The organism is Rheinheimera metallidurans, assembly GCF_036983985.1.
Lineage (GTDB): Bacteria > Pseudomonadota > Gammaproteobacteria > Enterobacterales > Alteromonadaceae > Alishewanella > Alishewanella metallidurans.
On the sequence record NZ_JALAHQ010000001.1, the window covers coordinates 994,403 to 1,049,122 of the forward strand.

Annotated in this window: 51 protein-coding genes and 2 tRNA genes (1 of these 53 running past the window's edge); 24 read left to right on the forward strand and 29 right to left on the reverse strand. The window is 43.2% G+C overall.

Going from position 1 to position 54,720, the window contains the following annotated elements; translation table 11 throughout:
- From MN199_RS04685 to MN199_RS04720, 8 genes are all read left to right on the forward strand, one after another.
- Positions 1–350, forward strand: partial view of a phosphoglycerate kinase gene (locus MN199_RS04685; RefSeq protein ID WP_132582857.1) — the 3' end only. 832 nt of this gene lie to the left of the window's left edge; 350 of the gene's 1,182 nt are visible here — the last part of the coding sequence; its start codon lies off the left edge, out of view; it ends in the stop codon at positions 348–350.
- Between the two features lie 48 nt (positions 351–398).
- Positions 399–1,463, forward strand: coding sequence for a class II fructose-bisphosphate aldolase (gene fba / locus MN199_RS04690; protein ID WP_132582859.1), 1,065 nt, complete (start codon positions 399–401; stop codon positions 1,461–1,463).
- 248 nt (positions 1,464–1,711) lie between these two features.
- A complete protein-coding gene (locus MN199_RS04695; RefSeq protein WP_335738581.1) occupies positions 1,712–2,482 on the forward strand; it encodes a DUF3450 domain-containing protein in 771 nt (256 codons plus the stop codon).
- Positions 2,483–2,488: 6 nt separating this feature from the next.
- Positions 2,489–3,856 carry a MotA/TolQ/ExbB proton channel family protein gene (locus tag MN199_RS04700; protein WP_335738582.1) on the forward strand — a complete coding sequence of 456 codons (1,368 nt, stop codon included), beginning with the start codon at positions 2,489–2,491 and terminating at the stop codon, positions 3,854–3,856.
- Positions 3,856–4,383, forward strand: a complete 528-nt coding sequence (locus MN199_RS04705) for a MotA/TolQ/ExbB proton channel family protein (RefSeq protein WP_243695570.1) — start codon at positions 3,856–3,858, stop codon at positions 4,381–4,383. The genes MN199_RS04700 and MN199_RS04705 overlap by 1 nt, the downstream gene beginning before the upstream one ends.
- A 12-nt stretch (positions 4,384–4,395) precedes the next feature.
- Complete coding sequence (locus MN199_RS04710; protein ID WP_132582865.1) at positions 4,396–4,800, forward strand: ExbD/TolR family protein; 405 nt, start codon at positions 4,396–4,398, stop codon at positions 4,798–4,800.
- Between the two features lie 2 nt (positions 4,801–4,802).
- Positions 4,803–5,420, forward strand: coding sequence for an energy transducer TonB (locus MN199_RS04715; protein ID WP_132582867.1), 618 nt, complete (start codon positions 4,803–4,805; stop codon positions 5,418–5,420).
- Between the two features lies 1 nt (position 5,421).
- The gene (locus MN199_RS04720; RefSeq protein ID WP_335738583.1) at positions 5,422–6,681 is read left to right on the forward strand and encodes a tetratricopeptide repeat protein; all 1,260 of its coding nucleotides are present in this window, start codon (positions 5,422–5,424) and stop codon (positions 6,679–6,681) included.
- Between the two features lie 63 nt (positions 6,682–6,744).
- Here MN199_RS04720 and prsR read toward each other — a convergent pair whose 3' ends face one another.
- Positions 6,745–8,100: a PEP-CTERM-box response regulator transcription factor gene (prsR, locus tag MN199_RS04725; protein WP_335738584.1), complete on the reverse strand. Its 1,356-nt coding sequence runs from the start codon at positions 8,098–8,100 to the stop codon at positions 6,745–6,747.
- Positions 8,101–8,454: 354 nt separating this feature from the next.
- Complete coding sequence (locus MN199_RS04730; protein WP_132582873.1) at positions 8,455–9,498, reverse strand: Leu/Phe/Val dehydrogenase; 1,044 nt, start codon at positions 9,496–9,498, stop codon at positions 8,455–8,457.
- A 242-nt stretch (positions 9,499–9,740) separates the two neighbouring features.
- Between MN199_RS04730 and MN199_RS04735 the strand changes: the two genes are divergently transcribed.
- On the forward strand, positions 9,741–10,178 hold the full coding sequence (locus tag MN199_RS04735; RefSeq protein ID WP_132582875.1) for a DUF4826 family protein: 438 nt from the start codon (positions 9,741–9,743) through the stop codon (positions 10,176–10,178).
- 85 nt (positions 10,179–10,263) lie between these two features.
- On the opposite strand, the gene MN199_RS04740 is transcribed toward MN199_RS04735, so the two are convergent.
- The 5 genes from MN199_RS04740 to MN199_RS04760 all read right to left on the reverse strand — a co-directional run bounded on the left by MN199_RS04740 (position 10,264) and on the right by MN199_RS04760 (position 15,151).
- On the reverse strand, positions 10,264–11,418 hold the full coding sequence (locus MN199_RS04740) for a ribosomal protein uL16 3-hydroxylase (protein WP_132582877.1): 1,155 nt from the start codon (positions 11,416–11,418) through the stop codon (positions 10,264–10,266).
- A gap of 52 nt (positions 11,419–11,470) precedes the next feature.
- Positions 11,471–12,841 (reverse strand): adenylosuccinate lyase, encoded by a 1,371-nt coding sequence (gene purB, locus MN199_RS04745; protein ID WP_132582879.1) that lies wholly within the window; start codon positions 12,839–12,841, stop codon positions 11,471–11,473.
- An 8-nt stretch (positions 12,842–12,849) separates the two neighbouring features.
- On the reverse strand, positions 12,850–13,500 hold the full coding sequence (gene hflD, locus MN199_RS04750) for a high frequency lysogenization protein HflD (RefSeq protein WP_132582881.1): 651 nt from the start codon (positions 13,498–13,500) through the stop codon (positions 12,850–12,852).
- A 1-nt stretch (position 13,501) separates the two neighbouring features.
- Positions 13,502–14,626 carry a tRNA 2-thiouridine(34) synthase MnmA gene (gene mnmA / locus MN199_RS04755; protein ID WP_335738585.1) on the reverse strand — a complete coding sequence of 375 codons (1,125 nt, stop codon included), beginning with the start codon at positions 14,624–14,626 and terminating at the stop codon, positions 13,502–13,504.
- A 69-nt stretch (positions 14,627–14,695) separates the two neighbouring features.
- Positions 14,696–15,151: an NUDIX domain-containing protein gene (locus tag MN199_RS04760; protein WP_132582885.1), complete on the reverse strand. Its 456-nt coding sequence runs from the start codon at positions 15,149–15,151 to the stop codon at positions 14,696–14,698.
- A 289-nt stretch (positions 15,152–15,440) separates the two neighbouring features.
- On the opposite strand from MN199_RS04760, the gene MN199_RS04765 reads away from it, so the two are divergent.
- Positions 15,441–17,669: an NADP-dependent isocitrate dehydrogenase gene (locus tag MN199_RS04765; RefSeq protein WP_335738586.1), complete on the forward strand. Its 2,229-nt coding sequence runs from the start codon at positions 15,441–15,443 to the stop codon at positions 17,667–17,669.
- Positions 17,670–17,777: 108 nt separating this feature from the next.
- Here MN199_RS04765 and cspD read toward each other — a convergent pair whose 3' ends face one another.
- Positions 17,778–17,996, reverse strand: a complete 219-nt coding sequence (gene cspD, locus MN199_RS04770; RefSeq protein ID WP_132582889.1) for a cold shock domain-containing protein CspD — start codon at positions 17,994–17,996, stop codon at positions 17,778–17,780.
- A 190-nt stretch (positions 17,997–18,186) separates the two neighbouring features.
- Between cspD and clpS the strand changes: the two genes are divergently transcribed.
- Positions 18,187–18,507 carry an ATP-dependent Clp protease adapter ClpS gene (gene clpS, locus MN199_RS04775; RefSeq protein WP_132582891.1) on the forward strand — a complete coding sequence of 107 codons (321 nt, stop codon included), beginning with the start codon at positions 18,187–18,189 and terminating at the stop codon, positions 18,505–18,507.
- Positions 18,508–18,561: 54 nt separating this feature from the next.
- Entirely contained in the window at positions 18,562–20,829 is a 2,268-nt protein-coding gene (gene clpA, locus MN199_RS04780; protein ID WP_132582893.1) for an ATP-dependent Clp protease ATP-binding subunit ClpA, read from the forward strand.
- An 83-nt stretch (positions 20,830–20,912) separates the two neighbouring features.
- Here clpA and infA read toward each other — a convergent pair whose 3' ends face one another.
- The 4 genes from infA to trxB all read right to left on the reverse strand — a co-directional run bounded on the left by infA (position 20,913) and on the right by trxB (position 23,606).
- Positions 20,913–21,131, reverse strand: coding sequence for a translation initiation factor IF-1 (infA, locus tag MN199_RS04785; RefSeq protein WP_008610216.1), 219 nt, complete (start codon positions 21,129–21,131; stop codon positions 20,913–20,915).
- A 94-nt stretch (positions 21,132–21,225) separates the two neighbouring features.
- Positions 21,226–21,927: an arginyltransferase gene (locus MN199_RS04790; protein ID WP_335738587.1), complete on the reverse strand. Its 702-nt coding sequence runs from the start codon at positions 21,925–21,927 to the stop codon at positions 21,226–21,228.
- On the reverse strand, positions 21,920–22,642 hold the full coding sequence (gene aat, locus MN199_RS04795) for a leucyl/phenylalanyl-tRNA--protein transferase (protein WP_335738588.1): 723 nt from the start codon (positions 22,640–22,642) through the stop codon (positions 21,920–21,922). Before aat ends, MN199_RS04790 begins: the two co-directional genes overlap by 8 nt.
- A gap of 7 nt (positions 22,643–22,649) precedes the next feature.
- Entirely contained in the window at positions 22,650–23,606 is a 957-nt protein-coding gene (trxB, locus tag MN199_RS04800) for a thioredoxin-disulfide reductase (RefSeq protein ID WP_335738589.1), read from the reverse strand.
- Positions 23,607–24,046: 440 nt separating this feature from the next.
- Here trxB and MN199_RS04805 point away from each other — a divergent pair, with 440 nt between their 5' ends.
- Positions 24,047–25,639, forward strand: coding sequence for a S8 family serine peptidase (locus MN199_RS04805; protein ID WP_335738590.1), 1,593 nt, complete (start codon positions 24,047–24,049; stop codon positions 25,637–25,639).
- Positions 25,640–25,681: 42 nt separating this feature from the next.
- Here MN199_RS04805 and trhA read toward each other — a convergent pair whose 3' ends face one another.
- On the reverse strand, positions 25,682–26,320 hold the full coding sequence (gene trhA / locus MN199_RS04810; protein ID WP_335738591.1) for a PAQR family membrane homeostasis protein TrhA: 639 nt from the start codon (positions 26,318–26,320) through the stop codon (positions 25,682–25,684).
- A 109-nt stretch (positions 26,321–26,429) separates the two neighbouring features.
- On the opposite strand from trhA, the gene MN199_RS04815 reads away from it, so the two are divergent.
- The gene (locus tag MN199_RS04815; RefSeq protein ID WP_335738592.1) at positions 26,430–27,713 is read left to right on the forward strand and encodes a glycosyltransferase; all 1,284 of its coding nucleotides are present in this window, start codon (positions 26,430–26,432) and stop codon (positions 27,711–27,713) included.
- Positions 27,714–27,720: 7 nt separating this feature from the next.
- On the opposite strand, the gene MN199_RS04820 is transcribed toward MN199_RS04815, so the two are convergent.
- On the reverse strand, positions 27,721–28,071 hold the full coding sequence (locus MN199_RS04820) for a hypothetical protein (RefSeq protein WP_132582907.1): 351 nt from the start codon (positions 28,069–28,071) through the stop codon (positions 27,721–27,723).
- Positions 28,072–28,209: 138 nt separating this feature from the next.
- On the opposite strand from MN199_RS04820, the gene MN199_RS04825 reads away from it, so the two are divergent.
- The gene (locus MN199_RS04825) at positions 28,210–28,968 is read left to right on the forward strand and encodes a Nif3-like dinuclear metal center hexameric protein (protein WP_132582909.1); all 759 of its coding nucleotides are present in this window, start codon (positions 28,210–28,212) and stop codon (positions 28,966–28,968) included.
- Positions 28,965–29,732 carry a methyltransferase gene (locus MN199_RS04830; RefSeq protein WP_132582911.1) on the forward strand — a complete coding sequence of 256 codons (768 nt, stop codon included), beginning with the start codon at positions 28,965–28,967 and terminating at the stop codon, positions 29,730–29,732. Before MN199_RS04825 ends, MN199_RS04830 begins: the two co-directional genes overlap by 4 nt.
- Here the strand turns inward: MN199_RS04830 and tamB are convergent.
- Both tamB and tamA read right to left on the reverse strand, forming a co-directional pair.
- Positions 29,729–33,496, reverse strand: coding sequence for an autotransporter assembly complex protein TamB (gene tamB / locus MN199_RS04835; RefSeq protein ID WP_335738593.1), 3,768 nt, complete (start codon positions 33,494–33,496; stop codon positions 29,729–29,731). The genes MN199_RS04830 and tamB overlap by 4 nt on opposite strands.
- Positions 33,493–35,223, reverse strand: coding sequence for an autotransporter assembly complex protein TamA (gene tamA / locus MN199_RS04840; protein ID WP_207903152.1), 1,731 nt, complete (start codon positions 35,221–35,223; stop codon positions 33,493–33,495). The genes tamB and tamA overlap by 4 nt, the downstream gene beginning before the upstream one ends.
- 200 nt (positions 35,224–35,423) lie before the next feature.
- Here tamA and MN199_RS04845 point away from each other — a divergent pair, with 200 nt between their 5' ends.
- Entirely contained in the window at positions 35,424–36,539 is a 1,116-nt protein-coding gene (locus MN199_RS04845) for a beta-ketoacyl-ACP synthase III (protein ID WP_335738594.1), read from the forward strand.
- Between the two features lie 73 nt (positions 36,540–36,612).
- On the opposite strand, the gene asnB is transcribed toward MN199_RS04845, so the two are convergent.
- Positions 36,613–38,277, reverse strand: a complete 1,665-nt coding sequence (asnB, locus tag MN199_RS04850; RefSeq protein WP_335738595.1) for an asparagine synthase B — start codon at positions 38,275–38,277, stop codon at positions 36,613–36,615.
- Between the two features lie 165 nt (positions 38,278–38,442).
- Between asnB and MN199_RS04855 the strand changes: the two genes are divergently transcribed.
- Positions 38,443–39,267 carry a DUF3025 domain-containing protein gene (locus MN199_RS04855; RefSeq protein WP_335738596.1) on the forward strand — a complete coding sequence of 275 codons (825 nt, stop codon included), beginning with the start codon at positions 38,443–38,445 and terminating at the stop codon, positions 39,265–39,267.
- 41 nt (positions 39,268–39,308) lie between these two features.
- Here MN199_RS04855 and MN199_RS04860 read toward each other — a convergent pair whose 3' ends face one another.
- The gene (locus MN199_RS04860) at positions 39,309–40,139 is read right to left on the reverse strand and encodes a DNA ligase (protein WP_335738597.1); all 831 of its coding nucleotides are present in this window, start codon (positions 40,137–40,139) and stop codon (positions 39,309–39,311) included.
- 197 nt (positions 40,140–40,336) lie between these two features.
- Here MN199_RS04860 and MN199_RS04865 point away from each other — a divergent pair, with 197 nt between their 5' ends.
- The 5 genes from MN199_RS04865 to MN199_RS04885 all read left to right on the forward strand — a co-directional run bounded on the left by MN199_RS04865 (position 40,337) and on the right by MN199_RS04885 (position 44,642).
- The gene (locus tag MN199_RS04865) at positions 40,337–41,152 is read left to right on the forward strand and encodes an ATP-binding cassette domain-containing protein (protein ID WP_335738598.1); all 816 of its coding nucleotides are present in this window, start codon (positions 40,337–40,339) and stop codon (positions 41,150–41,152) included.
- Between the two features lies 1 nt (position 41,153).
- On the forward strand, positions 41,154–42,356 hold the full coding sequence (locus tag MN199_RS04870) for an ABC transporter permease (RefSeq protein WP_335738599.1): 1,203 nt from the start codon (positions 41,154–41,156) through the stop codon (positions 42,354–42,356).
- Between the two features lie 138 nt (positions 42,357–42,494).
- A complete protein-coding gene (locus tag MN199_RS04875; RefSeq protein WP_335738600.1) occupies positions 42,495–42,701 on the forward strand; it encodes a bacterioferritin-associated ferredoxin in 207 nt (68 codons plus the stop codon).
- 129 nt (positions 42,702–42,830) lie between these two features.
- Entirely contained in the window at positions 42,831–43,721 is an 891-nt protein-coding gene (locus MN199_RS04880; protein WP_335738601.1) for an aspartoacylase, read from the forward strand.
- 81 nt (positions 43,722–43,802) lie between these two features.
- Complete coding sequence (locus tag MN199_RS04885; protein WP_335738602.1) at positions 43,803–44,642, forward strand: substrate-binding periplasmic protein; 840 nt, start codon at positions 43,803–43,805, stop codon at positions 44,640–44,642.
- A 31-nt stretch (positions 44,643–44,673) separates the two neighbouring features.
- Here MN199_RS04885 and gloA read toward each other — a convergent pair whose 3' ends face one another.
- On the reverse strand, positions 44,674–45,075 hold the full coding sequence (gloA, locus tag MN199_RS04890) for a lactoylglutathione lyase (protein WP_132582933.1): 402 nt from the start codon (positions 45,073–45,075) through the stop codon (positions 44,674–44,676).
- A gap of 413 nt (positions 45,076–45,488) precedes the next feature.
- Here gloA and MN199_RS04895 point away from each other — a divergent pair, with 413 nt between their 5' ends.
- The gene (locus tag MN199_RS04895) at positions 45,489–46,019 is read left to right on the forward strand and encodes a hypothetical protein (RefSeq protein WP_335738603.1); all 531 of its coding nucleotides are present in this window, start codon (positions 45,489–45,491) and stop codon (positions 46,017–46,019) included.
- 123 nt (positions 46,020–46,142) lie between these two features.
- Here the strand turns inward: MN199_RS04895 and nth are convergent, their stop codons facing one another.
- The 10 genes from nth to MN199_RS04945 all read right to left on the reverse strand — a co-directional run bounded on the left by nth (position 46,143) and on the right by MN199_RS04945 (position 54,719).
- Positions 46,143–46,802 (reverse strand): endonuclease III, encoded by a 660-nt coding sequence (nth, locus tag MN199_RS04900; protein ID WP_335738604.1) that lies wholly within the window; start codon positions 46,800–46,802, stop codon positions 46,143–46,145.
- A 16-nt stretch (positions 46,803–46,818) separates the two neighbouring features.
- Positions 46,819–47,514: an electron transport complex subunit E gene (locus MN199_RS04905; RefSeq protein WP_335738605.1), complete on the reverse strand. Its 696-nt coding sequence runs from the start codon at positions 47,512–47,514 to the stop codon at positions 46,819–46,821.
- Positions 47,515–47,523: 9 nt separating this feature from the next.
- The gene (rsxG, locus tag MN199_RS04910) at positions 47,524–48,153 is read right to left on the reverse strand and encodes an electron transport complex subunit RsxG (RefSeq protein WP_132582939.1); all 630 of its coding nucleotides are present in this window, start codon (positions 48,151–48,153) and stop codon (positions 47,524–47,526) included.
- Positions 48,150–49,217 carry an electron transport complex subunit RsxD gene (gene rsxD, locus MN199_RS04915; RefSeq protein WP_335738606.1) on the reverse strand — a complete coding sequence of 356 codons (1,068 nt, stop codon included), beginning with the start codon at positions 49,215–49,217 and terminating at the stop codon, positions 48,150–48,152. The genes rsxG and rsxD overlap by 4 nt, the downstream gene beginning before the upstream one ends.
- Entirely contained in the window at positions 49,214–51,217 is a 2,004-nt protein-coding gene (gene rsxC, locus MN199_RS04920) for an electron transport complex subunit RsxC (RefSeq protein WP_335738607.1), read from the reverse strand. The genes rsxD and rsxC overlap by 4 nt, the downstream gene beginning before the upstream one ends.
- Positions 51,218–51,221: 4 nt before the next feature.
- Positions 51,222–51,773: an electron transport complex subunit RsxB gene (gene rsxB, locus MN199_RS04925; protein ID WP_132582945.1), complete on the reverse strand. Its 552-nt coding sequence runs from the start codon at positions 51,771–51,773 to the stop codon at positions 51,222–51,224.
- Positions 51,773–52,354, reverse strand: coding sequence for an electron transport complex subunit RsxA (rsxA, locus tag MN199_RS04930; RefSeq protein ID WP_132582947.1), 582 nt, complete (start codon positions 52,352–52,354; stop codon positions 51,773–51,775). The genes rsxB and rsxA overlap by 1 nt, the downstream gene beginning before the upstream one ends.
- A 114-nt stretch (positions 52,355–52,468) precedes the next feature.
- The gene (locus MN199_RS04935; RefSeq protein WP_335738608.1) at positions 52,469–54,328 is read right to left on the reverse strand and encodes an EAL domain-containing protein; all 1,860 of its coding nucleotides are present in this window, start codon (positions 54,326–54,328) and stop codon (positions 52,469–52,471) included.
- Positions 54,329–54,540: 212 nt separating this feature from the next.
- A tRNA-Asn gene (locus MN199_RS04940) sits at positions 54,541–54,617 on the reverse strand.
- Between the two features lie 25 nt (positions 54,618–54,642).
- A tRNA-Asn gene (locus tag MN199_RS04945) sits at positions 54,643–54,719 on the reverse strand.
- Between the last annotated feature and the right edge of the window lies 1 nt (position 54,720).

The window sequence follows — 54,720 nt, forward strand, 5'->3', positions numbered from 1 at the left end:
ACGTAGCGGATGTGGCCGATAGCGACATGATTTTTGATATCGGGCCAGACACCAGCGCAGAATTGGTTAAGATACTTAAATCTGCCGGTACTATTGTTTGGAATGGACCCGTCGGCGTATTTGAATTTGAGCAGTTTGCTGCCGGCACAGAAGCAATAGCCAGAGCGATTGCTGATAGTGATGCATTCTCTATTGCTGGCGGTGGTGATACCCTAGCGGCAATAGATAAATATAATATCGCGGATAATATATCCTATGTGTCTACTGGTGGCGGTGCATTTTTAGAATTTTTAGAAGGCAAAACACTGCCAGCTGTAGCTATACTGGAACAGCGCGCAAAAATATTATAATAAACTGATTATTAAAACGGCACATTAAAAAGATTAAGAGAGGATTTCATGGCCCTTATTTCACTACGTCAAATGCTGGATCACGCCGCCGAGTTCGGTTACGGCATTCCAGCTTTTAACGTAAACAACCTAGAGCAGATGCGCGCAATAATGATGGCTGCCGACAAAACTGATAGTCCTGTCATCGTTCAGGCATCGGCGGGTGCCCGTAAATATGCCGGTGCGCCGTTTTTGCGTCACTTAATTTTAGCTGCAGTGGAAGAGTTTCCGCATATTCCTGTAGTTATGCATCAAGACCATGGTACGTCGTTAGCAGTTTGTCAGCGTTCAATTCAAATGGGCTTTTCATCAGTAATGATGGATGGATCTCTAGGTGAAGACGGTAAAACACCAAAAGATTATGCCTATAATGCCAACATAACACGTAAAGTTGTTGAAATAGCGCATGCGTGTGGTGTGTCGGTTGAAGGCGAGCTAGGTTGTTTAGGCTCACTTGAAACTGGCGCAGCTGGTGAAGAGGATGGTATAGGTGCAGATTGCATTCTTAGCCATGAGCAAATGTTAACTGATCCAGAAGAAGCGGCGCAGTTTGTGCGTGAAACGCAAGTTGATGCCTTGGCTATTGCTTGCGGTACATCACACGGCGCTTATAAATTTAGTCGGCCGCCAACCGACGATATTTTGGCGATAGACCGAATTAAAGCTATTCATGAACGTATTCCAGATACCCATTTGGTTATGCATGGTTCATCATCGGTACCGCAGGAGTGGTTAAAGATCATTAATGAAAATGGTGGTCAAATTCCTGAAACCTATGGTGTACCTGTAGAGCAAATCCAACAAGGGATTAAATATGGCGTACGTAAAGTAAATATTGACACCGATTTACGTTTAGCTTCAACTGGTGCTATTCGCCGTTATTTAACAGAACATCCCGCTGAATTTGATCCGCGTAAATATTTACAAGCATCAGTTAAAGCGATGATGGAAATCTGTGTAGCGCGTTACGAAGCGTTTAACGCTGCAGGGCACGGTAGCAAAATAAAACCGATTTCGTTAGATGATATGGTGGCTTTGTATTCAGCAGGAAAGTTAACGCCGAATATAAAATAAACTAAAAATTTAATGAATTTTAAGAAATTAATTTTCATTGCTTTAAAAGTAGAAAAACTGGGTAATAAACCATATAAAAAGCCGCATAAAATCAGCTCTACAGACGTCTTTGTTGTCTTGACAAGGGCGTTTTTACCTGTAATGATGCGGACGGTTTACCCTCTAACCGAGGGCCTTTTCTGTCTGTAAGAACAGCATGGCCCTTACAACTTCAGGTTACGTTAATCAGCAATAATTGGTTGGGAACTATGTTTAACAATAAAATTCGCAAGAGTCTTGTTGCAACAGCTCTGGCTGGCGCTTTCGCTTTATCAGCGAACGTTCTAGCAACAGATTTAAAAGCTTTGCATCAAGAAGGTAATCAGATTCAACGCGCAGCAGTTCAGTCTCAAGAAAAAATTAATAACATTTATGAGCAGTCGCAAGAGCTGTTAGGTGAGTACCGTCAGGTTGTTGACCAGACTGAAAACTTAAAAGTATATAACGACTTCTTAGCAACTTTAGTTGCCGATCAGAAGCGTCAGATAGACTCAGTTCAGCGCCAAATTGAAGGTTTAGAAGATACTCGCAAGGGTACTGTACCTTTAATGTTCCGTATGATTGATGCGTTAGAGCAGTTTGTTAAAGCTGACATTCCTTTACGTACAGACCGTCGTTTAGAGCGTGTTGAGCGTTTACGTGAGCTTATGGGACGTTCAGACGTTCAACTTTCAGAGCAATATCGTCAAATTTTAGAAGCTTATAGCATTGAAGTGGCTTACGGTTCAGAACTAGCAGCATTCCAAGGTACGTTGCCACTTAACGGCCAGGAAACTACAGTAGATTATGTTCATGTTGGTCGTCTGTCTTTAATGGCGTTATCGCTAGATGGAAAGTCAGGCTGGGTGTGGGACAAAGAGACCTCAAACTGGGACGAATTGCCAGGTTCATACCTGACATCTGTAGCTCAGTTTATCAAGATGGCACGTCGTGAAGCCACGCTTGAAATGGATCGCGTACCACTTATCGCAGCGGAGTAAGAACACATGAAACTAGTATTCAAATCAATGTTAATCGCTGCCGCTGTGACTTTGTCAGCTGGTATCGCTTTTAACGCGACTGCTGACACTGGCAAGCTAGATCAGCTTTTAGAACAATTAAAGAAAGAGCGTACTGTTGAAGGCCGTGTTAACCAAGATCGCGAAAAAGCATTCTTGGCTGATCGCGCTGCACAACAGTCATTATTAAACACAGCGAAAAAGCAATTTTCTGATGAAGAAGGTCGCGGTAAGCGTTTACAAAAAGAATATGCTGATAACGATATTCTTATTGGCCAGAAGCAACAAGAATTAGAAAGCGCTTTAGGTACAATGGGTGAGTTGTTTGGTGTTGTACGCCAATCTGCTAACCAATCGATCGGTACTATTACTGGCTCTCTTGTAAGTGCTCAGTATCCTGGTCGTGATGTACCACTGCGAAGCGTAGCGTCAGCTACTGAATTACCTACGTTAAGCCAGATGGAAGATTTATGGATGGCTTTATTAACTGAAATGACAGAATCAGGCAAAATTGCTGATTTTGACGCTGAAGTAGTAAAGTTAGACGGTGGTGTTGAAACTAAACGTGTTACACGTTTTGGTACATTCCACTTAACCACTGCGACTGAATATTTAATTCTGAATTCATCTACTGACCAAATTCAACCTTTGGGTCGTGAACCACAGTCAAAAATTCATGATTCAGTTGCCGCATTCCATAATGCTAAAAAAGGTGAGATCACTGGTTTATACCTAGATCCAACCAAAGGCAATAGCTTATTACGTTTAAACCAACAGCGTTCAACGTTGATGGAATATTACCACGCAGGCGGTACGGTTGGTTATATCATCACAGTGGTATTCTTTTTCGGTTTATTAATTGCATTAGAGCGTATTATTGTACTGACGGTTGTTGGTGGCAAAATTCGTGCACAGTTGAAAAACTTAGGTAACCCGTCACCTCAGAATCCACTAGGTCGTATCCTGCGTGTTTACAATGAAAACAAAACGTCTGATACCGAAAACTTAGAGTTGAAATTAGATGAAGCCATTTTACGTGAAACACCAAAGGTTGACCGTGGTATTGGTTTAATCAAGTTAATCTCTGCTGTTGCTCCGTTACTAGGTTTATTAGGTACGGTTATCGGTATGATCTTAACGTTCCAGCAAATTACTTTGTACGGAACAGGCGATCCTAAACTGATGGCTGGCTCAATCTCTTTAGCGTTGGTAACAACTGCTCAGGGCCTAGTTGCAGCAATTCCATTACTGTTCGTGCACTCTCTTGTTTCAGCAAAAGCTCGTACTATTCTGCATATTTTAGATGAACAAGCTGCTGGTATTATTGCTGCGCACGCGGAGAAGGAGAAAGCCTAATGATGCTCCAGCTAGTAGGGCTGTGGGAATCTGTTCAGGATTTTATCCATACTGGTGGCAACGTATTATACGTTGTCGCCTTGGTACTCTTCGTCATGTGGGTATTGATGATAGAGCGGTTCTGGTTTCTTAAAGCCGAATATCCAAAGTTAAAAAAGGATATTGTGGCTCGCTGGGATGCCAGAGCAGATACCACATCATGGTATGCGCATAAGATCCGTGAGCGCTGGATTTCCGAGGCTTCAGAAAAATTAGAACAGCGTATGCTGATTATAAAAACCTTGGTTGCACTGTGTCCATTGGTTGGATTATTAGGAACGGTTACTGGGATGATTGCGGTGTTTGATATTATGGCAACGCAAGGTACGGGTAACCCAAGAACCATGGCAACGGGTATCTCAATGGCAACTATTCCAACGATGTCAGGATTAGTAGCTGCGATATCAGGTGTATTTTTCAGTGCGCGGTTAGACTTAACGGTTAAACGGGAAAAAGCCAGTTTAGCCGATAGTTTACCGCATCATTAAAGAGAGTGTTTTATGGCCCGCAAACCTATACGCGAAGCTGAACAGGCGGAGATTGATATCACGCCGATGATGGATATAGTATTCATCATGTTAATTTTCTTCATTGTAACCACGTCTTTCGTGAAGGAAGCTGGTATCGATGTAAATAAACCAGAAGCTGCTCAGGCTCAGAAAAAACCAAGTGCGACTATCTTTATTGCGATCCGTGCAAACGGTGAAATATGGATGGATAAGCGCCCAGTTGATGTTGAGCGTGTTTCAGCAAACATCGAACGGTTAAGAGCAGAATCACCAACTGATACCATTATCATTCAAGCTGATAAAGAAGCTAAACATGGTGTGGTAATGGAAGTTATGGATCAGATTAAAACTGCAGATCCGTCGCTGGTGATTAGCGTAGCTGGGGAGACTAAGTAATTATGGTACGTTTCCTGTCATCGTTAATAATCGGTGCGGTGGTAACGTTTCTGTTGTTCTTAATGATGGCCACTTTGCTTAAGTCAAGTGGCGATCGTAAAGTCGCTGAGCAAGAGCGTATTGTTATAGAAATTAACACTACGCCACCTGAATCAGAAACACAGACCCGGCGGCCACCACCGCCACCACCGCCACCACCACCGGCTCAGCCGCCAAAAGCGCCTCAGCCACAACCGGATACGGCCAACGCTGCTGGTGCTATAGGCTTTAATATGCCTGGTTTGAACTTAGGTTCTTCATCAGGTGGTTTAGGTGATCCATCGAGTATGATGCGCGATGGTGACGCTACGCCAATAGTACGTATTGAACCGCGTTATCCCGTTCAAGCAGCACGTGATGGTTTACAAGGCTGGGTAAAACTTCGTTTTAGCATTATGGAAGATGGTAGTGTTGATGAAGTTGAGGTTATCGAAGCTGAACCACGTCGAGTGTTTGACCGTGAAGCTATCCGTGCCTTACGGCGCTGGAAATACAGTCCGAAAGTGGTTGATGGTAAAACAATGAAGCAAACTGGACAGCAAGTTCAGTTAGATTTCACCTTAGATATGGCCGGAGGTTAAGATGATTAAGCTTAAAAAACTTACCTCAGCATTGGTTGTTTGTGTAGCGCTTAGCGTAACCGCAACGTCTGTTATGGCTGCTGTGCAACCTAACATGGCTAAGGTAGAAGAGCGTAAAGCGCGTAAAACCCAAATAGTGGGCGAACGTGTTGGTAAAACGCTAGTTAAAGCGTTTGATTTGTATAACGAAGAAAAACTTGACGAAGCACTTGCCGTGTTGCTTGACGCAAAATCTAGTAATGAATTTGATACCGCTACCTTAAATCGCTTTTTGGGTAACCTTTACGCGACTAAAGATGAAAAACAGGCAATTAAGTATTTAACAATGGCAGTTAAGCCTGACTTGTTAACTTTTGCTGACCAAGCGTCATCGATGAAATTACTTGCTGATATGTTGCTACAAGATAAGCAGTATCAAAAGGCAGTAAAAGCATATGAAGACTGGATTATGTTCACTGGTGAGCAAAACTCAGAAGTTTATATGCGAATTGCTAATGCTTATTACCTTATGAATCAGCACGACAAGGTGTTAGCGCCAGCAGATGATGCAATTCGCTTTGCTACTAAGCAAATTGAAGGGCCTTATCAGTTGAAAATGGCGGCACTTTATGAGCTTAAGCGCTATAAAGATCTTATTGCCGTCGTTGAAACTATGGTGCAGTTATTTCCAGAAAATAAGCAGTTCTGGGTTTACTTAGGTAACTTTTATACGTTAACTGAAGAGTACGGTAAGTCTTTGTCTACTCTGCAGTTAGCTTATAGCCAAGGTTACTTAGAGAAAGACTCTGAAATACGTATGTTAGCGCAAATGTATGCTAATAATAGTATTCCTTATAAAGCTGCTAGCATAATGGAAAAGCATATCAAGAGTGGGTTAGTTAAGAAGGACAAAGCTAATTTAACTTTTGTGGCTTCAAATTATCTTGGTGCTCGTGAGTTTTTAAAAGCAGCGGAATACTATGGTGAAGTTGCGAAGTTAACGAACGAGGCTGACGCTTACCGTCGCCAAGGCTCTGCTTACTTATCTATTCAGCGTTATAATGATGCGATAGTTGCGTTTGACAAAGCCTTGTCAATGAATGTTGATAAGCAGTCTAATGTTTATATGAGCTTGGTAGATGCTTATTTCTATCAGAAGAAATATAAAGAAGCCTATGCTGCTTTAATGAATGCGAAGAAAGATCCTGCTATGGCACGTCAGGTGCGTAGTTGGGAATCGTATATCAAAGATAAAGCAAAACAAAAAGGCGTAAGCCTTTAATAAAAAACCCCACGATTGTGGGGTTTTTTTTAGCTTGATTTTTAGCTAAGGCTTAAGTTAAACCTAGCCTTCTGTTTCAGTATTACGCAAGTCGTGCAACCGATATTTATCAATTAGAGCATAGAGCGTAGGCCGTGTAATGCCTAATGAGTCTGCCGTTTTTGATAGGTTGCCAGACGCCAGTGTATAGGCTTGACGTATCGCTTTAGTTTCTGCCAACTCACGAACTTTGCGCAAGGTATCAATTTTAATATCACGCATCGATAAACCAAGATCTTCTGGCGTAATGTATTTGCTATCAGCCAAAATGACCGCCGATTTTAACTTGTTCTGTAATTCACGAATATTGCCTGGCCAGGCGTGCTGTAACATGGCTTGCATAGCCGATTCGGTAAAACCTTGTACGTGGGTATTAAACTCTTGGTTAAACTTACCTAACAGCGCCTTAGCGATAATGATAATGTCATTACCTCGTTGGCGTAGTGGCGGAATTAGCAGAGTAATTTCACTTACTCGGTAATATAAATCTTCACGAAAGGTTTGTGCAGCAACCATTTCAGCTAAGTTGCGATGGGTAGCACAAATAACCCTAACATCGACTTCTAATTCCTGACGCCCACCGACGCGTTCAATAACGCGCTCTTGCAAAAAGCGTAGCATTTTAGCTTGTAGACTTAATGGCATATCACCAATTTCATCAAGTAGTAAGGTACCACCATTTGCACATTCTATTTTACCAAGCGTGGTTTTATTGGCTCCAGTAAAAGCGCCTTTTTCGTAGCCAAATAACTCACTTTCTAGCAAATTTTCTGGAATTGACGCACAGTTAATCGCAACAAAGGGTTTACCTGCCCTTGGGCTTTGCCGATGAATTGAGCGAGCAAACACTTCTTTACCGGTTCCGCTTTCGCCCAGTAGTAGCGTAGTAATTTCGGTTGGGGCAATTTTTTCTACAGTACGGCACGCTTTTAAAATGCTGTCACTATTACCAATGATGTCGTTATTGCTTGGTGCGGCACTTTTTAATGCGCGATTTTCGGTTTCTAACTCGCTTATTTTAAACGCTCTGGCCAAGATGATATTTAGCACGTCGGCATCTAAAGGTTTTTGATAGTAGTCGTAAGCGCCCAAAGCGATGGCTTTAAGTGCATGCTCATTATCGGCGTTGCCGGTAATAACAATAATTTTGCAGCTAGGTTGAATGGTTAAAATATCGTTTAAACAAGCTAAACCTTCGCTTGCGTTAGCAGGGTCTGGTGGAAGACCGAGATCAAGAGTAACGACATTGGGTTCATAACGGCGTAATTGGGTTAAAGCTGATGCTCTGTCGTGGGCAAATACTAGCTCGTAATCTGATAGGCTCCATTTTAATTGTTTTTGGATGCCAATATCATCTTCTATGACTAATATAGTCTTCATTTAACGATCCTTGTTATTTTATCTTTAGTAAGCCAATTAAATAGCCTTCGAAAGAGAACGTCTTTCCTATACTAACTTGGTAAACCAGAGCTTATATATTACATCATTTTAAAAGCCTAGCCCATTGCAGCTTAATTTACTTGAGATTGAAACAGAATTAGCTACAAATTTGATTTGTAATAGTAACTGAAATTAATAGAAATAACTGCAGCGCTACCGAGTTTAGTGTTTAAGAATAGTGATATTGTATATCGAAAAATAGTGAGAGGTTTTATGTTAAAACAATGTTTATATAGTGTTTTTATTTGAAGCAAAAAGCCGCTGATAATGGCGGCTTGTTTGAGCAGTAACTGATTATACTTTGCCGCGTTTGATAATTTCTTGTGCCATTAAATCTGCAACCTGACTGGTTGGTTTGTTTTCTGCATCTGCGCGTTGAAATAGATTTAATAAAGTATCATAAATAGCCATAACTTTTTGCGTTGATTCTTCTGCAGAGTAACCTTCTGGGCGCATTTCAGATGCCACGTTGATAATACCTCCAGCGTTAATAACGTAATCTGGTGTGTACAAAATGCCTTTTTGACGCAGTACTTCGCCATGTCTGGCTTCTTTTAACTGGTTGTTGGCACAACCGGCGACAACACGAACTTTTAACTGTGGAATAGTATCGTCGTTTAATGTTGCACCTAGTGCACAAGGAGCATAGATATCGGCATCTACAGCGTAGATAGCATCTAAATCAACAGCCGTGGCGCCAAACTGGGTTACCGCGCGTTGTACCGCATCTTGGTTAATATCAGTAACGATTAACTTAGCACCTTCTTTATGTAGGTGTTCACATAAGTAAAAACCTACGCTGCCTAAGCCTTGTACTGCAACGGTTTTACCGTTTAAGTTATCTGAACCAAACTGGTGTTTAGCAGCAGCTTTAATACCACGGTAAGTGCCAAGTGCCGTAAAAGGTGCAGGGTTGCCGCTTTGACCTTCTAAACCGGCAACATAAGGTGTTTCTTTATTAACAATCATAATGTCGCTAGTCGTAATGTTAACGTCTTCAGCGCTGTAATAGGTGCCAGATAAACGATGCACCATGCGACCAAACGCACGGAATAGGGCTTCAGATTTAATTTTCTTAGCATCACCTAAAATTACCGCTTTGCCGCCGCCTAAAGGCAAACCAGCCATTGCATTTTTATAGGTCATACCGCGTGATAAGCGCAGAACGTCGTTTAATGCTGCTTCGTCTGATACGTAATCCCATAAACGGCAGCCACCAACCGCTGGACCAAGTGCTGTGCTATGAACCGCAATTATCGCTTTTAAGCCGGTTTCAGCGTCAGAGCAAAATACAACTTGTTCATGATTATCAAATTCAGAATGGTTAAATAATGCCACGAATAATTTCTCCGTTTAATTAGCTGCCACAAGAATGAGGGCAGGTTAGTCACCTAATAATTACCACATAATCAGCGGTAGTTTTGTGTCGCGAAATGTAGCATTTCGACATCATTTAAACCAGAAATAGATAGAAATATAATCTGGTCATTCCAGTGGATTGTCGACAATTTGTCGCAACACTTGATTGTCAGCTCTGAGTCCAATAAAGTAGCTAAAAACTTTAAATAGGAAGAAAGTAAATGAGTGAGCAGCTAACACCTGAACAAATTGAACAGGCCGAACAAGAAAGAGCGCAATGGGTTAGAGCTCAGTTTCAAAAAGCCAATGAGTACTTGGCAAGTAAAGGTATTATACCCGATAACGTTGCGGTGACGGAAAGCCGCTATTTACCGCCTTATTTTTCTGTTTGGAAATTAAACACCAAAGATAAACAGTCATATTGGGTAGTCAGTGGCGATTTACCGACCGATCATATGGCTTATGCTGCGGCGGTTAGTCCTCGTGAAGCGGTGCGTGCGTTTTCATTACGTTGGCAATTAAAGGCACAACAAATCATCGATGCTGGTATTCATGATAAAACGCAACAGGATTTTGCTAATCTGCTGATTAATCGTGCGCACAGTTTGTATGATATGTTTAATCAAGATAATTTATGGCAAGAAGAATTAGCCAGTTAAGTGTAATTATTAATTTACGGAAAATAAAAAACCGCCTTAAAGGCGGTTTTTTATGCTCAAAATGCAGCTCGCTAATTAGCTACGCTTATTCGCTAAAATACCAGTAACCTTGATTAATCAAACTGGTAATTAGCATTACGCGTTCATTAGACTGATTAAAATGTAGGTTCTGCGCTGATGCCAGCTCGGTATGATCGCAGAGCAACTGTGCAGTGCTTAGCTCGTTGCTCGGTAGAGTAATTTGCTCACCATTAATAAACAGTAGAATATCGCTGCTGTTATTGGCTTGATAATAGCAACAACGTAAACCGCCAGTGCGGCTTAGCACAGAACCTTCCTCTATATATTCACTAATTTCGTCCGCAGAATAATGCGGATCTGGTTCATTTAAATCCAGTTCGTGTTTAGCTCGGGTAATTAGATTACCAAACCAACTTGGCAACATAGCTTTGTCATTGACCAGCTGTTGCAGTAGTTGTTGTACTTGATTGAGATCAGCATCAGATATTGCACCAACAGACGTCGCTTGCGCGCGGTTGGTATCACTAAACCGACTACCTGTTACATCATGGTCAATTAAATGATCAACCAACCCGGTGAGCAAGTCTTTTTGTGCCGGTGCGCGAAAGCCAACCGAGTAGTTGAGGCTGTTTTCTATACTAATACCGTCATGTGGACAGCCAGGTGGGATATATAAAATATCGCCAGGTTCAGTAATAACATCGATACAGGCGATAAAAGGGCTGACTTGCAGCAGACGAGGGTGCGGACAAAGCTGCTGTAAATTTTTATCTGGCATGCCAACGCGCCAGTGACGTTTACCTTCGCCCTGAATAATAAATACGTCATATTGATCTAAATGTGGGCCGACACCGCCGCCTGGCGCTGAGAAGCTGATCATCAAATCATCAATACGCCAGTTGGGTATGAAACGAAACGGATCTAATAATTTAGCAGCTTCTGGATGCCAATGATCAACGGCTTGCACTAATAAAGTCCAGTGTTTGTCGCCAAAAGTAGAAAAGTCTTCAAACGGGCCAGTGTGCATATCCCATTGTTTATCAACGCAACTAACAATACGTGATTCAATTTCTTCTTCCATCGCCAAACCGGCTAACTCATCGGCTGTTAATGGATCAACAAACTGTTTAAAGCCACCTTTTATTAACAGTGGCTTTTTTTGCCAATATTCATTAAGAAAATCGGCAATGCTTAGTTCACCTAACTGTAATTGATACATGATGCTTTCCTAAGAACAAGGCGCTGAATACAGCGCCTTGTTTAAACTCGTATTATGATAATGTACTGGTAATATCTATTGCGGCGCCAATATAGTTAGCGGGTGTCAGCTGTTTAAGCTGCGTTTTAACGTCGTCTGGCAGCTCCAGTTTATCAATAAATATATGCAAATCAGCTTGCGTAATACGCTTACCACGGGTTAACTCTTTTAACTTTTCATATGGCTGTTCGATGGCATATTTACGCATTACTGTTTGCACTGGCTCCGCCAGTAATTCCCAGTTTGCATCTAGTTCAGCGCGTAGGTTAGCTTCGTTAACTTCGAGTTTGCTAATGCCTTTAAGCGTGGCTTGGTAAGCAATTAATGTGTAACCAAAGCCAACACCTAGATTACGCAATACAGTAGAGTCAGTTAGGTCGCGCTGCCAACGTGATACTGGTAACTTAGCAGATAAATGATTAAACAGCGCGTTAGCAATACCCAGATTGCCTTCAGAGTTTTCAAAGTCTATAGGGTTAACTTTATGCGGCATGGTAGATGAGCCAATTTCGCCAGCAATAGTGCGTTGCTTAAAGTGACCAAGGGCAATGTAGCCCCAAACATCACGATCGAAATCGAGTAAAATAGTATTAAACCGAGCAACCGCGTCAAACAACTCGGCAATATAATCATGTGGCTCAATTTGCGTAGTAAACGCATTCCAGCTTAGGCCTAAGCTAGTAACAAATTGTTCAGAGATCTGATGCCAGTTAAGATCTGGATAGGCAGATAAGTGCGCATTATAGTTACCGACAGCACCGTTGAATTTACCTAAAATTTCAACGTTAGCTATTTGTTCGCGTTGGCGTTTTAAGCGCATATACACGTTAGCCATCTCTTTACCTAACGTAGTAGGTGAAGCAGGTTGGCCATGTGTTCTAGCCATCATAGGCACAGTTTTATGCTGGTTTGCTAATTGCTTAATGGCATCCAGTAGCGCATCGCATTGTGGCAATAAAACCTCAGCTCTTGCTGCGTTTAGCATTAAGCCATGCGACAAGTTGTTAATGTCTTCAGAGGTACAGGCAAAGTGGATAAATTCACTTATTGCGGCAAGTTCGGCATTGCCGGTCACTTTCTCTTTTAGTAGATATTCTACCGCTTTAACATCGTGGTTTGTGGTACGTTCAATTTCTTTAACACGCTCAGCATCGCTTAAACTAAAATTGTCGACAATATCATTTAAAACCCGATTAGCTTCTGCCGATAGCGCTGGCACTTCTTTAATGCTAGTAACTGCTGCGAGCTGCTGTAACCAACGCACTTCTACCATCACACGGTATTTTATTAAGCCAAACTCACTGAAATAATTACGTAAATCAGTAGTTTTGCTGCCATAACGCCCGTCAACGGGAGAAATAGCGGTAAGGGCATTCAGTTGCATACAGGCTCCTATAAGCTTGATAAAGGCAGCTGTGCAAGCATCAATTTTGCTTGTGCCACCAGCTTGCGACGTTTAAAAATAAAGTTAAGACGGCTGCCACCCGCTTGGCGCCATAATACGGCTGAGCGAATAGCGGTTAACAACAATGCACGTACTTTATGTTGTACCCGTGGTTGTTTCAGTAATTCTGGTTGGCCATATATTTGAATTTTTCCGCCTAAGCTACTAATACAACTAGAATAGGTATCGGCCAAGCTAGCTAAGATAGTGTCATCAGTAATACTAAAATGTTGTAATTGGCGTTCTAAATGTTGCAGCTTGTCGCCGAGCTTTTTTAAGTTAGCTGGGCTTTTATTTAAACGCCGTTCTAGAGCTAAAACACCAACAAGATAACGAGTAAGCTCGACATCTTTTTGTGGTTTATCACCTAGCTGGTCAATAATAATTTGTAAACCGGTTTGTAAGTTAGCTGCGTTATTACCATAAATTAGCAGCGGCTCATCGGCGTTAAGCACTGCAACACTGCTTAGCATCACGCTTAGTGCGGCTTTATCTTGCTCTGAACTGGGTTCGGTGCTGCGCGCAGTTTGTTGAACTAGTTTTAGCGCTTGGCAAAGGCCGGCTAGGGCAATAATTTGAGTTGATAAGGAAAATTGCATACTAGTTCAGCGCCACATCAATAATACCGCCACCCAAACATACATCAGCTGAGTAAAATACGGCTGACTGGCCTGGCGTTACTGCTTTTTGCGGGGTGTCGAATAGCACCTCTACTGTGCCATTACTGTTTGGCGTTAATAAGCAGGGGATATCGGTTTGCCGATAACGCGTTTTTACCGTGCAGCGCAGAGCTTGTTGTGGCCCTTTACGGTCGGTCCAGTGTAACTGGCTGGCGACTAAACCATTAGACAACAAGCTTGGGTGGTCATGGCCTTGTGCGACAATTAACTGGTTAGTCTCGAGGTTTTTATCTACTACATACCAAGGTTCGTCGCCGCCATCGCGCATGCCACCAATACCTAAGCCTTTGCGTTGACCAAGTGTATGGTACATTAAGCCTTCGTGCCGGCCGATAACGTCACCCTCTATCGACACAATATCACCAGGCTGAGCAGGTAAATACTGCTGAAGAAAATCTTTAAATTTACGCTCACCAATAAAACAAATACCGGTGCTGTCTTTTTTGTCGTGGGTAATTAAATCTTGTTGTTCAGCAATCGCACGCACTGCAGGTTTTTCTAGTTCACCTACAGGAAATAATGTTTGCGCAACATGCTCTTCGCCAATGGTATAAAGAAAATAGCTTTGATCTTTATTATTATCTATGCCACGTAATAGTTGCCAATGACCGTCTAGGTAACGGCGGCGTACGTAATGCCCAGTAGCAATATAATCAGCACCTAAGGCCTCTGCGGCAAATTCAAGAAAGGCTTTAAATTTAATTTCTTTATTACACATAATATCGGGATTGGGTGTGCGCCCAGCTTTATATTCGGCAAGAAAATACTCAAATACGTTATCCCAGTACTCGGCAGCAAAGTTTACTTTATGTAAAACAATACCCAATTTATCGCATACCGCCTGCGCATCACGCATATCTTCAGCCGCAGCGCAATATTCGTCGTTGTCGTCTTCTTCCCAGTTTTTCATAAACAGGCCTTCAACCTGATAGCCTTGTTGTATTAACAGATAAGCTGAAACTGATGAGTCGACGCCGCCGGACATACCGACGATGACTTTTTTACTACTATTTTCTGCGCTATTCGCTGAGCGATTGTCTAGCATGATACCTGCTCTGTTGAAGACCGAAAAATTAAAGCGCGGATTATACATTAAATTTGTGCTCAGCGCATGTTATCGCGTTGGCTGAATTAGCATTAAAGGTAAGCGCGTGCCATCAATGTAGGATTGTATTGCATCGCTAACCAGACGACTGCGTAATGGCAATGCAGCTTGTAATAATTGTTCTGCGCTAAACCAATGTAAAGCGAGAATGTCGGCGTCTTGGGGCTGGTAGTATTTAGGCAAGTTGGTTGGTTCAAAAATAAAGTTTAACCGCACATAGCGGTGGCCATTTGCTGCTTGTAATTGCGAAATACCAAGCCAAGCTGACGGCTCAAGCTCTAAGCCCGTTTCCTCATATAGCTCGCGCTTTACCGCTTGCAGTAGATCTTCATCTTGCTCAACGTGTCCTGCTGGCTGATTAAGCACTAACTTGCCTGTTTGTTTATCAATTTCTTCGACTAATAAAAACTTACCTTGAAACTGAACAATGGCGGCAACGGTAAGATGTAACTGCTCTCTACTCATATATTGCGGTTGCTCCTTGGCATAGCGTTGTTGCTATGCTTATAAATTGTTTTGCCATAAAAGGCGATGTTATTACGAGTTATAAGGCGAATTAGGTTAGTGACTGTGGTTTTAATTACGCTAAAAACGCCGCAGCTTTGTACAGCAAACCGCCTATTTTATTGAATGTCATGCTGTTATACTACGGCCGCTTTGCAACAAATGCGTTTAAAACATCAACATCGCCCGGATGAAGGTGCGAACTGGCTAATAAAATCCAGCTGATCGCAAACACATTACAGGAACTAACATGTCAAAAGAAATTGCAAAAATTATTTACACTGAAACCGACGAAGCGCCAGCGCTGGCGACGTACTCTTTTTTACCTATTGTACAGGCATTTACAGTTGCAGCAGGTATTGCGGTAGAAACTCGCGATATTTCTCTGTCTGGTCGCATTATTGCCAACTTTTCCGATTTTTTACAGCCAGAACAGCGTATTGCTGATGCTTTGGCTGAACTTGGTGAGCTGGCCAACCAGCCTGATGCAAATATCATTAAGCTACCTAATATTAGTGCGTCAATTCCGCAGTTAAAAGCAGCAATTAAAGAGTTACAACAGCAAGGTTATGCTTTACCTGAATACCCTGCTGAGCCAAAAACGGACCAAGAGCGTGATGTTAGATCTCGCTATGACAAAATTAAAGGCAGTGCCGTAAACCCGGTCTTGCGTGAAGGCAACTCAGACCGCCGCGCACCAGCTTCAGTTAAACAGTACGCCAAGAAAAATCCACACAGTATGGGTGCTTGGGCAGCAGATTCTAAATCACACGTTGCACATATGACGCAAGGTGATTTTTACGGTAGTGAGAAATCAACTACGTTTGCTACTGCTGATGCATTAAAAATTCAACATGTTGCCAAAGACGGCACCGTATCAGTATTAAAAGAAAAAGTAGCGGTGTTAGCGGGCGAGGTTATTGATGCCGCGACCATGAGTAAAAAAGCACTATGCGCGTTTTATAAACAAGAAATTGCCGCAGCAAAGCAGCAAGACATTCTATTATCACTGCATTTAAAAGCCACCATGATGAAGGTGTCGGATCCGATTATGTTTGGTTATGCGGTGGTCGAGTTCTTTAAACCGGTATTTGATAAGTACGCTGCACTATTCGCAGAGCTGGGTGTTGATGTTAATAACGGCGCCGGTGATGTGTTTGCTAAGATAGCGAGTTTACCTCAAGCCAAACAAGATGAAATTTTGGCTGAAATTAAAGCCTGCTACGCGGCGCAGCCTGCATTGGCAATGGTTAATTCTGATAAGGGAATAACCAATTTACATGTGCCAAGTGACGTGATTATTGATGCCTCAATGCCGGCAATGATTAGAAGTTCTGGCAAAATGTGGGGTGCCGATGGCAAGTTAAAAGACACAATAGCGATGATCCCAGACCGTTGCTACGCTGGTGTTTATCAAGAAACTATTGATTTTTGTAAAAAGAATGGTGCTTTTGATCCGAAAACAATGGGTTCAGTGCCTAACGTTGGCTTAATGGCGCAAAAAGCGGAAGAATACGGCTCACATGATAAAACGTTTGAAATTGCTGCAGATGGCAAGGTTCAAGCAGTTAATACTAAAGGTGATGTGGTATTTGAGCATAATGTCGAGCAGGGCGATATTTGGCGTATGTGCCAAGTAAAAGATGCGCCGATTCGTGATTGGGTAAAGCTAGCGGTTAATCGTGCTCGTTTAAGTAACACACCGGCTATTTTTTGGTTAGATAGCGCTCGTGCACACGATGCGCAAATCATTACCAAGGTTCAAACGTATTTAAAAGACCATGATACTAGTGGCTTAGATATTCAGATCCTATCACCAGTAGAAGCAACTCGCTTATCGTTACAGCGCATTAAGCAAGGTTTAGATACCATTTCGGTAACTGGCAACGTACTGCGTGATTACTTAACAGACTTATTCCCAATTTTAGAGTTGGGTACTAGCGCCAAGATGTTATCGGTTGTGCCTTTGATGAACGGCGGTGGTTTGTTTGAAACCGGTGCTGGTGGTTCTGCGCCTAAGCACGTCGAGCAGTTTATCGAAGAAGATTATTTACGTTGGGACTCGCTAGGTGAGTTTTTAGCCCTAGCGGCATCGTTAGAACATTTAAGCCAAGTAACGGGTAATAAAAAAGCTAAAGTTATGGCGGATGCATTAGATGCAGCAACGGCAAAATTTTTAGATAATGATAAGTCGCCACGACGCAAGCTAGGTGAGCTCGACAACCGAGGTAGCCACTTTTATTTAGCCATGTACTGGGCAGAAGCATTAGCTGCGCAAAGTACAGATACAGAGCTACAGGCGCGTTTTGCTAAATTAGCAACGAACTTGCAGCAGCACGAAGCAACCATCATTGCCGAGTTAAATGGTGCACAAGGTAAAGTGGTCGATATTGGTGGTTATTATCGACCAAACCCAGAACTAGTGGCTAAAGCAATGCGGCCAAGTAAAACGTTTAATCAAGCATTAGCTAACATCTAAGGTTAGTAAACTCAAAAAGTAAAAGCAGGCGTAATGCCTGCTTTTTTATGCCGTTGCCATATCGTTACTTTTATAACACTACGCTTAGTTAAACGTTATGCGAACATTTTACTCTGTCAGATCATCGGGCAGTTTAATATTCACAGCGTGTAAGCCTTTAGGGCCCTCAGACAAGTCGAACTTGACATCTTGTCCGGCTTTTAGCGTGCGATAGCCATCCATACTAATGGTTGAATAATGAGCAAAGATGTCTTCGTCACGGCCGTCTTCACGAATAAATCCAAAACCTTTAGCATTATTGAACCATTTTACTTTACCGGTAGCCATACCACTTACTTCCTTCTCTAAGTTAGCTAAACTCTGTATTCTAGTTCTGAACGCGGAAATGTTGTTGCGCCCAACAACTAATGTAGATAATTTGAGCATACAGTCAAGTTATTTGCAAAAACAAACCAAATATTAACTAATAATTAACGTAAAGCTCCTTTGATGGATCACACAGGCATGGCTATAGTTTATGAGTGGCAATAAAAACAGTAATGAACAACATGGCGGCTTAGAAGAGTTAACACGACAGCGTGTTGCGCCACCACCAATGTATAAAGTACTTTTACATAATGACGATTACACTCCGATGGATTTTGTTATTGATATTTTAAGTCGATTTTTTAATATGCAATTCGAACAAGCAACTGAAGTAATGTTAAAAGTACATTACGAAGGCAAGGGGGAATGTGGTGTATTTACTGCAGAAATTGCAGAAACAAAAGTGCAGCAGGTGATGCAGTATGCCAAAGAGCATCAGCACCCGTTGTTATGTACTATGGAACGCGCATAAGGTAAGCCTTTGCATGATTCTGGTGTCGTTACTCAGGTGGATTAGGAGTTGTATATGTTGAATAAAGATCTTGAGTTAACTCTGAATTTAGCTTTCAGGTTTGCACGCGAACGCCGGCATGAATATATGACGGTAGAACATTTATTGTTAGCTTTGTTAGATAACCCCGCAGCAGGTGAAGCGCTGCGTTCATGTGGTGCTAATATCGACAAGCTACGTCAAGAGCTGTCTAGTTTTATTGACTCAACCACGCCGGTGCTTCCAGATGGGGAGTTAGAGCGCGATACCCAACCTACACTCGGTTTTCAGCGCGTTTTACAGCGCGCGGTATTTCATGTGCAATCGTCGGGAAAAGCGGAAGTAACTGGGGCTAATGTGCTAGTGGCAATATTTAGCGAACAAGAATCCCAAGCGGTATACCTGCTGAAAAAAACCGACATCACTCGACTTGATGTGGTTAATTTTATCTCGCATGGTGTTACTAAAACAGAAAAGTTAGAACAGCATGACGAACAAGCACAGGAAGAGAGCGGTGAAGCCGTTGCGGACGATAGTAAATATTTAGAAAACTTCACCACTAACCTAAACATACAAGCTAAAAATGGCCATATTGACCCGTTAATTGGTCGCGAACAAGAAGTGGAACGTGCCATCCAAGTATTGTGTCGTAGAAAGAAAAACAACCCGTTACTGGTTGGCGAAGCGGGGGTGGGTAAAACCGCTATTGCTGAAGGTTTGGCATACCGTATTGTGCATAATGAGGTACCAGAGGTTATTGCTAACGCGACTATTTATTCACTAGATATGGGCTCGTTATTGGCAGGTACTAAATACCGTGGAGATTTTGAAAAGCGCTTAAAATCTTTATTAAAAGAGTTAGAGCGTGAGAAAGACTCTATTTTATTTATCGACGAAATACACACCATTATTGGAGCCGGTGCGGCTTCAGGTGGCGTGATGGATGCTAGTAATTTAATTAAACCCTTGTTATCAAGCGGCCGTTTACGTTGCATGGGTTCAACTACCTATCAAGAGTTTAAGAGTGTGTTTGAAAAAGACACCGCATTGGCACGTCGGTTTCAAAAAATTGATGTTACAGAGCCTAGCGTGGAAGATACCACGCGTATTTTGCTAGGTTTAAAAGAGCGTTATGAGCAGCATCATAATGTGCGGTACACACAAAAAGCACTGCGGGCAGCGGCTGAATTATCAGCTAAATACATTAATGAACGTTTTTTGCCTGATAAAGCTATTGATGTTATTGATGAAGCTGGTGCTAGCCAACGCTTATTGCCGGCATCTAAACGACGCAAAGTTATTAATGTGCCGGAAATTGAGCATGTTGTTGCCAAGATGGCGCGTATTCCTGAGAAGTCGGTATCGGCATCTGATAAGGATGTGTTAGCTAACCTAGACCGTAACCTAAAACTAGTGGTATTTGGCCAAGACGAGCCAATAGAGGTGCTTACCGCGGCTATTCGCTTATCACGTTCAGGTCTTGGTAACGAAGAAAAGCCAATAGGTAACTTTTTATTTGCTGGCCCAACCGGCGTAGGTAAAACTGAGGTAACCAAGCAACTGGCTAAAGTTATGGGGGTTGAGTTACTGCGCTTTGATATGTCGGAGTACATGGAGCGCCATGCCATTAGCCGACTTATTGGTGCGCCACCAGGTTATGTTGGTTTTGAGCAGGGCGGCTTGTTAACCGATGCTGTGTCTAAGCATCCATACTCAGTGGTATTACTTGATGAAATTGAAAAAGCGCACAGCGATATATACAACATATTGCTGCAAGTAATGGATCACGGTACGTTAACTGATAATAACGGGCGAAAAATTGATTTTCGTAATGTGGTATTAGTTATGACGACCAACGCGGGTGTACAGGAAACTGTACGTAAATCGATTGGTTTTCAGCAACAAGATCACAGCCATGATGCGTTAGCGGAAATTAATCGCACTTTTAGCCCTGAATTTCGTAACCGTTTAGACGGTATTATTTGGTTTAAACATTTATCGATAGATATTATTTTGCAAATTGTCGATAAGTTTATCTGCGATTTACAAGTGCAGCTGGATAAAAAGCAAGTGTCGTTAGAAATCAGCGCCAGTGCAAGGCAGTGGTTAGCGGATAAGGGATACGATCGGGCGATGGGTGCTAGACCTATGGCGAGGGTTATTCAAGAGCAGCTGAAAAAAGCCTTGGCCAATGAAATTCTATTTGGTCGGTTAATGCATGGTGGCGAAGTAAGAATTGATCTTGTTGAAGATAAATTAAGCTTTGATTATCAAACCGCGGATGAGGCCGCTTTAGCCGAGTAATAGCGGTTAACAAATTGATAGAAAACACTAAACCCGGCTTCGGCCGGGTTTGTATTAGCTAGTGTAAAGTAGTGGGAGCCGGCTTAACGCTGGCGGAACACGATACGGCCTTTCGTTAAATCGTATGGTGTTAACTCTACGGTTACCTTATCGCCAGTTAAAATACGGATATAGTTTTTACGCATTTTACCTGAAATATGAGCGATAACGACATGGCCGTTTTCCAGTTCAACTTTGAACATGGTATTTGGCAGGGTATCCAAAATGGTACCTTGCATTTCAATTACGTCTTCCTTCGCCATTCAGCGTACTTGCCTCTTAATATTGGATGAACCACAAAAAAACTGCGCAGATTGTGCCGAAATCATCGGCATAAGTAAAGCAGCATGCGCTTTTTTAACCAAATGAATGCCATTGTCCCTGAATAAAGCGTTGTTGCGGCATAAATGCAGCCTTATAGGCCATTTTTTGGCAGGCATCAACTTGATAGCCTAAATATAACCATTGCTTTTGGTTTTGTTTAGCATATTGCAATAAATATAAAACCGCTAAAACGCCCGGTGAAAACGCACTGATCTCGGGTGCAAAAAAAGTATACACCGCCGAGTATGCGTCGCTAGTTTCATCGACCACAGTTACACTCACCAGTTGCTGGTTATAATACTGTTCTAATACCCGTACGTTTAACCATGAGCAGTTTAGCATTGAGCTTAGTTGTTCAGGCGTTGGCGGAAACATACTGCCGTCGGCATGTTTATGCGTAATATAATTAGCAAATAGCGGGTAGTAATCAGTATTGGTGAGTTTAACTAATTGATGCTGCCAGTTATGACGTTGGGCTTTGTTAAGTATCCGCTTTTGGCTGCGGCTTGGCACAAATTCGTTATAGTTTAGCCGTACCGAATGACACGCTTTACAACTAGGGCAGTGTGGTGTGTACACTTGTTCACCGCTACGACGAAAATTTAACTGCATTAGCTGCTGATAAAGCGCGGCGCTTAAAGGCTGGTGAGGCAACAAAAATACCAGTTGTTCTTGTTGCTCTGGCAAATAACTACATTGTGCTGGTGCGGTTAAACCAAATTGCAGTTCATGCATGCGATTTATCTAACCAAATAGTTTTAGCTTGCCAATGCGCCGTTGGTGTAGATAACTGACGATATTGCTGAAGTAACCGAACATAGTCTGCACGAGGCATGGGAATAACGCCTAATTGTAATAAAAACGGATTCACCAGTTGGCAATCTATCCAGCCGTCAGCTACTTGTTGCAAATGTTGTTGTAGTGCAATTAACGCTAGCTTAGCGGCATTAGGTATGAGATTAAACATAGACTCACCACAAAATAACTGGCCAACGAGTACGCCGTATAAGCCGCCAACTAATTTATCTTGTTGCCACACTTCAATGCTGTGTGCATGGCCTTGCAAATGTAATTGTATATAGGCTTGTTGTATCTCGGGTAAAATCCAGGTGCTGGGCTGTTTAGCTCTTGGTGCCGCGCAGCTGGCTATTACGTCAGAAAATGCGCGATTAACACTAAAAGTAAGATTATAGCGTTGAAGTTGTTTTCGTAAGGTGCGGTTTAGTGTCAAGGTATTGGGTGCAAATACCGCCCGTACAGAAGGGCTCCACCAAAGTAGCGGATCACCTTCACTAAACCAAGGGAAAATAGCTTGGGAGTATGCACTGATTAAGCGTTCAGTACTAAGGTCGCCACCCATAGCAAGTAAACCGTCAGGTTCAGTAAGCGCACGATGCAACTTGGGAAAGCTAACATCGTGTGCTGATAACGCCGGCAGATAAATTGCCATGGTTAAATTACTTGTTAAGTGCGTCCAAATACCGCTCGGCATCCAGTGCTGCCATGCAACCAGTACCAGCCGAGGTAATGGCTTGACGGTAGATATGGTCAGACACATCACCAGCAGCATAAACACCTTCAATGCTGGTTTGGGTTGCGTTACCTTCGCTGCCTGAATGAACCTTTAAGTAACCGCCATTCATTTCTAATTGCCCAGCAAAAATATCGGTGTTTGGTTTGTGGCCGATGGCAATAAATACACCTTGTAGCGCTAATTCTTCGTCAGTTTCGCCATTTGTTGATTTTAAACGTACGCCAGTAACACCCATATCGTCGCCTAGCACTTCATCAAGTTGACGATGGGTGTGCAGTATAATATTGCCGCTGGCAACTTTCGCCATTAGGCGGTCTACCAGGATTTTTTCTGCTTTAAAGCTATCACGACGGTGCACTAGATGCACTTCAGCGGCGATATTAGATAAATACAATGCTTCTTCTACCGCTGTATTACCGCCGCCAATAACAGCAACTTTTTGGTTGCGATAAAAGAAACCGTCACAAGTGGCACAAGCTGAAACGCCGCGGCCACTAAACGCTTGCTCTGAGGGTAAACCGAGATATTTAGCTGATGCACCAGTGCAGATAATTAAGGCGTCACAAGTATAGGTGCCATTGTCGCCAGTTAATGTGAACGGACGCTGTTGTAAATTAACGGTGTGAATATGGTCAAACACAATTTCGGTATTAAAGGTTTCAGCATGTTCACGCATCCGCTCCATTAATGCGGGGCCCGTTAAACCGTGCGCATCACCTGGCCAATTTTCTACTTCTGTAGTGGTTGTCAGTTGGCCACCTTGTTGCATTCCAGTAATTAGCACCGGTTTTAGGTTAGCGCGAGCTGCATAAACTGCAGCGGTGTAACCAGCAGGACCTGAACCAAGAATAAGCAGGCGGCTGTGTTTAACATCAGACATGTATTTCTCCGAAAGCGACGCAATTAAAACGAGTTATGGTGGCAATTCTAAAAGAATGCAAGCCTAAGCGAAAGGCTTGGTGGGCATTTAATCCGCGCCGGTAAAATATGGAGGCGGTTGTGCTGCATTTTACGAAATGGTTAGCGCACTTTAGTGCGAGTAAAAAGTATTAAAGTAAACACTGAAAAATAAGTTAAAAAATTAACATAGGTAATTTTACATTTTTAAATTTTTATGTTGTACCTAATAAACTTATTTTGTTTCTGATAGTTATAATATTTTCCGTTAATCGGTCAATGTCATCTATTTGTAAAGAATTTATAAGGGCTTTGTGGTGGTATATCGGTTTGGCTCTGGTAGTTTCGTCTCAGCAGGATGCACTAAGTACAATATGTACGAAACGGATTCTAATAAGATAACTAATCAAGGGTACTACTAAGATGAAAAAGACGACAACAATGCTAGCTGCGGTATCAGCTGGTTGTTTTGCACTAAGCCTTACGTCAGTTGCTGTTGCTGAGGGCATGAAAAGCCCAGAAATACTGATCAACTTATCTGATTTGGTCGAAGTTGAACCAACTCAATATATTATCAAATTTAAAGAACCTGCTGCGCAGTTAAGCGCTGATACTAATGCAAAAGAACTTGCGTCTTTATCTATTGCTCGTGCGACACAAGCGTTACAAAAAGTAAATGTTCAGGCGATTTCACACCTTACTTTTGTTAATGCCAGTGTGGCGAAATTAACGCCTACACAGCTTAAACAGTTGCAAGCCGATCCTAATGTTGAATACGTAGAAGAAGATAGTAAGCGTTATTTAATGAATAACATTATTACGCCGATGGCTCAGTCTACGCCTTACGGTATTACTATGGTGCAAGCCAACCAAGTAAGTGACTCAAGCGCCGGTAATATTAAGGTGTGTATTATTGATACCGGTTATCAATCCAATCATGAAGATTTACCTAGCTCAGGTGTAACAGGTGCTGCATTTTCTGGCCACGGTAATTGGTATTCAGATGGCAACGGCCACGGTACACACGTTGCAGGTACTATGGTTGGTTTAAACAATAACAAAGGTGTAGTAGGTGTTATTGGTTCAGGCCAAGCAGGCGTGCATATTGTTAAAATATTCGACAATAATGGTGAGTGGACTAACGCGTCTAATTTAGTTAGTGCAATTCAATCATGTAAAGACGCTGGCGCTAAAGTCGTAAATATGAGCTTAGGCGGCGGCTCATCGAATCAGACTGAAAAGACTGCGATGAACAACTTCTACAGTAGCGGTATGTTATTAATTGCTGCTGCGGGTAACGGTGGCAATACGTCGTTTTCGTACCCAGCGTCTTATGATGCGGTGGTTTCAGTCGCAGCGGTTGATTCTAGCGCTAATTTAGCCAGCTTCTCACAACGTAACACGCAAGTTGAAATTGCCGGTCCTGGTGTGAACGTAAGTTCAACCTGGAATAATGGTGGCTATAACAGCATCAGCGGTACTTCAATGGCATCGCCTCACGTTGCTGGGGTAGCTGCGTTAGTGTGGAGCAACCATATACAGTGTACTGCACCACAAATTCGTAATGCGTTAAACAAAACCGCACAAGACCGCGGTGCGGCAGGGCGTGACTCATCTTATGGCTGGGGTATCATTAAGGCAAAAGCCGCGCACGATTATTTAACCAATAATGGCTGTAGTGGTAATGGCGGCGGCGATGGTGGCACACCTCCGCCAGAGGGCGGTGGTGCAACCTTCCCTAATTTATCAGCTAGTACTGGCCAGTGGTTAAGAGGCAGTTATCAGATCCCTTCTGGCGTATCGTCTATTAGCTTTAAAACGTCAGGCGGTTCAGGTGATGCTGACTTGTATGTCCGTTATGGTAGTGCACCCACGACAACTGCCTACACCTGTCGTCCATACCTACAAGGTAGCAATGAAATTTGTACTATTAGCAACCCGCAAGCAGGTACATGGCACGTCGGTATTCGTGCTTATGCAGCTTATAGCGGTTTAACTTTCAGTTATCAGTATTAATAGCTAGCTGTAAAAAGGGCCGGTTACCCGGCCCTTTTTTATTTAGGCAAGAACGTAAAAATACACAGCAAGAAAATGCAGAATACTGCCGGCTAAGACAAATAGGTGCCAGATAACGTGATGTAAATATAGTTTTTTCCAAGCATAAAAAATAACACCAACAGAATAACTAAGCCCACCGGCTAACAGTAGCAGTAAACCACCTATCTCAACATTATCTAACATTGGTTTAATTGCCAGCACCACCAACCAACCCATGCCTAAATATAAGCTAAGCGATAACTTTTTATATTTAAGTTTAGTGGCCAGTTCTAAGATTACTCCGACAAGCGCCACTGACCAAATTAAGGCAAATAACGCGGTCCCCCAGTCAGCACGTAAATTAATAAGTGTAAATGGGGTGTAGGTACCCGCGATCAGAATAAATATGGCTGCGTGATCTAATTGACGCAACTTGCGTTTAATTTCAATATTTGCAATCGAGTGATACAAGGTCGAGCTGCTATAGAGCAATACCAAGCTAACGCCATAAATAATGCTACTAGCATAATGCCAACTATCGTTATGCAGTGCTGACAGCCTAAGCATTGAAATTACGGCAAATACACTTAATATTGCACCAATACCATGGCTTAATGCATGTAGGCGCTCTTCAAACGGGGTATAAAACGTCGTGCTCATAAAGTTTACCATTGTTGTGTATGGCTTATTTTAGCATGACATTGTCAACTGCGACGCTGTTGTTGCTAGCAATTTATGGTTAGAATGCGCCATTTTCTACGGAGTTACTATGCATATTGCTGTGCAACCGCTGCTAATTATTGTTGGTTATGTCTGGCCTGAGCCTAATTCTTCTGCAGCCGGCTATCGTATGCTTAGTTTAATTCAATTATTTTTAAGTCAAGGTTGGCGTGTTATTTTTGCCAGTGCGGCAGAGAAAAGTACGCACCGTTTCGAATTAGAGCAACTGGGTGTTGTAGAGCATAGCATTAACCTAAATGACAGCAGTTTTGATCAGTGGATTACTGCCCAGACACCCAACGCAGTAATGTTTGACCGTTTTATGTTAGAGGAACAATTTGGTTGGCGTGTAGAGCAAGCCTGCCCACAGGCATTACGTATTTTGGATATGGAAGACTGTCATGCGCTGCGTGATGCTCGGCAACGTTGCTTTAATAGTGGTAATGAACTTAACCCAGATGCACTAAACTCTGAATTAGCGCTACGCGAAATAGCAGCTATTTATCGTTGCGATCTCACCTTAGTTATATCTGAATTTGAAATGCAATTACTGCAACAACATTACCGCGTGCCTAGCGCACTATTATGTTACTGCCCGTTCTTGCTTGATGATGCCGCAATGCAATCTGCGGCCGAAATAACTGAACAGCCAGATTTTGCTTTTTCAGCGAGACAGCATTTTATTGCGATTGGTAATTTTCGCCATGCACCAAATTGGCATTCAGTATTGTGGCTGCAACAAACAATATGGCCACTTATTCGCAAACAATTGCCTGAGGCGGAGCTATATATTTATGGTGCTTATCCACCACCTAAAGCCACAGCGTTGCATAACCCTAAACAAGGCTTTTTCATTAAAGGTTGGGCAGATGATGCCTGTGTCGTATTGCAGCAGGCCAGAGTGTGTTTGGCGCCGTTAGCATTTGGTGCGGGTTTAAAAGGGAAATTATTAGATGCTATGCGCTGTGGTACGCCAAGTGTTACTACCGACATTGGTGCTGAAGGTATGTTAGTTCTGGATGAGTGGGCAGGGTTTATTGCTAATGATAGTCAAGCATTAGCAGATGCAGCAGTGCGTTTATATCAGCAACAGGATACATGGCTGCGCGCACAGCAGTGTGGGTTTTCAATACTAAAAGAAAAATTTAGCCTAGCGCAACAGCAACAGCGTATTTGGCAACAGCTTAGCCAGGTTCAACAGCAATTAGATACCCATCGCCAGCAAAACTTCACGGGGCTAATGTTGCGACATCATGCTTATCGCAGTACTAAATTTATGGGGCAGTGGATTGAAACAAAAGCCCGTCTGGCTGCATTAACGCAGCCAGACTAGCGCTTTTTTAACGGCTACCGCGCGGCGCTCGCTGTCCGACACCAATGTGCTGTATCCACACTTTAGCGGCTACCTGACCATTGCCACTGGCTTTGGTTTTTGGTGCTTTAGCTGCAGGCTTAGCTGCGGTTTTGGTTGTTTTAGCTGCTGCGGCTTTCTTTTCAGCGGCAGGCTTAGCTTTAGCCTTAGCTGAACTATAACTAGCCCCAAGTTCTGCTAACTCAGCCAGACGAATGTTTTTGTCACCATCTACGCTAAACCAGCCTGGTTTTTGCTCCAGTTTCGGGGCTTTACCAAAAGCGGCTTTATAGGCTGCGGTAAAATCGGCAACAACCTGATCTTTATCCAATTTGGTCATATTGATCCTTAACAGACATTATTTGTGCATTTAGCTCGCTATTTATACAACATTTTGCCAGGGTAAGACAAATGTACCGGCATTTTTTGTTTGTTACAGTACAATAGTCAGTATTATCCACCATGGAATACTCGTTAAATGATAGTACGTGACCAGTTAGTTAAATTTCTCAATGATGAATTACAAGTTGATAAAATTCGCGACTACTGCCCCAACGGTTTGCAGGTTGAAGGTAAAGTTGAAATACGGCGGATTATTACGGGTGTAACGGCTAGCCAAGCTTTACTTGAGGCTGCAATTAGCGCCAACGCGGATGCAATTTTGGTGCACCATGGTTATTTTTGGAAAGATGAAGCGGCACAAATTACCGGTATTAAAAAAAAGCGACTGCAGGCATTACTAGCAAATGATATTAATTTATTGGCTTATCATTTACCGTTAGATGCACACAAAACCCTAGGTAATAATGCGCAATTAGGCGCATTACTAGGCGTCGAGGGTATTACTGCCGTTGCCGGTGTTGAACCAGCCGGCGTGTTGATGCAAGGCCAGTTTAAACAAAGCACACCGTTATTAGCGCTTAAACAGCAGTTACAACAGCTGCTAGGCCGTGACGTGTTGGTAAGTGACGCAGGTATTGGCGCCGTAACAACACTAGCCTGGTGTACTGGCGGTGGCCAAGGTTATATTGAACAGGCCGCAAGTGCTGGTGCGCAGCTATTTATTAGTGGCGAAGTATCTGAAAAAACCATTCACTTATCGCGTGAGCTGGGCATTCATTTTATTGCAGCAGGGCACCATGCTACTGAACGCTATGGTGTAAAAGCGCTAGGTGAATATATTGCTCAGCAGTTTGATGTCGACGTTGAATTTATTGATATTGATAATCCAGCATGAAACACAAAACCGATCGTAGCTTCGATGGTATCGCTGCTAAATTTCAAAAAAATATCTATAGCAGCACCAAAGGCAAGCTTCGCCAATTGGTTTTATTGCGCGACTTAGCTAGGTTAGATGTACTGCAACAGCCAAGCAAAATTTTAGATGTTGGCGCAGGGCAGGGGCAATTAGCGTTAGCCTTAGCTGGGCAAGGACACAGTGTGCATTTAACCGATATTTCGGCTGATATGTTAGCACTGGCTCAGCAACAAGCTGCTGCGTTATCTTTAACCCAAGTGAGTGTTGAGCAAATAGGGCTGGCTGATCTGGTTCGCACGCATTCACAGCGCTATCCGCTTATTTTGTGCCATGCCATGCTCGAATGGCTTGCCGAGCCTGAACTTGCTATTGCCCAGTTGAGGCAACTACTTGAACCAGGTGGGATGTTATCCTTAATGTTCTATAACAAAGATGCAAAACGTTTTGCTAATATTTTGTTTGGTAACTTTGACTATGTGGCAGCAGATTTTCAGGTGAAGAAAAAGGTGAGTTTAAACCCACAGCATCCATTAACCCCGGATGATGTATTGCGCTGGTGCCAAGCTGCGGGGTTTAAGGTAATACAAAAAACGGGTGTGCGCTGTTTTCATGACTATTTGCGCGACCGTGGCTTGCAGCACAGTCATTTTGACCAGCTACTGGCCCTAGAGCTGCAATACAACCAAATAGAACCTTACGCTTCCCTTGGTCGATATCAGCATCTAGTGCTAAAAGCAGACTAGTTAAATTCAAATTTATACAATAAGTCGACCGTATCATTTACGCCGGTTACCGCTTCTAGGTATAAGCTGCGCATTAGGCGGTAACGCAAAGTAAATTCACCCAAGGCATTAAAAATACCGTAACCATATTTTAATTGTAAATCTCGGGATAGGTAGCCGCTCACTGTAACTTGCGAGTTATCACCGGCGCCTGCGGTGTCTAAGGTTAAGTCTCTTAAACCGAAGGCTTCGCCCAGCTCGCCAACCACCTTGCTGCTAGATGACAATGTCATGCCAATTAGGCTAGTAGTAACTGCGTTACCGGTATCACCAGAGGTACTATCAAGATCACGACCCATTAATAAATAAGCTAAAGCATTAGCTTGGGCTTTTGCCGGCTCGGAAAAAATAACTACGCTGGGTTCATCGGCCGGGCCATTCACCCGGATCCCTGCAATAACATCATCCTCCATGTTGGCAGGATTACGAATAGCTTCGATATTTAAAAATGGTTGATCAGCAGGGCCGTTAAAGCTCATTTTACCTTTACGGATCAATAAATCTTGGCCATAAGCGCGAAAGGTTCCGTCTTGTAGAACCACTTCACCATTTAACACTAAGGCTTGTTGCGGCTGTTGTCGTACCCGTAAGTTACCTTTTAATAAGGTTTTTAAACCAAAAGCCGATAATTTAACCTTATTACCCAGTACTACATTGATATCCGTTTGAAACAGAAAAGTAGACTTTTCTTCAAATGGTAAGGGTTTTAACTGTTTATCAAGCAGTACTAAATCATCTGATATCTCTACCGCATTTTGCGGTAGGCTATCAATACTAATATTGGCTGACGGAATAGTAACGCTGCCGGTTAAACGCGTTAATTCTGGGCTGGCATGTAGCGTAAGATCAGGTGCTACTTTTAGCCGTGCCTGAGGCACCTGTAATTGCAGCTCGTCGCCTTTTATTCTAATTAACGCCTGCCAGTCACTTAACTCCTGCCAGCTTGCGTCGCCGCTAATATTAATTTCACCATTGGGTGTTTTTACCAAACCCAATAACTGTGCTTGTTGATCGGCAAAATTTAGGCTGATTTCGGCGTCATCAACATCAATAGGGGCTTTTTTACCTTTTACTCTGATTTTAGTTAAGGCTATTTCACCGTTTAATAATGGTTGTTGCAAACTGCCGGCAATGGCTAAGTTGCTAGAAAGCTGGCCGTTAAACTCGTTTAGTTCACCTAATAGCGGTTGCAATATATCTAAAGCGAATTGCTGTAATTTCACATGCCCTTGTAACTTATTGCCTGCATTTTGTAGCTCACTAACTTGAAGCTCAGCATTTAAGCTAGTGTCATCAGTAAAATTAACAGCTAATGTATTATTTAGCACGTCTCCACTTAGCGTGCTATGCAGTGTTAGCTGATGCCACGAAATTGCCATTGGGCTATTGAGTTGTTGGGTTAGCTTACCGCTGTTGCTACTAATATTAAGCGTTGCCTCGGGTAAATTACCTAGCTGCCAGTTAGCTGCCAGTGTTGCATCTAAGGCACCCTCAATAGAAAACTGGCTAGGCATAAAAGCGGTTAAGGTTGCTAAATTAAACTGATTAACATCCAGATTAAGCTGAATGTTTTTACTATTGGCGGTTAAGTTTTTACTTAGACAAACACTACTATCTTGTTGTTGCCAACAATGCGGCGCCATTACAAATTGTTGTTTAGGAATAGAAACCTGCATCGTTGTAGCTTGCGCTAACTGCCAAGTACCTAGCATGCTACTTAATTCTGCTTGCGTTAGCTGTCCTTGCCATTGTTGTTGATCATCGGACAACCCGCCATTCAGTGTGAGTTGGGCGTTATAGTCATTACTATTTAACGCAAAGTTCAATTGATGTTTTCGCTCACTGCCGTCGAGACTTAGGCTAATTTTGGCAATTTTTTGCTCTGCAAAAGAGGCGTTATTGGCACTGAGACTCAGTTTGGTATTAAGTTTTTTTGCATCGTCTAACCACAGCACTGAGTTTAGCGTTAACTGTTCCAAATCAAATTGTTGCCAGTGCATTTGTTTAGCAATAATTTCGCCATTAAGTCTAGGTAATGCCCTGGCGCCGGTAACAGTAAATCGGCCATCTAGGCTACCTTTAGCGTCATTTATTGATTGCTCTAATTTAGGAATATCGATCAGTACCGATAGCTGCCAGTCTTGTTGCAGTTTACCCGCGATAGCCACCGAGTTATCGGCATGATTTAGCTTAAGTCCTGGGGTATTTAATTCAATGTCTCCATTACCGCTAGTGTCGGCAACGGTCAATTTTCCATCAAGCGCCAGAGCATAATCACGTAAACGGCCATTTAAGTTAATACGTTCTAAGTTGAGCTGCCAGCTGTTGTTGTCATTAAGAGTACCTTTATAGCTTAGCTCGCCTTGAAGTTGCCCAGCATAGTCGGGCCAAAAGGTACCGGGTTGAATATTATTTAGCTTGGTTACACCTTGCCATTGCAGGTTATGTTGCCAATTTGCACTAGCGGTAGTTTGAATTTGGCCACTTAGCGTATCAATTAGTAGTTTATCAAGTGTTATGCCGTTTAAACCAACAAAACCGGTAAACTCGGTAGCCGCGCTCGGTATTTGGACGGCATTAATACTGGCGCGACCGCTAAAGTCGCTGCGTTGTAAATCACCGGCAAATGATAACTGAGTGCGTGACAAGCTAATGTCTGGCTCTGTGGCTAATAGTGGCCATTGCAGGTTGTCACTACTAATATCTAACTGGTGCGGAAGCTTTGCATCGAGTAGGTTAAGGCTTGCATTTAACGTTGCACTGACGGGCCCCAATGCAGTGATATCAAGTTGCAGTGCGGCTAAATTACCGCTGGCGTTAAGCCGCAATTGTTGCTGGTTAAAGTCGCCATTAATAACAGTTAACTCAAGTTGTGTTTGCAGTGGGTAGTCTTGTGCTGTCGTAACTTTTGCACTTGCATGCAAATTTGCTTGGCTGTGATGTATATCCAGCTGCAGTATATCCAGTTGCTGCTTTTGCCATTGTAGTGACAGTGCTAGTTTACTGATATGTTGCTGCTCGGTTTGCTGCTGTATCGTAAAGTCGGTTAACTCGAAACCATCAACAAATAAACTCAGTGGTAAACTAAAGTCGGGTAAAGTAGGCGGCTGATATGCAAAAGACGTATTACCAGTATCTGTATTGCTGTTATCAGCCAAATGTAATATCACCTGTTGCCATTGTGGCTGGGTAAGCTGCAGCTTGTTGCCCCAGACGTAAATCGCGGTATTAAAGCTATGCCAGTTTAGTTGGTTACCCATAATATCTAATTGGGCATCGTTAAGTTGCAACTGGGTTATGGTTATCGGCACTGGTAACCACAGGGGTGACATGGGCACAGCGGTAACGGCTGTTTCCGGTTCAGGCTCTGTTGCAGGCATAGTAAGTTGTATGCCGTTTAGCCCAAGCTTATCGACACAAATAGCCAATTTAAAAAAACAGCCGTTATTAAACGTTAGTTCAGCTTGTTGTAAAACTAGCTCCATACCCTGTTGCTGGTAGCGCACGTTATACAGGGTGTTTCCGCCTAGTACGCTACCTTGACTGCGCTCTATATTTAGGCCGTCGACAGCGGCTTCGGCTAGCCATAGGCTTAGGTGCAAGCCGGGTGGCGTATATAACATAACGCCAGTTAAGCCTAGTAAAACCAGTAATGGCAGTACTAGCGTCCAGTTCAGCCATTTTAGGCACTGCTTAGCAATGTACTTGGCGCGCTGTAACGTCATAGTTCTGGGCCCAAAGAAAAATGTAGCTGAAATTTTTGCTTGTCAACAGGTTCATCAATACCCCAGGCAAAATCTAAGCGTATTGGCCCAACAGGTGAAGCCCAGCGGATCCCGGCACCGACGCCTTGCACCCAATCAGGCTTGTCATCCCAGGCGCTGCCATAATCGGTAAAGGCCGCTAGCCACCAATCGCCAGTAATTCTGTATTGATACTCTGCGGTGCCTGTTAGCATATAACGGCCACCGGTGGTTTCGTTGTCACTATTGCGTGGGCCTACCGACTCATAACCATAGCCGCGAATACTATTATCACCACCGGCATAAAAACGTAGAGAAGGTGGTAAGTTAAGTAAAGTTTCCATTAAAATAGCACCACCATCTACGCGGGTAACAAAACGATGATTATCACTAAGGCTACCAATCCAGCCGGCACGACCGCGCAAACGAATAAAGCTAGCGTCAGAGCCCCATGCCTGATCGGATATCTCAACTTTTAGCGATAGTCTGTCAGCAGAATAGGGCATAGCACCGCCTTTTTGTCGTGTTCGGTTATAGCTGATCCCTGGCATAATAAGGCTAATGTTGTCGCTTTGGTCGGCTTGGACGAAATCTTCATATAGCCAACGCACCGATGCCGTACGATACCAATCACTGCTTAACAACCAATGCCTTTCTAGCGCTAAATTAGATTCTTTACGTGAAATACCGGTTTCACTGCGGTGGCGAAACCCCAGTTGTACTTGATAAAAATCGGTGGCGGCAGTTTGTAACGGTAACTTGTAGGCGCCTTCTATACTTTGTTCAGTTTCTGATATGGAAATATCAGAACGCAGACTATGACCCGAGCTATTTAGCCAAGGCTTTAGCCAGTTAAGCTTTAATCTAGGGCCGATATCGGTTGAATAGCCAATACCAGTTTCGATGATATTGCGTTTTTCAGGCTCTAAACTAATCGAAATCGGCAGATGGTATTGCTGTACGTTATCTGCATCACCTTCAACTAAAATAGAACTAAACCAGCCGCTAGCTGCCAGCGATTGATTTAATGTACCAAGCTTACTGGCTAAGTAATCGTCATTTTCTGCAAATGGAAGCATTGAATTTAGCCGCGAAGAATCTATTTGGCTGCCATTAAAACTGATAGCGCCAAACTTATAGCGTGGGCCAGCGTCAAAGTGTAAATGTACAAACGCCTGATTTAATTCCGGTGCCACCTCAAGCTTGGCTAGGCTAAAGTTAGCATTAAAATAACCATGGCGCAGAGCAAGGTTACGTAGCGCACTTTTAAAGCCTTCATATTGTCCGTGGTGTAGCACCTTGCCGACAACCGGTGCTTGCTCTTGCAACAACAATTGAAATTCGGGGTCGGTTACAGCATCGCCAAACAGCTTAATATCGGCTTGTGCAATCAGTACTGGCGCACCAGCTTGCACGTTAATAGTAATGGCATAAGGGTCGTCTGGGGATGGGTCGATACTGATCTGAGCCTGATAATAACCTAAGGCCTCTAACGCAATGCGCGTATCTTGTTCTAGCTCTTTATGAAAACGAAAACCGGGGCGAACATCATCTTCATGAAATTTTTTCAGATAAATATCAACGTTGTCTTTTAGAGCACCCGAGATGCCCTTAACCTGCAATTTTATCTGAGATTGAGCGCTTAGCGTAAAAGGTGCAAGTAACAGGAATAGCAGCACGGTGCTGTTCAGTAACCTGAATATCGGCATTAGTAATGTATTGTCCTGACAAAACGTGATAAGAAAAACAACGCTATTATGGCCCAAAGGCAGTGTTACTGTATACCGCTACATATAAATATGCCCTGAACGATGCCCTAATTGTAACAGCAATTTATATCGGCGCATAAATTCAGTTATACTGAGCGCACAGTCAGGTGGTTCTACCACTTTCGCACAGGGTTATTATTATGAAAAACGTTGTTATTAGTGGCTCAGGCTTATATACGCCAACAGAAATTATTACCAATGACGAGTTGGTTAATAGTTTTAATCATTATGTTGATCAATTTAATGCCGAGCACGTTGAGGCAATAGCCCGCGGCGATGTTACGGCGTTAGCCCATTCTAGTAGTGAATTTATTGAAAAAGCCTCTGGTATAAAAGCGCGGCACGTATTACACAAAGAGGGTATTTTGGATACTGCGATTATGCGCCCGATCTTTGCGCGTCGCAGTGCAGAGCAAATGCCAGAGATGGTTGAAATGGCACTTGATGCCGCTCGTGAAGCCATGGCACAGGCTAATAAAACCGCGGCCGATATTGATCTTATTATTTGCGCAGCATCAAATATGCAGCGACCTTATCCGGCACTCGCTATTGAATTACAGCAGTTACTGGGTGCGAGTGGTTATGCTTTTGATATGAATGTGGCCTGTTCTTCAGCAACTTTTGCTATCAGTAACGCGGTAAATGCCATCCGTGGTGAAACCGCCAAGGTGGTATTAGTGGTTAACCCTGAGTTTGCCTCGCCGCAGGTAAATTATCGTAGCCGCGACAGCCACTTTATTTTCGGTGATGTATGTACCGCCACTATTATTGAGGCTGAGGACAGTTGCACTAGCGATAACGCCTGGCGTATTAATAGTATGCGTTTAAAAACGGAGTTTTCTAATAATATACGTTGTGATGTCGGTTATACCGAACATTGTCTTCCTACTGATCCGCTAGTGCCGTTTTTTAAGCAAGAAGGCCGCAAAGTATTTAAAGAACTCTTGCCTATTGTTGCCGATGTTATTTTAAGCGAAATGGCCAGTGCGCAGGTTGCGCCTGAACAGTTAAAACGCTTATGGTTACACCAAGCTAATATCAATATGAACATTTTTGCCGTGAAAAAAATTCTCGGCCGTGATCCTTTACCAGAAGAAGCTCCGTTAGTTTTAGATACTTATGCGAATACCGCTTCTGCAGGTTCAATTATTGCATTTCACAAATATAAAACCGGTTTAGTTGCCGGCGATCACGCTATTTTGTGCTCATTTGGTGCTGGTTATTCGGTAGGCTGCTTAATGCTACAAAAATGTTGATATTCGCCAATGGCAGACTAATAAAGGCCACGCATTTGAGTGGCCTTTTAATTGACTAAACAAGACTGAGTATTTAGTAAGCTTGACTGTGTACATCGCGAACGGCACGACCAGAAGGGTCGGTCATTTGCGCCATTTTCGCATCCCAAGCTAACGCTTCTGGTGTTGAGCAAGCAACCGATTTACCGCCCGGTACACAGGCAATAGCACCGGCGTGTGGAAAGTGCTCCTCAAAAATAACCCGATAATAATAGGCTTCTTTACTATCTGGCGTGTTCACTGGAAAGCGAAAGCTCGCGGTAGCCATTTGTTGATCTGACACTTCCTTTTCGGCATGGGCTTTTAAGCTATCAATCCAGCTATAGCCTACGCCATCAGAAAATTGCTCTTTTTGCCGCCATAAAATATCGTTTGGCAGTAAGCCTTCAAACGCTTGGCGTAAAATGTGTTTCTCCATTTTTCCGCCGCCACACATTTTAGCTTGTGGGTTTAAGCGCATGGCAACGTCCATAAAGGTTTTATCTAAAAATGGCACTCGGGCTTCAATACCCCAAGCCGACATCGCCTTATTCGCGCGGTTGCAGTCGAACATATGCAAGCGGTCAAGTTTACGTAGCGTTTCTTGATGAAATTCTTGCGCATTCGGCGCTTTATGAAAATACAAATAACCGCCAAATAGTTCATCAGAGCCTTCACCCGATAACACCATTTTTATACCCATGGCTTTAATCTTTCGAGCCATTAGGTACATTGGCGTAGAGGCACGAATGGTTGTAACATCATAGGTTTCTAAGAAGTAGATCACATCGCGCAGCGCATCTAGGCCTTCTTGTACCGTAAATTCAACGGTATGATGCACAGTGCCAATGGCATCGGCGACCTTTTTCGCTGCCACTAAATCTGGCGAGCCAGCTAAACCAACTGCAAACGAGTGTAAGCGCGGCCACCACGCTTCGGATTGATCGTTGTCTTCGATTCGACGTTTAGCAAACTGCTGCGCAATGGCAGAAATAAGTGATGAATCTAAGCCACCAGACAATAATACACCGTAGGGTACATCAGACATTAAGTGGCTTTTAACACTGCGTACTAAGGCCGCGTTTAGCTCGGTTAAGCTGGCTGGGTTATCTTTAACCGCGTCAAAACTTTGCCAATCGCGTTTATAATAACACTGCAATTCACCCACTTTGCTATCGAAGTAGTGCCCCGGAGGGAATTCTTTAATTTGCTTACAAACCGGCACTAGCGCTTTTAATTCTGATGCGACAAATAGTTGGCCGTGTTCGTCATAACCATAATACAACGGGATAATACCAATATGATCACGGGCTATTAGATAGCGATTTTGCTCAGCATCATACAAAATAAACGCAAACATACCCTGAAGTTGGTCAATAAATTCAGCACCATGTTCTAAATAAAGTGGCAGAATAACTTCACAGTCAGATTTGGTTTTAAAGGCATAAGCGCTCGCGAGCTCATGCTCGAGTTGCTTATGATTATAGATCTCGCCATTCACTGCCAGAATGTGATTTCGATTATTATTAATGAGGGGCTGGGCGCCATTTTCAGTATCTACAATCGCCAGACGCTCGTGTACTAAAATGGCATTGTCGTTATTCCACACACCAGACCAATCTGGACCGCGATGACGTAATAACTTGGATAACTGTAGCGCCTGCTGGCGCAACGCTTTAACATCAGTTCTGATGTCAAGCACCCCAAAAATCGAACACATGGTAACCTCTATTAATTAATTTCGAATAAATACATTATTTGGCAGTGTGCACGTCTAAACGTGTCATTTGAATGTGCCATGCTGGCGCGAAAAAGCAAGTGATTTTTACTCGTATATTGTAGCGTGATAAAATGCCGCGGTTATGGCCAGAGATGAATAAGAAAAATGAAGCAACAATGTGATAAAAATCGGTTTAGCCCACCGCCGCATTGGCAGGTTGATATTATAAATACTAATCCGATTTTTGCTGTTATAACGCAAGCGTTTGCTGAGCTAGGCGCAGAAAACTGGCCAAGTTTGGCAACGTTAAACCAATGGTTAACTAACGACTATCGCTTCGTTACCAACGATAAACTCGAAGAGGACGGACGTTACTATGAGGCGTTTATTTACGCTACCAAAACGATACCTTGCCGTGAGCAAAGCTGGCACGACTTCTTTGGCGCACTGATTTGGTGTTTATTTCCGCAGACTAAAGCACTACTTAACCAGTTACATATTGCCGAAATTAAACAGCACGGCTTAAAACAGCGCAGTAAGTTACGCAATAAACTTACGCTATTTGATGAGTGTGGGTTGATTCTTTGTTTAGAACACAGTGCGCAGCACCATGGCGCATTATTACGCAGCCATCAATGGCAACAGAGTTTTGTGCAACAGCGCCAAGATTGGTGGCGGGGCATTACGCCGGTAATTTTTGGCCATGCCTTATATGAAATGGCCACTAAGCCTTTTATTGGTTTAACCGCCAAAGCATTATTTATAGATGTGCCTGAGGGTTTTAGCCAATGGCCATTAGCCAATAAATTTTTGTTTTTAGACTCAGCGCTGTGTAATAGCATCGCAACACAAGGACTACTGCTTGATAGTCAGCAATTAACACCTTTACCGTTATTGGGCGTGCCGACGTGGTATCCGCCAAATGAGGTTGCTGAATTTTATACTAATACCAACTATTTTCGGCCCAAAACCAAGGCCGTGATGCCTTAAACCAAGCCGGTTAATGTAGTTTGGCGTAGTTGTTAGCCTGATTAAAAAGCCGTGTATATCCGTAAAAACCGCGCAAAGCGTGGTAAGCCATGTTTAGTTAGCCCGTTATAACGGTAAGTAATGGTGCTGCCAATAGCGGGTGGGTTTTTGCGTAAGGCATCGGTTAGGCCGCTACCGATAGCAAATTCTTGACCTGCGGCGTTTTTAACCAGCAATGCACCAACCATACCTTGATATTTGCCCTTGCCGGGCCGATAGCCAATTACCGTCGCTTCGGTATCAAGATAGCTTTTTAATTTTAGTAAATCGGTTGTTCTACCGGTTTTATATAATGCATCTTGATGATGCAGCATTAAGCCTTCTGCGCCTATGTTTTCCAGCTCTGCTAACTTCTTAATCAGTTGTTCTTTATCGGCGACACGAAATTGCGGGATAACGTGCAAGTAAGCGCTATTTTGCTCGGCGACAATAGCCTGAAGTTGACTTAAGCGCTCGGTAAAGCTGCCTGCACCGTTGGGTAACTCAAAGACGTAATAACCCAGTTTTTGCCATTCACTATCAACTGGACTGTTGTTACTTATGCTACTTAAGGTATCAGCAAAGCGTTGCTGACCAAGCCATAGTTCACCGTCTAGTGCCGTGTTTGGGAAGTGGGCAGTAAACCACGTTGGTGCGGCAATAATATGGCCGCCGCGTGAAATTAACTGTTTGCCATCCCAATAAGCCCGAACACCATCCAGCTTTTCACTTACCCAATATTGGCGCACATCAAAGGTGTCGTTATATACCTCGGCTAGTATTAAATCGGGTTTAGTGGCGGCAGCTAAACTAAAGCTACCTAGTAATAAAACTAAAAGTAACAATTTGTTCATTACCTTTGCCCTGTTGCTAAAAATAAAAAGTATAGTAACCACGGCTTTTAATACAACCTAGTGCAATAAAGCCAAAGTACGCTAAGTCATGATGCGCCAGACTGTTTATATTTTGTTACAGCTTTCTTTTGTTTAGCTATTGTTTGTGTTTATAGGCTGGCTGATAATCGAGCCTAGTTAATGTAAAGGATTATCTAATGATTGAAGTAAAACAATTGGCTAAAGCGTTTGCGCTTAGTAAAAATAACAAATTATCAGATACTGAAAAACAAGATATTCGTTACAGTAAAGAGGCGTTTCATTCGGTACGTGAAGTCAGCTTTAACTGTGGCGATGGTGAAGTTCTAGGCTTGTTAGGCCCCAATGGTGCGGGTAAAACCACAACCTTACGTATGTTATCTACCGCGTTAAAACCTGATGCCGGCTCGGTGTTGTTAAATGGCGTTGACGTATTAAAACACCCGGTAAAGGCGCGGCAACAAATTGGCTTTTTATCGGCTGATACCGGCTTATACGGCAAGTTAACCGCGTTTGAAAATATCGCCTATTTTGGTCGTTTACATGGCATGAAAGAGCAAGCATTAAAACAACGTATCGATGAGCTATTTACCCTACTTAATATGCATGATTTTGCCAATCGCCGCGCGGACAATATGTCGACCGGTATGAAGCAAAAAACCGCGATTGCCCGTGCAGTTGTGCATAAGCCAAGAGTGGTTATTTTAGATGAGCCTACAACCGGTTTGGATATTATGACAGTGCAAACCGTACTCGATTTTATCAAGGGCCTAAAGCAGGTGGGTACGCCGGTTATCTTTTCAACGCACCACCTAGATGAAGTGGCGTCATTATGTGATCGGGTAGTAGTGATTGATAAAGGCATCAGTGCTTTTAATGGTGATATTGGTGAGTTTACCGCGTTATCGCCAAATAGAGATTTACGCGAAGCCTTTTTATCGGTGTTACAGCCGGTAGCGCAAACGACAATAAAAACAGAGCAGGGAGTCGCTTAATATGTGGCAAGTTTATTTTAAAGAGCTGACAGAGCTTATGCGCGATAAAAAAACGCTGATCTTTGTTATTTTATTACCCATATTTATCTTTCCGGTTATTTTCGGTGTGATGGGCTTAGTGCTATCTAGCACTACTAATAAAGCGATGAACGCAGAGCATCGTTATGTGATAGTTAATGCAGAACAAGCGCCTGAATTTACTGAGGCATTGTTTTATCACAAAAACTTCAAGAAAGTAGACAGTGATCTGGTTGAGCAAGACGACCTAGCGCAAGCAATTCGTGACGATAAGTTCGATGTTGCTATCGTTATCCCTGCCGATTTTGCCAGTAAACTCCAGCAAGTAGAGCAAGCAACCTGGCAAATAATTTATAACCAGTCATCACAGTTTGACTTTATGTATCGCTATTTCAACGAGTTATTAACTGACTACAACGAAAAACTACAACGGGAAAGCTTAACCAAACTAAACGTCGATCCCGTTAAGTTAGCCGCTATTATTAAACCGGTAGCCATTGAAAGACAAGATACTGCGGCCAAGCGAGAAAACATTGGTGAAAAGTTTGGCGCGCTAATCGCTTACATTCTTATCCCTTTATGTTTATTAGGAGCCTCGTATCCTGCCATTGATATGGGCGCTGGTGAAAAAGAGCGTGGCACCTTAGAAACCTTGCTTATTTGTCCTATTAGCCGCGTTAGTATTGTGTTAGGTAAGTTTTTTACCGTATTAACCACTGGCTTAGCTGGTGCGCTGATTACCGTTGCCAGCTTTGGTATTTGGGGCGCGATTATTGGCTCTTTAGCCGGCATGTCAGTAGTAGAAGAGGCAATGTCAGCAATTTCAATTACCGAGCTTGTGCTTATTTTCTCGTTGTTACTGCCTATTTCTGCGGTGTTTGCGGCAATTTTATTAGCCATTTCAATATATGCGCGCACGTTTAAAGAAGCACAAAATTATATTAGCCCACTCACCATTATTATGTTCGTGCCGCTTGTTGCCGCGATGATGCCAGGAATTGAGCTCAATGCAAAAACGGCACTAATACCCATTATGAACGTAGCGCTAGCCATTAAAGAGCTGATTAAAGGCACTGCAGATTATTGGATGCTAGCGCTTATATTTGGCTCAACCATTGCGCTGGCCGGTATCGCTATTGGTTTTTGTGTGCATTGGTTTCAGCAAGAAAAAGTGTTATTTCGCTAAGTACGACACGTTAGCAATAAACAACAACGCTGGCTTTTGCTGGCGTTGTTGTTTACGACGCATTTCAGTTTGCAAACACTATTGATAATAGTTCTTAATAGTATTAAAATGCCGGCGTATTGTTATTGGAGCGCTGTTATGTACGTCTGCCTATGTAAAGCTGTTACTGATAAAGCCATTAAACAAAAGGTGGCTGAAGGTGTATCGACCATGCGTGAGCTAAAAATGTGCACCGGTTTAGGTAGCCAATGTGGCAAATGCACCTGTCAAGCCCAGCAAATTCTGCACACTGAGTTAGTAAACATTTCTGCTGATAATTTCGACTTAGCCAAACCTGCTGCTTAATTTGCATTAATATTCAAATTTATAGAATTTTAATTCGCAATATATTCTCTTCTAATACTATTCTGGTCATAATGTTGGCACTAGCCTAGGCCTACCTAGGTACTTACTAACGCATTAATAGGCGCAGATATGGATAAAATTAAACAGGTTGCCATTGTTGGTGGTGTGCATGGTAACGAATTCTCTGGTATTTATTTAGTTAAACAATATCAGGCTGCGCCTGCAGCCGCGGCTAGGCCAAGCTTTAATACTGAGCTGGTGTGGGCTAACCCAGAGGCTTTTCGTGCTAATAAACGTTATTTACATAGCGATTTAAACCGGCAGTTTAAGCTGGTTGATCTGGCCAATACGGCGCTAAGCAATTATGAACAAAGCCGCGCTAAAGTACTTAACGCGCAACTTGGCCCTAAGGGGCGGGCTAAAACTGATTTACTGATTGATTTACATAACACCACTAGCAATATGGGCGCCTGTTTAATTTTAACCCAAGCCGGTACTTTTTATAATCAGTTAGCTGCCTATGTAAAAATGGTTATGCCAGAGGCAATTATATCGCGTGACGAAGACCATATTGCCGCGCAAGACCATGCGCTTATGTGCACGCTTGGCCGTTATGGTGTGTTGGTAGAAGTAGGGCCGCAGTCACAGTCAGTGCTGCGTCACGACATATTAGAGTTAATGCACACTATGACGCAGCATATTCTTGATTTTGTTGAGTTGTACAACAACAATAACTTACCGGCACTGCCTAAACATACTGAAGCCTTTCGCTATTTACACAGCATTAAGCTGCCAATGAACGAGCAGGGTGAGCGCATAGGTATGGTGCATAAAAATATTCAAGACAATGACTATCAACCAATTAACCCAGGCGATGCGATTTTTACTCTGTTTGATGGCACAGAAATTTATTACAACGGTGATGTAACGGTATACCCAACCTTTATTAATGAAGCGGCGTACTACGATAATAATTTAGCGATGTCATTAAACGAAAAAGTATTAATTACACTTGAGTAACATTTTTAACTATTTGTGTTTTGCAGTTACGTTTTATGGCAACTAGAATACTAATTCTAAACAACCTTGGCGGGCAAAAGTGTGCCACTAACACTGCGTAATGTTTTTCTCGTTATTAGTTTAAACCTATTGGGCTGCAATGCTTTGCAATCTGCCGAGCCGCTACGCCTGCTAACTGAGTATAATCCGCCGGCGGAAATTATTGATGAGCAAGGTAACGTAAACGGCGTTACCGTAAAGCTTATTCGTATATTGCAACAGCGGTTAAACCAGCCGGCAAGTATTGAGCTTATGCCTTGGAGTCGGGCGTTAAACATTGCTAAAGAAGCAAAAAATGTTGGCTTGTTTGAAACGGTTTATACCGAAAAACGAGCCGCATTATTTAAATGGGTTGGCCCACTGCGTATTAATAGTATTTCGCTGTACGGGGTCGAAACACGCTTAGGTAATGACGTTACACAACTGGTGTTTCCGGGCAAACTTATCGCCTGTAGCTATCGTGATTCAGCAACATCAGAAGAGATTATGCAATTAGGTTTTGTTGAAGGGAAAAATTTAGTACTAACTACGCGCTCAGGCGATTGCTTAGAGATGCTAGTTTTAGGGCGAGTTGATCTTATTGCCATAACCGAAGGCTCGGTCTCTAAATTCTTACCAAGGTTAGCGTCAACCTCAGAAAACTTAATTAAAGTTCACACCTTATCGGAACGCCGGCGTTATTTAGCGTTTTCAAAAGATATACCGGATGAAACCGTAGCACTGTGGCAAGCCGCATTAGAGCAAAGCTATCTTGACGGCACCATGCGTAAATTGTATCAACCGGTATATGGCGAAGACATTATTCACCGATTAGAGCAATTTGCCGAACAAAAACATCGGATAGAACGTACTGCTACGCCAAGCATAAATTGGCATTACTAACCCAGATTGTCGGCAATGAAAGCCCATGCGGTTATAACGTATCGTATTTGGCTTTCTTCTCAATTAACTCAATAGCATAGTTATCCGGATCACGAACAAACGCAATATTGGTTGCCCCCCCTTTAACCGGGCCTGGCTCACGGCTAATTACGCCACCTTTAGCGCGAATTTTATCGCAAGCTTCATATATATTGTCTACTTCAAGCGCAATATGGCCAAATGCCGTACCAAGATCGTAGTTATCCACGCCCCAGTTGTAGGTCAGTTCTAATACTGCCGTGTCATGCTCTTCGCCATAACCGACAAAAGCCAGTGTGTATTTGTATTCAGCGTTTTCAGACTGACGCAACAGTTTCATGCCTAATATTTCGGTGTAAAACGCGATAGACTTATCTAAATCGCCAACACGTAGCATGGTATGTAACATTCTCATAAAAACCTCTATTCAGTTTTGGCGTTAAACCAGCAGACAATTTTGGTAATTCCGCTACCGCCGAGCGGCCTGCTATGTTAACACATAATAGCGTACAAAAAGGGCGGCTAGGCGGTAAAAACGGGTACTCATTCTAAAATTTATTGCATTATATTAGCTGTAATTAACAACCTATTTGAGCAACAAACCAGACGCGTTTTGTTAGATAAATTTTACTGCTTGTGTTACAGCTATTAAACTATCCGTCCCTATAATATGGTAGGCGTTGAGGTTGTAAAAAAACGCTAATTAGTTTAAATAACTGGGAAGTCCAATATCAATACTTAAATATTAATAGTGGCATGTCAGGATGGTATTATTTAAAGACGAAGCTTGCTTCGGTTGTTAACTAACAAGTCTAACGGGACATTACTATGAAAAATGTTGTTTGCAGTTCACTGTTCGCCATTTTATTACCCACATTAAGTTATGCCGCAGAGCAACAAAACCATGCTGAACATACCCAGGATAAACATGCTAAGGCGCATCAAGCAACGTCAGGCGTTGAGGCGATGTCTGCTAGTTTACGTGATTTACTTACTCAAGAAATGAGTGCATTACAGTATGGCATGATGTCAATTATTCCGGCCTATGTTGCCGGAAACTGGGGTGAAATTGAAACCACGGCGGGGAAGATGAAAAACAGTTACATATTGAAGCAAAAACTAACTGAGCAACAAATAGAAGAGTTCCATTCATCGTTACCGGCTGAGTTTATTAAACAAGACCAGAATTTTCATTATCTAGCAGGAATGCTTGAACATGCTGCCAAGAGTGGCAAACCAGAGTTAATTAACTTTTACTTTTCTGAAATGAACCGAGCCTGTGTTAGTTGCCACACCGACTTTGCTACACATAAGTTTCCGGCTTTAAAAGCAAAGAAAAGTAGTGAGCATGCTCACTAATTAATACGTTAGGCGATTGGTATCTTTCGCTTGTTACTGGTGGAAATAATAAAGTTGTGTCAATTACTTCTCAGCAACAAGAACGTATTTAATCGCTTAATTACGGTAACTAGTTAAAGGTATCTAGTCAGTTTTGTCTTTAAACTCGCACAGATCTTCGATGATACAACTGCCGCAACGCGGTTTGCGGGCGACGCAAGTGTAGCGGCCATGCAAAATTAACCAATGATGCAAGTTGTACATAAACTCGGTTTTGTTCGGGGTGTTTTTAATGATGCTTTGCTCGGTTTCTTCAACTGTTTTGCCTTTGGCATAGCCCGTGCGGTTGGCGACGCGCTGGATGTGGGTATCAACCGCGATAAAGTATTTACCTTCATTATCTTTTAGCCAACCAAACGCAGTATTAAGTACCACGTTTGCGGTTTTTCGGCCAACACCGGGCAGCGCTTCTAGGGCTGCTCGGTTTTCAGGAACTTGGCCTTGGTGTAGATCAACCAGCATGCGGCAGGTTTTTATGGTGTTTTCAGCTTTGGTATTAAATAAGCCAATGGTTTTTATATAGTGTTTAACGCCGTCTACACCTAAATCTAACATCGCTTGCGGTGTGCGGGCGACAGGGAATAGATGCTTAGTGGCTTTGTTTACGCCAACATCGGTGGCTTGTGCTGACAATAGCACTGCAATAAGGAGTTCAAACGGTGAGCTGTATTCAAGTTCGGTAGTCGGGTTTGGATTAGCAGCGCGCAGGCGGCTTAGTATTTCAATACGTTTTTGTTTGTTCATATTTACTTTAACCGCATTATTGTGCTGCGCCAGTGACTCTAGCGCGTGCAATGCTACCTTTGGCAACAGCCTCTTTTTGTTTGAGTTTATTATCAATGGTATTTTTAAGCGCAATAATTAGCCCCATACCTAAGAAGGCACCTGGTGGTAACATCGCCAGTAAAAAATGGCTGTCGACGCTAAATAGCTCAATACGCAGCACTTTCGCCCAGCTGCCTAGTAGTAAATCGGCACCATCAAACAGCGTGCCTTGGCCGAGTATCTCACGTGCTGCACCAAGCACCGTTAGCACTAACATAAAGCCTAAACCCATCATAATGGCGTCAATGGCCGAGGGGAGTACCGCATTTTTTGACGCAAAGGCTTCAGCGCGGCCAATAATGGCGCAGTTGGTAACAATTAATGGAATAAAAATACCCAAAGATTGATACAAGCCAAAGGTGTAAGCATTCATCAGTAACTGCACTACGGTAACTAAGCTGGCAATAATAAGCACAAATACCGGAATGCGAATTTCGCTGGCAACATGGTTGCGCACCATAGATACCGCAACGTTAGAGCCAAGTAGCACCAATAAGGTTGCCGCACCAAGGCCAAGCGCATTGGTTATGGTAGCAGTAACGGCTAACAGTGGGCATAAACCCAGTAGCTGCACCAGCCCAGGGTTGTTTTTCCACAGCCCTTGAATGGCTAATTCTTTAAACTGACTCATAGCGTTACCTTATTGCTTTGGGCAATTAGCGGGTTGGGTTGCCAGCTCTGGGTGTTGCTGAATAAATAGCGTGGCTTTTCGCACCGCATTTATTACTGCTCGTGGTGTAATAGTGGCACCTGTAAACTGGTCAAAATCACCACCGTCTTTACGCACTGCCCATTTACTGGCGTTATTATCGGTTACGGTTTTATCGTTAAAACTAAAAATCCACGGCGAACGGCGCGCTTCTATTTTGTCGCCAAGCCCGGGGGTTTCTTGATGATTTAATATTCGCGTGCCTAGTATAGTACCCTCTGGTGTAACGGCGACGATAAGATCGATATTGCCGCTATAACCATCAGGTGCTGTGGTTTCAATAAGATAAGCGGCGAGCTGGCCATCTTTGCGCCAACGATATAACGCTTGCGGGCTCGAGCGGCCTAGTAAGGCTTGATCGGTTACTTGAATGCAGTCTTGCAATAAGGCTTGATTAGCTTCTACGCTGGGCAGAACTTCGGATAAAATGGCTATTTTACTGGCTTGACGTTGTTGTTCAATCCGCGGCTCGGTTTGAATATGTACTAGGCTAAGAATAGCAACACATAATACCGCGACAACGCCAAGCGCCAGTGCATTTTTGCTGATTGCTCTAATCATTTAGTCTGGCTCCGAGCGCGATGGCCATAGGTTCTTGGTCTGGTGTAGTAATCAATTAGCGGCACCGCCATATTAGCGAGCAAAATAGCAAAGGCATAGGCATCGGGGTAGCCACCGAAATTACGAATTAAAAATACCAGTAAGCCAATTAATGCGCCATAGACTAAGCGGCCTGTCGCTGTGGTTGCCGCAGATACCGGGTCGGTAGCAATAAAAAATGCTGCCAACATAGTGCCACCGCTAAATAGGTGAAATAATGGGCCAGCTAAGGTGTCGGGTGCGGCTAAAGCCGCAATAGCTGATAAGACAAACAGGCTAGCGAGTACGGCAACGGGAATACGCCAGCTAATAACCTGTTGTTTAATTAACACTAAACCGCCGGCTAAATAAGCCAAGTTAACCCATAGCCAACCACTGCCAGCAAAGGCAAAAAATACCGGGCTTTGCCAGCTTTCATCTAGCGTTAGGCCTCGGCTTAAATCGGTGCGTAAGGTATCAAGAGGCGTCGCCATAGTGATGCCATCTACGCTAGTTTGTAGTTGCGCTAGGCTAAAACCGCTGCAACTAAACTGAGTAAATACACTGCATATCGCGTCTAATGGCGTTAGCGTAACACTGTGTAATGAAAGCGGCGGTAGCCATTGTGTCATCTGCACCGGAAATGAGATAAGTAGCAACACATAGGCAGCCATCGCAGGGTTAAATAAATTATTACCCAACCCACCGTAGAGTTGTTTTACCATAATAATGGCAAAGGCTGTACCAATAACAATAATCCACCATGGCGCGTAAGGCGGAATGGCAATAGCAAGTAAAACGGCCGTCAGCATAGCGCTATTGTCTTTAAGCCTAGGCAATACAGGTTTATTGCGTAGCCGTAACACAAAAGCTTCGCTAAACCATGCCGTGATAATCGCTAGCAGTAATTGTATTAACACCCCATAACCAAATAATGCCGCTTGCACGGCGATACCGGGTAGACAGGCCATGATAACCATAAGCATAATTTGCGACGTGCTTTTTTGGTTATGTTGGTGCGGCGAACTAGCTATTTTAAAACTCATAAGGTGTCATCGTCCGCTTGTTTACGCGCTTTAGCCCGAGCAATAGCCGCGGCAATAGCGGCCTTGCGTGGATCTGGCTCTGTATTTTGACTACTTACTTCAGTAGAAGGTGATACCGGAGCCTCTTGTGTCACTGTGCGCTCGGCTGTCACGGAATTTTGTTGTTTGGCTTTAGCCCGAGCAATAGCTGCGGCAATGGCAGCTTTGCGCGGGTCAAGCTCAGCCGTGCTGTTGTCGGTTGCACTGGTTTGTTGCTGCTTGTTTTTTGCTCTGGCGATAGCAGCGGCAATAGCGGCTTTGCGCGCATCAGCAGGCTCTGCTTGGGTTTCTGGCGTTGTTTTTTCTACCTCGGGTGCGGCTGTTTCTGCTAGGGCTTTTTGTTGTTGATACTCACGCGCCTGTTGCTTTTTTTGCTCCCGCTCAGCATGTAGCTGTGCGGAGCTAGTGTCGCTATTGTCGGCTACGGCTGCCTGCGCTTGTTTGGCTTTAATGCGAGCTAATGCTTCGGCTACGGTATTATTGGCACCACTTGCCAGCTGTTGCTGTTGGCGTGTGGCCGCCAGTTGCTGATTTCGTGCTAAGCGTTCTTGTTTCTCATGTTCAAGCCTTGCGTTACGAGCTTCAAAACGTGCTTTGGCTTGTTCTGCTTTTACCGCTTCGCGTTGTTGTTCGCGAATATCGGCTTTGGCAACGCGATAATACTGCACTAGCGGAATTTCGCTGGGACAAACATAAGCACAAGCACCACACTCAATACAGTCGGCAAGGTTATATTCTTTTAACTTGTCGCTATCTTTGGCTTTGCTGTACCACAGCAACTGTTGGGGTAACAAGCTGGCAGGGCAGGCATCGGCGCAAGCGCTGCAGCGAATACAGTCCATTTCATCTGTCGCCGCCGGCAGCTCTTCAGCGGTTGGCGCGAGAATACAGTTCGTGGTTTTTACTACAGGTACATTTAAATCTGACAGGGTAAAACCCATCATGGGCCCACCCATAATTACGCGTTGCATTGGTTCGGGTTGAAAGCCGCATAATTGCAATAGGCTAGATACCGGAGTACCTAATAAGGCGATCACGTTTTGTGGTTGGTTAAGTGTATTGCCGGTAACGGTAACCACGCGTGATATTAGCGGGTGATCGTCCAGTACGGCTTTAGCAATAGCAAAGGCGGTACCTACGTTATGCATAACGATACCAATATCGAGCGGCCGTCGGCCATTTGGTACTTCTTTATTAGTAAGTAGCTGAATAAGTTGTTTTTCACCGCCAGAGGGATACTTAACTGGTACAGCCCGGACATAGTAGTTTTCACGCTGGCTGCAAGCGGCCATCATTGCAGCACAAGCAATAGCCTTATCGTCTTCAATACCAATGAGCACGGCTTTGGGGTTAAGCAGATGGCAAAGAATATCAATACCTTTGACGATAGTAGTTGCCGCTTCCTGCATTAATAAATCATCAGCAGTAATATAAGGCTCGCACTCTACAGCGTTAATAATCAGATAATCAATCGGTTGTGACACACCAGATTTTAAGTGCGTAGGAAAGCCTGCGCCACCCATGCCAGCGATGCCGCTATTTTGGATCCGTGTTAATAATTGCGCTTTGTCACAACTGGCAAAGTTTAATGGTTCGCGCTCACGCCATTGGTCTAAACCATCTGGCGCTAAGATGAGTGTAAGCTCGGGCAGTGCTGATGGATGCGCGCCGGTATGCGGAGCTATCTGTACCACTGTGCCTGACGTTGGTGCATGCACTGGCACTACCATCGAGTTGTCTGCACTGGTTAGCTGCTGGCCTTTTAATACGCGTTCACCTGCACGTACAAGTAACTGTCCGGCCACGCCAATATGCTGACGCAATGGAATATACAAACGATCAGGCAGCGGCATAACCGCAATCGGTTTTTGGTTACTTAGCTGTTTGCGTGTGGGCGGATGAATGCCTCCGTGAAAATCCCAGAGCACACCCGCTTGAATTTGTTTAAATAAACTGGGCATGGTTTTACTCCACGATCTTCACAGGAATAGCTGATAAATCCCACTTCCAACGCTCAGTGGTGTTGGCCAGTGGCACCATATCAATACAATCAACCGGGCAGGGCTCGACACACAGATCACAGCCGGTGCATTCGTCGACAATGACGGTATGCATTAATTTTGACGCACCAACGATGGCATCAACAGGGCAAGCTTGAATACATTTAGTGCAGCCAATACATTCGTCTTCGCGAATATACGCAACGCGTTTGATATTTTCTGTTTGGGCAGCGTTTAATGGTTTAGCTTCAACCCCTAATAAATCGGCAAGTTTGCGAATAGTGGCTTCACCGCCAGGGGGGCATTTATTAATGTCGTCACCATTAGCAATGGCTTCAGCATAGGGCTTACAACCAGGATAGCCACACTGGCCACATTGGGTTTGTGGCAAAATATCGTCTATTTGATCAACCAGCGGATCGCTTTCTACTTTAAAACGAACCGCCGCATAGCCTAGCACAGCACCAAAAATTAGCGCTAACACACCTAAAGAAATAAGCGCGGTAACTAACGTCATTACACTTTCACCAAGCCAGTAAAGCCCATAAAGGCCAGCGACATTAAGCCGGCAGTAATCATGGCAATAGCGGCGCCTTTAAACGGCACCGGCACATCAGCGGCGGCTAAGCGCTCACGCATTGCGGCAAATAAAATTAACACTAACGAAAAGCCAACGGCTGCGCCAAAGCCATATACCACTGAATTAATAAAATTATGTCTAGCGTTTACGTTAAGTAGCGCTACGCCTAATACCGCACAGTTAGTGGTAATTAATGGTAAGAAGATACCCAGTAGCCGATATAGGGTAGGGCTGGTTTTGTGCACCACCATTTCAGTAAATTGCACTACCACCGCGATAACTAAAATAAAGGTTAGTGTACGCAGATAAAGCAGGTCTAGAGGCGCAAGCAGATAGTGATCAACCAGATAGCTGCATAACGATGCCAGTGTTAGCACAAAGGTAGTTGCTAATGACATGCCTATAGCCGTTTCTAGTTTGCTAGAAACGCCCATAAAAGGACAGAGACCTAAAAACTTTACTAGCACAAAATTGTTCACCAGTACGGTACTGATCAACAACAGCAGAAATTCAGTCATCGTATCGCTCGGGTAAAAATAAGGGCTGTATTATGCAATTAAGCGGCAATAGACACAACCGGATAAAGCGTAGGGGTATTGCGGCGGTATTGATAATACCGCCGCGGTGTTAGCTTATAATGGCGCCGGTTTTCCAACATAGTAGCCTTGGTTACCGTCAATAAATAACGATTCAAGCATGTGTTTTTCTTCCTGTGTTTCTACGCTTTCGGCAAAAACACCTACGCCGATGCGGTGTGCTAAATCGATCATTAAGCGCATAAAGTATTGATTATTTTTATCTTCGTTTATATGTCGAGTGTAGCTACCATCCATTTTTACGTAATCTGGTTTTAAATCACGGAAAAACTTAAATGAGGTAATGCCGACACCAAACTTTTCCACTGTAACTCGTGAACCGGCGCGGTGTGCCATATCAATAAAGCGTTTACTGGTTTTTAAATTTTGCTGCATACCAAATTCGGTAACTTCAAATACTAATTTAGCGGCAATATGTGCATCTTTTAATAAGCGACGTTCTAACCAAATTATAAATTGATCATCATGTACACAACGAGCGGATAAATTTATACCAAAATATTGATCTTGTAAGTTTTTATTCTTTATCGTGGTAAGCGCTGTTTCAATAATTAATCGGTCAACAGCGACAATACGGTCTAGTTTTTCTGCCATGGCTAAAAATGAAGCCGTAGGCAAAATTTGACCTTCTTGGGTTTTAAAGCGTACTAATATTTCAGAGTAGGCTTTGGCTGAGCGGTTTGATGGCTGAATAAGTTGTGCCAACAAACTAATACGATTATTAGTTAATACGTCGTCAATAACGTTGCGCCAGTTCTGGTTGCCGTAGCCACCGCTAGCCATTTCAAGCCCAGATGACTCTTTTTGTAAGTGCCATGCGTTAGGTTGTTTCGTTTGTGCCAAGCTGATAGAGGTATCAGCAATGGCGAGTAACTCACCTAAAGCTTTACCCGATTCATAGCAGACTAAACCGGTGTAGGCGACAGAGTCTAACTCTGAGCTTTTTTGATATTCGTTAAAACGGCTTTGCAATTGTAAGGCAAAGTTTTCTGCTTCTTTTGGCGTGATCCTTGGCAGTAAAATACCAAAATCAGAGCTGTTTAAACGATAAATACGATGCTCTTTATAGCCGCCGCACAATTTTTTAATTAACTCAGCAATTTCACGTATATAACCATCACCTTCCTGAAAACCTCGCGTCTGGTTTAACGTTTGTAGTTCAGTACAACGAGTGATAGCAAATACACCAAAATCGTTGCTTTCATTATTACGAATATTATCTTCGTAATACTGTACGAAACGATTACGGTTCGGTAAGCCAGTAACCGAATCTTTATAGGCTTCCTCGGCAATTTGATTAGCGTTAGAAGCCATCTCGTTGTATTGGCTACGGGTATAGTTAGCTAACTTTTGCAGAGCTGTATTAATTTCTGAAAATTCAATCGGTATTTTTTGCCAGTTTGGTTCGGCTTTTTGTGGGTCTTGGATAAAGCGATCGATTAAATCATTTACCGCACTAGTGGTGCGCCGATAACTGCGGGTAATGCTACGCTTACTTAACAACACCGGGAACCAGCCTAGTACAAACGGCAATAGCATCAGCATTAACAACATTAACTGGAACTGTTCTAAGCGGGCACTAAAGTCGAGTTGGTAATTAAGCTGAATATTGTGCTCTTGGTTACGCAACATTTGTGGTTTAAATTCACTACCAAATAATTGTAAAAGCCAAGCTCCTAGCGGAGCTTTATTACCGTTTACATTTTGTTCGTGTAATACAGTGCCGTCTAACTGACTAACGCGTAAGCTTTTAAGGTTAAAACTGCGGTCCAGCTGTCGGCTTAATACTTTGCCATCGCCGGTAATATGGTTAGCTAAAATTTGTTCAATAGCCGTTTTGGCATTGTCTTCGGATGTATTCAGTTGTTGCTGGGTATACATAGTCAATATAACCATGGCAGCACCTGCCAACACAACGGCTGACAGTAACTGACTGATAAGCAAAGTACGCAATATTCTCATAAGCTGTGATCACCAGACATAACTGATTTCCTTGTCCAAACCTTTAATATAGGTTTTGGAGCCTGCAATAGAAAGCTAATTAAATCAAAAAAATAGGAATAAATACACTAATTACGATAGAAAGGCATAAATACAGGTAGTAAAGGTGGCTCCCCAGACTGGACTCGAACCAGTGACCTACGGATTAACAGTCCGCCGCTCTAACCAACTGAGCTACTAGGGAAGGGTATAAATAGTGTTTATGCTGTTGGCTCCCCAGACTGGACTCGAACCAGTGACCTACGGATTAACAGTCCGCCGCTCTAACCAACTGAGCTACTAGGGAA

What these genes read in the sequence shown, in the direction of transcription:
- MN199_RS04715 (WP_132582867.1), top strand. Translation starts at nt 4,803, where the DNA reads ATGGTACGTTTCCTGTCATCGTTAATAATCGGTGCGGTGGTAACGTTT.
- MN199_RS04695 (WP_335738581.1), top strand. Translation starts at nt 1,712, where the DNA reads ATGTTTAACAATAAAATTCGCAAGAGTCTTGTTGCAACAGCTCTGGCT.
- MN199_RS04855 (WP_335738596.1), top strand. Translation starts at nt 38,443, where the DNA reads ATGAAGCAACAATGTGATAAAAATCGGTTTAGCCCACCGCCGCATTGG.
- fba (WP_132582859.1), top strand. Translation starts at nt 399, where the DNA reads ATGGCCCTTATTTCACTACGTCAAATGCTGGATCACGCCGCCGAGTTC.
- MN199_RS04700 (WP_335738582.1), top strand. Translation starts at nt 2,489, where the DNA reads ATGAAACTAGTATTCAAATCAATGTTAATCGCTGCCGCTGTGACTTTG.
- clpS (WP_132582891.1), top strand. Translation starts at nt 18,187, where the DNA reads ATGAGTGGCAATAAAAACAGTAATGAACAACATGGCGGCTTAGAAGAG.
- MN199_RS04720 (WP_335738583.1), top strand. Translation starts at nt 5,422, where the DNA reads ATGATTAAGCTTAAAAAACTTACCTCAGCATTGGTTGTTTGTGTAGCG.
- MN199_RS04710 (WP_132582865.1), top strand. Translation starts at nt 4,396, where the DNA reads ATGGCCCGCAAACCTATACGCGAAGCTGAACAGGCGGAGATTGATATC.
- MN199_RS04735 (WP_132582875.1), top strand. Translation starts at nt 9,741, where the DNA reads ATGAGTGAGCAGCTAACACCTGAACAAATTGAACAGGCCGAACAAGAA.
- MN199_RS04905 (WP_335738605.1), bottom strand. Translation starts at nt 47,514, where the DNA reads ATGAGTCAGTTTAAAGAATTAGCCATTCAAGGGCTGTGGAAAAACAAC.
- MN199_RS04845 (WP_335738594.1), top strand. Translation starts at nt 35,424, where the DNA reads ATGAAAAACGTTGTTATTAGTGGCTCAGGCTTATATACGCCAACAGAA.
- MN199_RS04790 (WP_335738587.1), bottom strand. Translation starts at nt 21,927, where the DNA reads ATGCATGAACTGCAATTTGGTTTAACCGCACCAGCACAATGTAGTTAT.
- tamA (WP_207903152.1), bottom strand. Translation starts at nt 35,223, where the DNA reads ATGCCGATATTCAGGTTACTGAACAGCACCGTGCTGCTATTCCTGTTA.
- nth (WP_335738604.1), bottom strand. Translation starts at nt 46,802, where the DNA reads ATGAACAAACAAAAACGTATTGAAATACTAAGCCGCCTGCGCGCTGCT.
- MN199_RS04740 (WP_132582877.1), bottom strand. Translation starts at nt 11,418, where the DNA reads ATGTATCAATTACAGTTAGGTGAACTAAGCATTGCCGATTTTCTTAAT.
- trxB (WP_335738589.1), bottom strand. Translation starts at nt 23,606, where the DNA reads ATGTCTGATGTTAAACACAGCCGCCTGCTTATTCTTGGTTCAGGTCCT.
- clpA (WP_132582893.1), top strand. Translation starts at nt 18,562, where the DNA reads ATGTTGAATAAAGATCTTGAGTTAACTCTGAATTTAGCTTTCAGGTTT.
- MN199_RS04825 (WP_132582909.1), top strand. Translation starts at nt 28,210, where the DNA reads ATGATAGTACGTGACCAGTTAGTTAAATTTCTCAATGATGAATTACAA.
- MN199_RS04760 (WP_132582885.1), bottom strand. Translation starts at nt 15,151, where the DNA reads ATGAGTAGAGAGCAGTTACATCTTACCGTTGCCGCCATTGTTCAGTTT.
- MN199_RS04815 (WP_335738592.1), top strand. Translation starts at nt 26,430, where the DNA reads ATGCATATTGCTGTGCAACCGCTGCTAATTATTGTTGGTTATGTCTGG.
- hflD (WP_132582881.1), bottom strand. Translation starts at nt 13,500, where the DNA reads ATGCAATTTTCCTTATCAACTCAAATTATTGCCCTAGCCGGCCTTTGC.
- MN199_RS04875 (WP_335738600.1), top strand. Translation starts at nt 42,495, where the DNA reads ATGTACGTCTGCCTATGTAAAGCTGTTACTGATAAAGCCATTAAACAA.
- rsxB (WP_132582945.1), bottom strand. Translation starts at nt 51,773, where the DNA reads ATGACGTTAGTTACCGCGCTTATTTCTTTAGGTGTGTTAGCGCTAATT.
- cspD (WP_132582889.1), bottom strand. Translation starts at nt 17,996, where the DNA reads ATGGCTACCGGTAAAGTAAAATGGTTCAATAATGCTAAAGGTTTTGGA.
- MN199_RS04705 (WP_243695570.1), top strand. Translation starts at nt 3,856, where the DNA reads ATGATGCTCCAGCTAGTAGGGCTGTGGGAATCTGTTCAGGATTTTATC.
- gloA (WP_132582933.1), bottom strand. Translation starts at nt 45,075, where the DNA reads ATGAGAATGTTACATACCATGCTACGTGTTGGCGATTTAGATAAGTCT.
- tamB (WP_335738593.1), bottom strand. Translation starts at nt 33,496, where the DNA reads ATGACGTTACAGCGCGCCAAGTACATTGCTAAGCAGTGCCTAAAATGG.
- MN199_RS04805 (WP_335738590.1), top strand. Translation starts at nt 24,047, where the DNA reads ATGAAAAAGACGACAACAATGCTAGCTGCGGTATCAGCTGGTTGTTTT.
- MN199_RS04830 (WP_132582911.1), top strand. Translation starts at nt 28,965, where the DNA reads ATGAAACACAAAACCGATCGTAGCTTCGATGGTATCGCTGCTAAATTT.
- prsR (WP_335738584.1), bottom strand. Translation starts at nt 8,100, where the DNA reads ATGAAGACTATATTAGTCATAGAAGATGATATTGGCATCCAAAAACAA.
- asnB (WP_335738595.1), bottom strand. Translation starts at nt 38,277, where the DNA reads ATGTGTTCGATTTTTGGGGTGCTTGACATCAGAACTGATGTTAAAGCG.
- MN199_RS04870 (WP_335738599.1), top strand. Translation starts at nt 41,154, where the DNA reads ATGTGGCAAGTTTATTTTAAAGAGCTGACAGAGCTTATGCGCGATAAA.
- rsxG (WP_132582939.1), bottom strand. Translation starts at nt 48,153, where the DNA reads ATGATTAGAGCAATCAGCAAAAATGCACTGGCGCTTGGCGTTGTCGCG.
- mnmA (WP_335738585.1), bottom strand. Translation starts at nt 14,626, where the DNA reads ATGCTAGACAATCGCTCAGCGAATAGCGCAGAAAATAGTAGTAAAAAA.
- MN199_RS04865 (WP_335738598.1), top strand. Translation starts at nt 40,337, where the DNA reads ATGATTGAAGTAAAACAATTGGCTAAAGCGTTTGCGCTTAGTAAAAAT.
- aat (WP_335738588.1), bottom strand. Translation starts at nt 22,642, where the DNA reads ATGGCAATTTATCTGCCGGCGTTATCAGCACACGATGTTAGCTTTCCC.
- rsxA (WP_132582947.1), bottom strand. Translation starts at nt 52,354, where the DNA reads ATGACTGAATTTCTGCTGTTGTTGATCAGTACCGTACTGGTGAACAAT.
- MN199_RS04765 (WP_335738586.1), top strand. Translation starts at nt 15,441, where the DNA reads ATGTCAAAAGAAATTGCAAAAATTATTTACACTGAAACCGACGAAGCG.
- MN199_RS04895 (WP_335738603.1), top strand. Translation starts at nt 45,489, where the DNA reads ATGAAAAATGTTGTTTGCAGTTCACTGTTCGCCATTTTATTACCCACA.
- trhA (WP_335738591.1), bottom strand. Translation starts at nt 26,320, where the DNA reads ATGAGCACGACGTTTTATACCCCGTTTGAAGAGCGCCTACATGCATTA.
- rsxD (WP_335738606.1), bottom strand. Translation starts at nt 49,217, where the DNA reads ATGAGTTTTAAAATAGCTAGTTCGCCGCACCAACATAACCAAAAAAGC.
- MN199_RS04880 (WP_335738601.1), top strand. Translation starts at nt 42,831, where the DNA reads ATGGATAAAATTAAACAGGTTGCCATTGTTGGTGGTGTGCATGGTAAC.
- MN199_RS04820 (WP_132582907.1), bottom strand. Translation starts at nt 28,071, where the DNA reads ATGACCAAATTGGATAAAGATCAGGTTGTTGCCGATTTTACCGCAGCC.
- MN199_RS04935 (WP_335738608.1), bottom strand. Translation starts at nt 54,328, where the DNA reads ATGGTTATATTGACTATGTATACCCAGCAACAACTGAATACATCCGAA.
- MN199_RS04860 (WP_335738597.1), bottom strand. Translation starts at nt 40,139, where the DNA reads ATGAACAAATTGTTACTTTTAGTTTTATTACTAGGTAGCTTTAGTTTA.
- purB (WP_132582879.1), bottom strand. Translation starts at nt 12,841, where the DNA reads ATGCAACTGAATGCCCTTACCGCTATTTCTCCCGTTGACGGGCGTTAT.
- infA (WP_008610216.1), bottom strand. Translation starts at nt 21,131, where the DNA reads ATGGCGAAGGAAGACGTAATTGAAATGCAAGGTACCATTTTGGATACC.
- rsxC (WP_335738607.1), bottom strand. Translation starts at nt 51,217, where the DNA reads ATGCCCAGTTTATTTAAACAAATTCAAGCGGGTGTGCTCTGGGATTTT.